Here is a 57,671-nt window from a genome sequence, read left to right as displayed (position 1 = left end):
CAGAGAACCAAGGGTTCTTTTTGTGGCGGATACCTTCGTTAGAGCCGTCGTTCATGTTGATGAACAGTGGTTCCCAGTCTGAGCCAAGAGTATTGTTGTCAACGGCATAACCGTGGTTCTGTGAAGTGATGAAACATTTTTCTGTTCCCACCATGCGAACCGGCTGGTTGTGGCTGCGGTGACCGTATTTCAGTTTGTATATTTTTGCACCTCCTGCTTTCGAGAGCAACTGGTTACCCATACAGATTCCGAAGATAGGAAGTTTTTCGTTCTGCATAGCCTTGCGGATGTTCTGTACTGCAGCATCGCAGGTGTCTGGGTCGCCAGGACCGTTTGAGATAAACAGACCGTCTAATTCAAGAGAGTTGAAATCATAGTTCCATGGAACGCGGATTACTTCTACATCGCGTTTCAAAAGGCAACGGATAATGTTCGATTTAACACCACAGTCCACGAGTACGACTTTCTTCTTGCCTTCGCCTTCGTTGTAGCGGATTACTTCCTTGCAGGAAACCTTATCAACGTAGTTTACTCCGGCATATTCAGCCTCAGGAATGTTGTCCGGTTCATCGTCGAATACGATTTTTCCCATCATCACACCGTGTTCGCGCAATACCTTTGTAAGCTCACGGGTGTCAATGCCTGTAATTCCCGGTATCTGCTCACGTTTAAGCCAGTCGCCAAGGCTTTCTACTGCATTCCAGTGAGAATACTTTTCGCTGTAGTCGCTTACGATAATCGCTTCGGCATGAATTTTTTCGCTTTCCATAAAATGAGGAAGTCCGTTTTCCGCGAAAGTGAAAGGAGGTACACCGTAGTTTCCAACCAAAGGATAAGTCAGTGTCATAAGCTGACCGGCATACGAAGGGTCTGTCAAACTTTCAGGGTAACCGGTCATGGCTGTGTTGAACACCACTTCGCCTGCTACCGGTTTCTCATAACCGAACGACTTGCCATGGAAGCGGCTCCCGTCGTCGAGGATCAATGTTACATTTCGCATATGTTGAATTAAAAATTAAAAATTAACAATTAAAAATTTATTGAATTAAGAATTAAAAACTTAATGAATTAAGAATGATGTCATCCACTCATTTTTAATTTTTAATTATTAATTATTCATTTAAGAAGTTTTCTTCTATATAGTTTATAAACGCCTGGTTTACCAGTTTCACTCCGCCCGGAGTAGGGTAGTCTCCACTGAAGTACCAGTCGCCTGTGTGGTCAGGACATGCCTCGTGAAGTCCTTCAAGTGTCTGATATACTATTTCTACTTTGGCTTGTGTTCCGGCAGGTGTCAGCAGTTCTACCATTTTGGCTGATATCTCTTCATCCGTGAACGGTGCGTATATCTCTTTTACATAATTCACCATCTCTTCTTTAGGCAATCCTAATTGTGCCTTGGATTTGCTGTATGCATTTATTATAACGTCCTGCATACCTCTTTCCTCAAGCAATGCTATGGCAGCCTTGAAGGCAATGAACTGCTCCATGCTTGCCATGTCTATACCGTAATAGTCTGGATAGCGTACCTGTGGCGATGACGATACTATTACTATCTTTTTCGGGTGCAGGCGGTCGAGTATGCTTATGATACTTTGTTTCAGTGTTGTACCACGAACTATACTGTCGTCTATTATCACCAGGTTGTCAGCGTATGGCACTAGGCTTCCGTATGTAATATCATATACGTGTGCTGCCAAATCATTGCGGGTATTTCCTTCGGCGATGAACGTACGCAGCTTTATATCCTTAATTGCGACTTTTTCACTTCGGATACGCTGTGAAAGAATCTGTTCAAGCTCGCTATGGCTCGGTTTATGCCCCAAGGCCTCTATACGTTGTACTTTCAGCTCATTCAGATAGTTGTCGAAACCTTCCAACATTCCGTAGAAAGCCACTTCGGCTGTGTTCGGGATGAAAGAGAATACTGTGTGTATCACGTCGTTGTCTATAGCTTTCAGAATAGGATTCACCAGCTTCTCGCCGAGTTTTTTTCTTTCGCGGTATATATCCATGTCGCTGCCGCGGCTGAAGTATATACGTTCGAAAGAACAAGCCTTTTTCACTTTCGGCTCGTTTATCTGAGCCAGACGCATCTGTCCTTTTTTGCTTATCATTATTGCCTGGCCAGGCTGAAGTTCGTTTATACTGTCGGCAGGAACATTCAGTGCCGTCTGTATCACAGGACGTTCTGAAGCCAGTACGAATATTTCATCGTCCATATACCAGAATGCAGGACGTATTCCCCACGGGTCGCGCACGGCAAAGCTTTCGCCGCTACCGGTCAGTCCGCATATCACGTAACCGCCGTCCCATGTCGGACTTGATGTCTTCAAAACGTTTGTCAGGTCTATTCTGTCTTCTATGGCATGAGTGATGTCCATACCTTCCAGACCTTCGCCTTTGCATTCTGTGTATAGCCTTTCCACTTCGCGGTCAAGTCGGTGTCCCACCTGCTCAAGCATTATATACGTGTCGGCATATTTGCGCGGGTGCTGTCCGTCGGCAGTGATTGATGCAAATATTTCGTCAACATTTGTAAGGTTGAAATTTCCGCACAGCGCAAGGTTCTTTGCACGCCAGTTGTTGCGGCGGAGGAACGGGTGCACATACGATATTCCGCTTTTACCTGTAGTGGAATATCTCAGGTGTCCCATATACAGTTCGCCTGCAAAAGGAAGACACTTTTCGGCATATTTGGCATCACGCATCTGTTCCGGTGTCAGATCCTTGAAATAGCTGTGTACAGTTCCGAAAATCTCGGTTATAGCTCCTGCACCAAGTCCTCTTTCGCGGAACATGTATTCTTCTCCCGGTGCAGCCTGAAGTTTCACGCAAGCCAGTCCGGCAGCTTCCTGTCCACGGTTATGCTGTTTCTCCATCAAAAGGTACAGCTTATTAAGTCCGTACATCCATGTACCATATTTCTGCTGGTAGTGTTCCAGTGGTTTCATCAGGCGTATCATCGCCACCCCACATTCGTGCTTTAGTTGTTCCATACCTTAATTATCTATATTTGTATTGTTGTATATCGTATAATGCTGTTGGACGAAAAAAATCCCGGATATGCCGAAAAGCATTTCCGGGTAAATATGAATTTTCTGAAAAAGAAAAGTCTGTATGTTTGAAAAACAAAAATAACATACTGGAAAATGAAAAACGGATTTTGGCAAAAAGAAATGTAATAGCATTTCTGTATGCTTCCGAAGTTTTACAATATAGAAAAACCGAATAAAATCTTTTCATCTTCTGGCTCTTAATAAATATATATTATATATAATGTGTTATATTAAGTCTTTCTTATGTTATATTCGGAGTGCAAAGATAAGTATTTTCAGTGAAATATATGCATTCCGTTAATACATCTTTAGAAAAAATATTCGTATTACCTTTTTATTATATGTGATAAATATATGAAGCGACGATAAAAAAATTGGAAATACATTTGTCAATAAAAAAATAAGAAGTAATTTTGAACCACAAAATAAGAACTTATCCCGCCGAAATAACTCAGTTGGTAGAGTAACTCATTCGTAATGAGTAAGTCGCGGGTTCGAGTCCCGCTTTCGGCTCTTATTTTGACGGTTACAAAACGCCCTGTCATTCGAATTGAAATGACAGGGCGTTTTGTTTAAAACGACAGTTCATTTTTTTAAACGCATGAAAGGCTTATGCTTTAGTTTATTTATACCTTCGTTTTGACAGTATTTGAAGATTTTATTTATCTTTGTCGGCATGGAAAAATTTGAGCTTAACATATTGGGATGCGGTTCTGCATTGCCTACGATGCGGCATTCTGCCACTTCACAAGTCATCAACGTAAGAGAGAAACTTTTTATGATAGATTGTGGGGAGGGAACACAGGTGCAGCTGCGCAGATCCAGACTGAAATTTTCAAGACTTAACCATGTTTTCATATCACACCTGCATGGCGATCATTGCTTTGGACTCATAGGAATGATATCAACTTTCGGCATGATAGAAAGAACTGCCAATCTGCATATATATGCGCATCCCGATTTGCAGACATTGCTCAAACCTCAACTCGATTTCTTCTGTAAGGGATTACCCTTTGAGGTTATATTCCATGACATTGATCCGGCAGAGCGGGCTGTGATATACGATGACCGTTCGTTGACGGTTGAAACCATCCCTCTGAAACACAGAATGCCTACGTGTGGTTTCCTTTTCAAGGAAAAGCCTGTACCTAATCATATAATAAGAGATATGATAGATTTCTATAAGGTGCCGGTGTATATGATTAACAGAATTAAGAACGGTGAGGATTTTGTGTGTGAGGATGGAACAGTGGTTCCTAACAGTAGGCTGACTGTGCCTTCTGATCCTCCAAGAAGTTATGCCTACTGTTCTGATACGATGTTTTGTCCGAAAATAGTTGAACAGATAAAGAACGTGGACTTGTTGTTTCATGAAGCTACTTTCCTGGAAACGGAGAAGGCAAGGGCTAAGGTTACCATGCATTCGACGGCAAGACAGGCAGCTGAGATTGCAAGGATGGCAGAAGTGAAGAAACTGGTTATAGGTCATTTCTCGGCAAGATACGATGACGATGAATGTCTTCTGTCCGAAGCAAAAGAAGTTTTTGCCGATACAATTTTGGCAAACGAGAATTTGAGTATAGACATTTGAATTTCCTACAGCATATTGTTTAAATGGTAATGGAACATAATAATGAGGACGATATAAAAGAGCGTTTGCACGACCCGCACACGCGACGCAGTGCTTTTGAAGAAGTGGTAGGGGAGTTCAGCGAACAACTGTATTGGCAGATAAGAAGGATGGTGGTGTCTCACGATGATGCCAATGACATTCTTCAGAATACATTTATAAAGGCATGGACCAATATTGACTATTTCAGAGGAGATGCGAAACTTTCTACATGGTTGTACAGAATAGCTCTGAACGAATGTCTGAATTTTCTGAACAGGCAGAGGGCACAGGAAAATATTTCTATAGATGAGGCTGACTCGAATTTTATAAACATGATTGAGGGAGATCCGTATTTTGACGGGGACGAAACTCAGGTCATGTTTCAAAAGGCTATACGAACACTGCCTGAGAAACAGAGGATTATATTCAATCTGAGATATTTTCAGGAAATGAAATATGAAGATATTTCAGAGATAGTGGGAACTACGGTTGGAGCCCTTAAAGCTTCATATCATCACGCGGTAAAGAAAATAGAAGAATATTTCAAGCAGAATGATTAAACCTTTTACCGTATTTTTAATCTAATATAAAGGAAGGAGATCGTAATATGAAGGAAGATACCGAATTAAAGAACAGGATAGGGAAGGAAAATCCTTTTAAGGTGCCCGAAGGCTACTTTGAAAATATTGTTCCCGAAATAATGAAGCAGCTTCCTGAAACCGAGGTGCAAGAAAAGGTTGAGGTAACCATGTGGGAAAGAGTGAAACCTTGGGTTTATATGGTTGCTATGTTCTGCGGACTTATGTTCGGACTGCGTGTAATGATGAATGACAGGCCTGTAAGTACGGGTATTAATGCGGGCGATGTCTCTATGACGGATTCTGTGCAAGGTATTCCGGATGAATATATTGATCCTATTTTGGATCAGGCTATGATGGACGACTATACATTATATATGTATCTGACTGATGCCGATTTGGAAATATACAATTAATTCGATTATTCTTATATGAACAGATTTGTTATTATAATTGCTATGCTTATATCTTGTCTTGCCATACAGGCTCAGGACAAAAAAGAATGCATGAGTAAGGAACAGTTTCGTGAACGACAAAAACAGTATCTTGTAGAAAAGGCAGGATTGACACAGGAAGAGGCTGCAAAGTTCTTTCCTTTGTATTTTGAATTGCAGGATAAGAAATTTTCTTATAATAAAGATATGTGGGACAAGATACGCAAGGCTAAGGATGGCAATAATGTGACAGATGCCGAATATTCCCGCATAACGGAAGATGTGATAAAGACACGCCTTACAATAGATGAACTGGAGCTGGAATATCTTGGTAAATATAAAAAAGTGCTTAGTCCAAAGAAAATTTATAATATTCAACGGGCTGAAATGAAGTTCAGCCGTGAATTGCTGAAAGGAGCCGGAAAACATAAAAAATAGTGTTCATAACAGGATTATACTACTTGATAAAGCCTGTTTTCAGAAAAAAAAACGTACTTTTTCAGAAAAAAATGTCCAAAAGCTTTGCATATTCAAAAAAAATCCCTACCTTTGCATCGCTTTTGAGAAATAAAGCACTTCGAAAGGAGTTTTGGAGAGGTGGCAGAGTGGTCGATTGCGGCGGTCTTGAAAACCGTTGTACCGCGAGGTACCCGGGGTTCGAATCCCTGTCTCTCCGCTGAAACCTAAGACATTAGGTAGTCAAATTAAGACAAGTCCCGTAAAATCAACGTTTTACGGGACTTTTTCTATTTATCCGGTGGACAACCGAAAGACATTCGGATCAACGTAAAAATCTGAGGGATTTTGAAGGATCAACGTAAAAATGGATTCAAATGCCCACTTTTGACAAAGTTCCGTTACTAAATCGTTACAGGAATATTGAGAAAATATTTTGTAGCGATTTTCGATGTAAGTCCTTGATTTGTCGCTTGTTTACATCAATATCACTATTTGTTGAATTTCACTATCTACAAATTGATTTTATTCATAGTGATAGCCTTACTCAATTTTCATAATGACCAAAATGTTAAGCGTATTTGTTTATACATACAGAGTATTGCTTAATGTATAAATAAGATTTTATATTACACGATAGTTTGAGAAAATTTTTCTATTATATTTGCAAAAAAAATAAAACTAATCTATATGAAATTAGTATATCACAGTTGCAAACCTTTGCATGTGCAAGCTGAAGGGATGTTGAGAATACTTATTGAATCAGAAGAATTTAAGAATGGGAAATTACTTCCTAATGAAGTCCTATAACTGAACAATTAAATATATCAAGGAGCACACTTGCTAAGTTATCAACAAACTTGTGTTAGAGTGATTGTTAGTTAGCGGAAATACGGTACAAAAGTTGTAATGAAAGGTAAAGTATCGTAGGAGATGTGAAGAATTGGTTGAGCTTTTCATAGAAAATAAAAATGTTAGGTATATAAATTTAAAACTTCGAACTTCACGTCAGTTTAAAAAAACATTTGATGAAATTTGTTCTTTTTGAAATCTATATCCTTATGAAGGTGTAAAATATGTAGTGCTGAAATTAGTAAGTGACAATAAGGAATACCATATTGCTTATTTTGTCTCTTATTTCAATCATTGATCGAAGACGAAGTTTTTTCTCAATCGCTTTATATAATACTTTAAAATAAATATGATATCATTGTAAAACAGTATATAGGATGTTTTGTGCTTTTGATCGGATAGTCTGCCGCAGAAAAACTTGATATTAAGTCCTGTAATTCCTATTGGTAAGAAAAAGATTTGTTTTAGAAATAAATGGAGTTCTTATAGGGTATAGTAATGGCTGTTTTCATGCAGATATGGAAGCGGAAAGATGACGTTTTTTTAAAAAAATCCAAGAAATCTTTGGTGACAATATAGAATTCATATTGTATTTGAATGATATGTTTGTGTTGAAGCAAAACTTTGATGTATTAAAAGTCTTTTGATGTATTGTTGAAAACCTTTTAATTTATGAGGTATTTTTATAAAAAAAAATGTTGTTGCTATTTTTTTCTTGGGTTAAATTACTGATGTTTTCTGAAGGTATTTATTTTTGTTTTTATTAATTTGAAATTAAGATTGGTGTTGCAGGGATTCTGTTGAGTAAATGTATATTGTTATTGTAGATTATTTTTTTACTTGATTTGTATAACTTTTAATTCTGTAGTATAGAGAGAAATGAGTAAGATAACATTATCGGAAGTTTGTTCAGAAATGAACTTTGGAACTTTCTATGCAGCTTATTATGCACGTTTTATACGTTATGCCTATTATTATGTGAATGATTCTTCTACATCCGAAGATATCGTTCACGATGCTTTGCTTTATTTTTGGGAGAATAGGCGTAGTATTCCTAAAGATACGGATGTGATAGGCTATATCTTGCTATCTGTTAAAAATAAATGTTTGAACTATCTAAAGCATCTGTCTGTTGAACAAGAGTATAGTAAACAATGCACCAATTTGCAAGAATGGGAAATTGTTACTCGTATTCAGACATTAGAAGACGACAGTTATGGTTCAATTTTCTTGGAGGATGTTCAAAAAATTTTGAGACAGGCATTGGCTAAGTTGCCTGATAAGACCAGGGAAATCTTCATACTCAACCGTTTGAAGAATAAATCTCGAAAAGAAATTGCAAGTATATTAGGTGTATCTCAACAAAAAGTGGACTATCATATTAATAAGGCCATCAATTTACTATCTTGTGAACTGAAAGATTATTTGCCGTTGATTGTATTTATGTTATATGACTGTTAATTAGAGAGTTGTAAATTTATATTTACCTTTTAGCTTTAATTATTGTTTGTTGTAAAATTTCTATATCATACTTTGCTAAAGCAAAAGAATGTAAAAAAAGATAAAAAATAAGTCCTCTATTTGGGATTTATTAAAGTAAAGTTGCTCTAATAATAAAGCCCCCCAAAAAAGATGAATATGGAAAGAGACATATTATACCGCTATTTTGAAGGAATAGCCACTGAAGAAGAAAAGGATTCTATCCATCAGTGGATTGAAGAAAGCACAGATAACCGAAAGTTGTTTATACGGGAACGAATTCGTTTTGATGCTACATTGCTGACAGACGAGAAATCTATCGTAGCATCTTCGAAGCGTATTCATTTATCTTTATGGATGGTTAATACAATTAAGATTGCCGCATCTGTACTTGTTTTGATAGGCTGTTTGCATATTTTTAAATTGTATGAATTTGGCAGACAATCTGAAAAAACACAAATGGTTTATGTACCGGCTGGCAATCGAAGCAAATTGTTGTTGCCAGATGGAACTATTATATGGTTGAATTCTAATACTCGCCTTCAGTATCCTTTGCTTTTTGCAAATGGCAAGAGAGAAATAATGCTGGATGGAGAAGCCTATTTAAAAGTTGCAAAAAGTAAGGAGCCTTTTATTGTCAAGACCAATAAATATAATGTTCAGGTATTAGGAACTACGTTTAGTGTTACAGCTTATGCTGCAGATTCAGTTTTTCAAACAAGTCTCTACGAGGGACGAATTAAAGTTTTTGATAATAATATGGCATCAGTATATTTGTCTCCTGGTGAGACTGCATATTCCCAAGATGGTTCATTGCATGTTACTAATATGACAGATTCGGATGAATATCGTTGGACAGATGGATTGATATGTGTAACAGATAAGCAATTCTCTGAAATAATTAAGATATTCGAACGGACTTTTGATATACAGATTGTAATGAACGATTCATTACTTAGTAAACTAAGATATAATGGTAAATTCCGTATATTAGATGGAGTAGAACATGCTTTGAAGGTGTTGCAAAATGATTATCCATTTGTTTACCGAAGAAATATAGATGATAATGTGATTTATATTGAAACCAAGAAATGATATCTTTTCTTATGATTGTTAAACCCATAATATAATTGCCTATGAAATAATGAAAAAGAAAATTTAAATGAAAAACAAAGTCGGCAGATGCTGCAACATCTACCGACATATAAAACATTAGATAATGCTAATCTTAGCATCAAATTAATAATAACAACAAATATATGAAAGACATAGATTTTAGTGAATACTTTTTTAAAAAAGAATGCTTTTTTAACAGATTTAGGCACTCTTTTTCGATTGCCATGTGTTTTTTGTTGCCTTCACATATGGTATATGCAGAGAGCTTACAAGATTTCAGGATTGAAATTAATAAAAAGAATTTAAAATTATCTCAGTTAATTAAGACGGTAGAGAATCAAACAGATTATTTGTTCGTTTCCAATAATTCTATCGATTTGAATAAGACTGTAAGTTTGCAGAATGATAAAGGATCCGTGAAGGAGATACTGAATGATGCTTTGGAGGAATTAGGTTTAACCTATCGTATGGAAGGGATAAATATTATATTGATTCCGAATAAACAAACTGAGTCTACAGACCATAAGAAGATAAATGGTACTGTAGTAGACCGTAATGGAGAATCTATCATTGGTGCTAATGTAGTAGTAAAAGGTAATGGAAGTATCGGAACCATTACGGATATGAATGGTAATTTTCAGCTTGATGTTCCTGAAAAATCTGTGCTTACTATTACTTATGTTGGTTATATCCCATATGAGGTAAAGGTTGATAAAGTTTCCAATCTAAAAGTTATATTACGAGAAGATTCTAAAAGTTTGGATGAAGTAGTTGTAATCGGTTACGGTACACAGAAGAAAAGTGATATCACAGGTGCTATTACCCAGGTGAAAGCGGATGATTTGCCCTTGACTGGTAATGTTTCTTTGGGACAAATGCTTTCCGGTAAGGCTCCTGGTATGCAAATTACACTTAATAATGCTCAACCGGGTGGAGCTGTTACTGTACAAATCCGTGGTAATGCAGCTGGAGGTGCAGGTAATCCCGGACCTTTGTATGTTATTGATGGCTATCCTATGAATGTGGATAATATGGAACCAGGAGGTGGTAAGTACGATGGCGGTAGTAAATCTCCATTGAATAATTTGAATCCTGCCGATATTGAGTCAATAGAGGTTTTAAAAGATGCTGCAGCTACTTCTATTTATGGTGCACGTGCTGCTAATGGTGTCGTATTGATTACTACAAAACGAGGAAAAGAAGGTTCTACACCTGTAGTGAAATATTCAGGTTCTGTTTCTCTATCCAAAAGAGCTAAGCATGAAGAAATGCTGGACGCAGCTGGTTTTATGACGGAACACAATCGAATTGGCTATGAAAACTGGTTAGCTAATAATAAAATTTACCCATACGGTTCTACAGATCCCAATAGTGTAGCTCCTTATGAGAATAAGTATTCTAGTGAAGATATAGCTAATGCTCAGACTACTGACTGGCTTGGAGCAGTAGAGAGAGATGCTATTATGACTCAACATAATGTTTCACTAACAGGTGGTACTGATAAGACTTCTTATTATGTATCAGGTAGTTATTTAAATCAGGAAGGAGTTATCAAAAGTACGGGTATAGAACGTTATTCCGGACGTTTCAATTTCGACCAAACATTTAATAAATATATTAAGGCTGGAGTTAATTTCAGTATTAGTCAAAGTACTAATGATAATGCCCCATTAACAACAAGTCAAAATGAAAATGCTGGTATTATTCGTGCGGCGATGACTGCAAATCCTACCTTACCGATTTATGATGAAAACGGTGATTATTTGATAGATCCTCAGCAGCCGTTCCTGCCTAATCCAGTATCTTTACTGGAAGTGGATGATGAAAGTCATAATTTAGAGTTGCTTGGTAATTTTTACCTGCAGGTTACTCCGATAGAGGGGCTGAATATCCGTATGAATGCTGGTTTTCAAAAAGATAAAGGAGAGCGTAATACCTATATGCCTAAAACTACACTTTATGGTTTTAAGGAAGATGGTAGAGCTACTCGTTCCTTTATCAACCGAAACAATAATGTATTCGATATTACTGCGACTTATGACAAAACATTTGCGGAGAAACATTCATTTACAGTGATGGGAGGTTATTCTTATCAAAAGTTTTTCACAGATGGACTAGATGCTTCTAATAGTAAATTCTTGACTGATATCTTCAAGTGGTATAATATGGGGGCTGGCGAATCAGCCAAACCTACTGTCGGATCTTATGGTAATGAGGAAGTTCTGGGTTCTGTGTTTGCACGTTTGAACTACAACTATGATAATCGCTATCTGATTGCAGCTACATTTCGTGGTGATGCTTCTTCCAAATTTGCAGAAAACAATAAATGGGGATTTTTCCCATCAGTTGCTTTGGCATGGCGTGTCAACAATGAAGCTTTTATGCAAGATCAAGATATAGTGTCTGATTTTAAACTGCGTGTCAGCTTCGGTCAGACTGGTAATGCGAATATTGGTAGTAATGCCTTGGCTTTATATGATACAGGGCGTAACTATACGTTTGGAGATCAGGTTGCTACTGGTGTAACACAGACTCAATTGGCTAATCCTAACTTGAAGTGGGAAACTACCACCGAATTTAACTTTGGTGTTGATTTTGGTTTCTTCAATAATCGCATTGTGGGTTCCATGGAATATTTTACCCGTAGGGTGTCTGATTTATTGGATACCAAGAAGCTAATGTCTTATAACCCGATCAATACCATTGTTGCTAATATTGGTGTGAAAGGAAGTAAAGGTTTCGAATTGGGTTTGACTACCCGTAATCTGATTGGAGAGTTTCAGTGGACTACAGACTATGTTTTCTCCTTTTATCGTGATCGTTGGGTAGAAAGAAGTCCACAATGGAAGAAGGCTATTTATGAGAATGAACATGATATGCTGAATGCACGTTACCTAATGCTCTCTGACGGACTTGTACAACCTGAGGATATGAATCCTGACGGAACTTGTAAAATACCTCATATGCCAAATGCAAAGCCTGGTATGATTAAGTATAAAGATTTGCATGGACGTGATGAAAACGGTAACCTGACTGATGGTCCGGATGGTAAGTTGGACGAGGCTGATATTGTATATATGGGCACAGCTACTTCCAAATTTTATGTAGGATTTGGTAATACTTTTACTTATAAAGGTTTTGATTTAAATATTTTCTTTTATGGCTACTTAGGTAGAAAGTTAGAAAATCCAGCATATCTTTCTTATTTGAAGGGGTCGAATGCTATTTTAAATGGTTCTAACATGTTAGCGGAAGTAACAAATCGTTGGGCGCATGACAATCCTAACGGGAAATTTCCTACATGTCTGAACAGCCCATATGATAACTTCAGCACGGACTTTTGGCTGGAGAACGCAAACTTCTTGCGTTGTAAGAACATAACACTAGGATATACTCTTCCTAAGTTAGGTAACTTCAGTAAGTTAGTGAAAAATTTGCGTTTATATGCTGATGTTCAAAATCCGTTTGTTATCACTAAGTATAGCGGCATCGATCCGGAGATGAACGGTCTTGCAGCTTATCCGACTCAAACAACAATGTCTTTTGGGGTAGATATAACTTTTTAATTAGATTTTAATATGAGACTTTTAAATAATATAAAACAGGTTACATTGGTAGCCTTGTTAGGAATAGGCATGGAATCTTGTTTGGATTTGGATCCTGTAATATATGATAAGATTATTCCTGAAAATTTTTATAAGACAGAGGCTGATGCCAAAGCTGCAGTAACAGGAATTTATAGTCCATTAGGTTCACCTGGTGATATTTATGGTGGTTGGACAGAAACATTTTGGATGATAAATAACTTGTGTGCAGATGACATGGGTACACAACGTGATGATTATGAGTTTATGGAGAAATTTCAATGGAATTCTACAACATATGCTGCATATAAATTCTATAATATGTTTGTAAAAGAAGTTCATCGGACTACTTTGGTCATAGACGATTTGCAGAAATCTCCGATAGCTGATGATGTTAAGAAACAATATATAGCAGAACTGCAGTGTATTCGTGGTCAATATCTCTTCTTCTTATATGATTTTTACGGGACTGCTAATGTGACTACTGATGCTGAAATTTTGCGTAATCCGGAAAATGAGATAATTTTGGAGCGCTTACCGAAAGATGAGTTTATTAAATTGATTGAAACTGATTTGAAAGCTGCTGCAGAGATTTTGCCGGTATCTTATGATGATTCTGAATACGGACGGCTCACTAAAGGAGCTGCCTATACCATTTTAGAAAAACTTTATATGCAGGAAAAGCGTTGGGCAGATGCTGAAACTTATTGCCGAAAGATTCAAGGATTGGGATACGAATTACAGCCTACTTATTCATCTGTATTTAGCATTGAGAACGAACGTAATAATGAAATTATCTGGGCATTACCTTGTCAATCTGAGACAAATGGTAATGGGAATACCTGGACTACTCATGTGCTCCCTCCCGAACTTCCTTCTTTCTGGACGAATAGCAAAGTACAAAGATGGAATGTATATAATATGCCATGGAAATATTACGATCACCATTTTCAACAACCAGGAGATGAACGTGCAATGGCACCTTCACTTATTACAGAATTTGAATATATAAGCAATGGTGAAACGAAATTAGCAAGCCGTAACAATGGTTATCCCAATTTAGTAAAAGGAGCCTTGCCTGTCAAGTATCCTGAAGACCCGACACAAATTTCTGAGAAGGCAGGAAATGATGTAGTGGTATATCGTTACGCTGATGTATTGTTGGAGTTAGCCGAAGCTATAAACGAACAGAAGGGCCCTACACAGGAAGCTATTGGATTGGTAGAGTTGATTCGTGCCCGTGCTGGTATACCCAATACTATACCAACTACAGCTACGGCTAGTAAAGATAATTTCCGTGATTTTATATTGGATGAACGCGGCCGTGAATTATATTGTGAGGGACATCGTCGCCGTGATTTAATTAGACATGGAAAATGGATACAATCAGCAGTAGACCAAGGATATATTCCAGAAGGAAGAGAAGCTGATTATAAGCATATGGTACTCTTTCCTATTCCGCAAGAAGTAATAGATGAATCAAAAGGTAAAATTACGCAAAACGAAGGGTATTAGTATTATATATTAATCAGGTAGTCCCTATATTTCGTGGTATTTCCCTAAATATAGGGACTTCTATTTTAATCAGAACTTTTAATAATTATTTGAATATTCTAACTACATAATTTTGGAAGTAAAAAACAAACTATTATGATTTTTTTTAAGCGAATAAGTATTTCCCTGACAATTTTCGTCTTGTTGGGATTGTGTGCTTGTAGTTCAAGCGATGGAGTTTCACAGGAAGGAGATGTTTGGTTTATTGAAAATAGTCATTTGAAAGTAACCATTCAACCTACCGGGGTATTGAACGTGTATGATAAAAAAGGAAATCGGGAGTGGCAACAAGTAGCTTCAAAAGATAAAAAAATAGAGAATGTTAGTGAAGTAAGTACTGCTGATAAATGGGCGATAGCATTTGAAACGGAAGTTAATAATTATCCGTTCTTAATAAAACTGAGTCTTCCAAAAGCCTCTGCAGACTTGGAGATAGAAGCTGATATGGAAAATCATGATACTCCGATAGAGGATATTCCTTTTTTTGATCCGTTTTTGTTGGACTCGGAACATTGCTCCATAGCTGTAGCTGATTTCTGTAACGGGCATCTTTATCCAGCCGATCTTCACCCGTTTCCGTATAAGCGTTATACTACCGCTTTATTGGACATGCCTTGGATAGGTGTATGTGATGCAAAAGAAGGACATGGATATGAGATTATATTGGATACATCGGATGATGCATTCTTTGACATGATTCCCGTAAAGGTTGGAAAGCGTGAGATTGTTCTGCCCAAAGCGGGTTGGATATCCAGCAAAAAGCGTTTTGGATATGCACGCCGTCTTCTCTGTCATTTTGTTTCTGATGGCGGTTATGTAGCGTTGGCTAAATACTATCGAACTTATGCGCAAAAGCGCGGCTTGATTGTCCCTTTCTCTGAGAAAGTAAAGAAAAACCCAAATCTGACACGCCTTTTTGGGGCAGTGGATGTATGGGGGCAACAATCAGTAGAATTTGCCAAAGAAGCAAAGAAGGCAGGCGTGGAAAAAATGATTATGAATGGTAACTCTACACCTGAAGAATTAAAAAGTATCAATGAATTGGGTTATTTGACAAGTTGTTATGATGCATATCAGGATGTTTTTCAGGTAGAAGCTGATGGAAAAATTGATAGTGGACATGAATATTTGCCAGATAATATCGTATTGAAAGATGACAGTACTCGCATGTTAGCTTGGTGTACTTGGGATGGACATCAATCTATGAAACGTTGCCCAGTATTTTGGGAACGCACGGCTAAATTAGTGATTCCTGAAGTATTGTCTAAATATCCTTTCTTGTGTCGTTTCATAGATGTGACTACAGCCGAAGATTTGTACGAGTGTTACGATGAAAGGCATCCATTAACCCGTGCTGAAAAACGAGAGCTAGGTGTACGTCTTTTCGATTATATACGATCACAAGGTCTTGTAGTGGGCGGAGAACATGGACGTTGGTGGGCTGCTCCTGTTATAGATTACGTAGAAGGTATGATGAGTGGAGGAACAGATAATTACGCTTGGGATGCTCCTTATCTCCGTCCGCCTATGAATAAGGAGGGCAATAAATGGGAGCAGTATGAGACTTTGGGCATGAATCCCCAGTACCGTGTTCCTCTATGGGAACTTGTATTCCATGACTGCGTAGTATCCACTTGGTATTGGGGAGATGCTAATGATTTCTTAACATTGGCTGACCCGAAATTTACAGATATGAAGAATTGTTACAATATTTTGTATGGTACTATACCTTTGTTATGGGCGAACGAAGAAACTGGTGGTGCAGGACCTGCTAAACCTGGCTCTTGGGTGGCCAATCGTGAGCTTTTTTTGGAGACTTATCGTAACGTATGTAAACTGCATGAGGTGATTGCTGGACAGGAAATGACAGTTCATGAATTTCTGACTTTGGACGGAATGGTACAGCGAACTTGTTTTGCTGATGGTACAGAGGTTGTGGTCAATTTTGGAGAGTCTGTTTACGAAGCTACTGTAGGTGGAAAAAAATATCAACTGCCTCAGTATGGATTTGCAGTAAAAGGTCCTAAAATAGAACAATCACGTGCATTGATAGATGGACAAATTGTAACAAATATTCATACCAATACATACAACTTTCAAGATTTTAAACAATGTAACAACTAGGAGAAATGTTTTATAATAATAGATGAGATATATGAAATTTCAATTAGCTATTTGGGGATTTGTATGTTGTGTTTTGGCAGGGGGGGGCAACTTGCTCAAGGCTCAAAGTAATGTCGATTACGTCAATATGTTTATTGGTAGTACAGGTTCTCATAACACTGAATATGGAGGCACAACACCAGCAGTTAGCGAGCCTTTCGGAATGACACAATGGTGTGCAGCAACCCGTATAAACGGTATTTCACGTACTGCATATAATTACAATGATACTCATTTACTGGGATTTGTAGCTACACATCAACCTGCTATTTGGATGGGCGACTATGGTTTTTTCACCTTAATGCCACAAGTAGGAATATTGAATTTAGAACCAGAAAAACGAGCTGTAAAGATGGATCATGCACAAGAAATAGCTACACCATATTATTATAAGATAGGTTATAATGATGTGCAAGGTCATGCTTTGAAGACTGAGTTTACTGCTACATCCCGTTGCTCTTTTTTCCGCTTCAATTATCCCTCTACCGAGAAAGCTATTCTATTTTTGGAGGCTGGTCGGGAAAAAGAAGGGGGATCTATTGAAATCCTTCCGGACAAACAGGAGATTCGAATTTGTAACAAGGAGAGGCATGATAGTCATTTAGGTCCTCGCTTATATAATTTTAAAGGATGTTATGTTCTGAAATTCTCACGTCCATTCAGTCAGTATGGCACTTGGAATGAGGTTAAAGTATCCGAGATGCAGAGTAAGGAAGAGGGGGCACATGTCGGTGGATATATAGAATTTGAACTTGGTACAGAGGTTGTAGAAGTACGTATTGGTTCTTCTTTTATTGATTTTGAACAGGCTTCGGTCAATTTGGAAAAAGAAATTCCCGCATCTGTCAGTTTTGAACAAACTAAAAAGAAGGTGAAGGCGGCTTGGGAGTCCAATTTAGATAAGATACGAATTAAAGGAGCAACCGATGATGATGCAACGATTTTTTATACAGCATTTTTTCGCACTATGCAATATCCACGTGAATTTTCTGAGTACGGCCGCTACTACAGCCCGTTTGATGACAAAATTCACAAAGGTATTTCATACAATGCGTATTCATTGTGGGATACATTTCGTGCGCAGCACCCTTGGCTTCAATTGACACAGTCTCAACGGGTAGATGATATGATTACAGCGCTGATACAAATGTATAATGAAGGTGGCTGGCTACCTAAATGGCCTAATCCTTCTTACACAAACATCATGATTGGTACACATGCTGATGCTGTCATAGCCGATGCGTATGTCAACGGTTTTCGTAATTATGATGTAGAAAAAGCTTATGAAGCTATCCGCAAGGATGCTTTTCAAGCACCACGTGATGACTATCGTTGGGGAGACAGACATTATTGGAACGGTTCATACGAGGCTCGTGGAGGTCTGAAAGAGTATTTGGATTTAGGTTATGTTGCTGCAGACAAGACAACAGAGTCTGTATCACGCACATTGGAGTTTGCTATGGATGATTATTGTGTAGCCCAAATGGCAAAAAAACTGGGACATGAGGAAGATTATCATATCTTAATGAAACGCTCACGCAACTATTTGAATCTGTACAATCCACAGACCGGTTTTTTTCAAGCACGACATAGTAATGGTAGCTGGGCAGATATAGAAGAGGGATTTACTGAAGGTGGACGCTGGACATACCGTTTCTGCGTTATGCAAAATATACCTGATCTGATTCATCTTCTGGGTGGGGAGGATGTATTTTGTAAGGAGCTAGACAAAAACTTTGATGAAGGGCATTATCGTCATGATAATGAACCCGGACATCATTTCGCTTACTTATATGATTGTTGTGGCAAGCTTGATAAAGTGCAGAACCGTATTCCAATGATAATAAAACAACATTACAAGAATAAGCCTGACGGGTTGTCTGGTAATGACGATTGTGGACAAATGTCAGCTTGGTACCTATTCAGTTCATTGGGCTTTTATCCGCTTACTCCGGCATCAGGTGAGTATGCATTGGGTATACCTCATTTTAAAGAGATAATCCTGCAGCTACGAGATGGTAAGAAATTGTTAATCAAAGCTCCAGAATTGAATAAAAAAGATTACTTATTGCGAGTGTATTGGAATGGAAAACTTTTGGAAAAGCCTTTTATCCCTATACAAGATATTTTTAAAGGTGGAGTACTAGAGTTTTGTTCTGAATAATAATCAATTAAATATATTAAATAATGAGATATCACTTATTACTACTATTTCAGATATATATCTGTATTTTAGCATTTGTTGTAACAGGATGTTCCTCTTCCCCTGTATCGAATACGGTCAAATCTCCGGATGGAAAGTTAGAGTTTACTATTTATAAAAGTGAAAAAGGTGAACCTGTTTATGCTTTTAAAGCTAATAATAAACAGTTGATTAACAATTCATCATTGGGTATTAAATTTAAGAATAACAATGTTTTAACAATTACTGAATGTAGTATTGAAGAGACTAATGAACGTCAAGTACGGGATATTTGGAAACCAGTATGGGGAAAGAGAGCTATAGTAAATGATCATTTTAATGAAAAGACTTTCACGATAAGTAGTACGGCCGTGGATGGCTTGGAGAAACTTCTTGTAGTGGTTCGTGTTTACAATGATGGAGTTGCTTTTCGTTATGAGATTCCTACCGGGAATAGTAAACTAGAAAGAGAGCCTATGGAATGTACTACATATAACTTTGCTGATGATTATACTGCATGGAGCTATAATGGCGAAGAACATAATATTGGTCCTGAAAAGCTTACAGATAGTAACGGTGAGAGACTTCCGGTTGTTACAATTAAAGCTGATGACCATAATTATATGGCTCTTCATGAGGCTTATTTGCAAGAAGGAGAACCGTTGCGTTTATTCTCGAAAAAGGGTGAGATAGCCTATTCTGTAATATCTACACCAGGAAAGTTACATCCAAATTATAGTTCAGCATGGCGTGTCATCATGTATGGCACCACTCCTGGTACATTGGTAGATTCTCATCTTGTAGAGTTACTTAATCCTGAACCAAATCCTAAATATGATTTCTCATGGGTAAAACCAGGTATTGCTTTATGGGATTGGCGGATGAATGGTGCAGAAATAGATGGGTTTAGATATGAGATGTCTTATCCTTCTTGGGTTCGTGCTGTGGACTTTGCGGCTGAACAAGGATTTGCCTATCTTGTATTGGATGCTAACTGGTATGGTCCTGAATTTGCCACAGATTCTGATCCGATTAATGGTGATAAGGCGAATGATGTACGTAGGCTTATAGAATATGGTAAACAAAAGGGTGTAGGTATTTGGTTGTATTTAAATGATGTTGGAGGAAAACAATATCCGATTGAAGAAACTTTGAAACAATATAGTGAATGGGGAGCTGTCGGTGTAAAATATGGTTTTATGACCGGTACTCAAGAAGAAAAAAATAAATGGACACAAACTGTAACGCGTCTGTGTGCCGAGAATCATTTATTAGTAGACTATCACGATAATCCAGTTCACCCTTATGGACAAATGCGAACATGGCCTAATGCTGTTACCAGAGAATATTGTCATGCGCAATTGGACGGTTATCATGTGTTTGTTCCGGAAACTTTCTGTACTTCCGTATTTGTGAATATGCTAGCAGGTCCTCTGGATATGAACAACGGTATGTTTGATTTACGCCCGGGAAAAACGACTCGTGTAGATTGTAACTTGCCTGTTCCTTCAACTGTAACATCTGAGGCGGCTAGAACATTGATTACCTTCTCAGGTGTAACCATTCTTCCAGATATACCTGAATATTATAAGAAATATCCCGAGTTACTTCGCTTTATCAGTGCACAGAAGATGCCCTGGGTAGAAAGTAAGACTTTGGCTGGCGAAATTGGAGAATATATTGTTATGATGCGTCAAACCCAAGAAGCTTGGCTAATAGGTGCAGTTACCAATGAATTGGCACGCACAGTGGAAATTCCTTTGTCTTTCTTACCTAAAGGAAAATTTATTGCGCAGATAACCAAAGATGGTGAAGATGCACACTATTTTGTTAATCGTGAATCTTACCAATCCGTTGAAGAAAGTGTGGATTGTAACACTGTGCTAAAACTAGAGCTTGCAGCAGGAGGTGGAGCTTGTGTGCTGATTCAAGAAAAATGATAAAAGGTATCACAATTTGTCTTTGATTAGAATGTTAATGAGGATATACAACAAAAAGTGGAAAGTAATCTTGTTCTGGACAGGAGTCTTGTGTTATGCTTGTTGCGGAACAGATAATGACAAGGAACTGGCCGAGTATGTAAATCCTTTTATTGGGGCTAGTACGAATACCGAAGCTGCGGGAGCCTTTCATGGATTAGGGAAAACCTTTCCTGGGGCGACTTATCCGTTTGGTGCGGTACAAATAAGCCCCAATACAATTACGGGAGGAGACAATGGTTCAGGATATAGCTATGAACATCAAACTATTGAAGGATTTGCTTTTACCCAAATGAGTGGTGTGGGATGGTATGGAGACCTTGGTAATTTGTTAGTAATGCCAACGGTAGGTAAAATGTATACTAATTCTGGAAAAGAGAATGGAGTGAAGGGTTATCGCACTCGGTATGATAAGGCATCCGAGAAGGCTTCTGCTGGTTATTATAGTGTATATTTGCCCGATTATGGTGTACAAACAGAGGCTACGGTTATGGAGCATAGTGGTATGCTACGTTTTACTTATCCGAAGAGTAAGGAATCTCGAATACAGATAGACTTGGCTCGTCGTGTTGGTGGCACGTCTACCTTCCAATTTGTAAAGGTGGTTGATGAGTACACAATCGAAGGTCGTATGGAATGTACACCAGAAGGTGGTGGTTGGGGAAACGGGGATGGCAATGCCAGATATACAGTCTATTTCCATGCTCAGTTTTCAAAGCCATTGACAGATTATGGATTTTGGAATGTTGAAATTCCTGAAGGAATTTCGCGCAAACGTGAATTTGTAGAAAGTGCTCAATTTCAAAAACTTACATCCCAAGCGCAGATCATACAAGATAAAAAAGAATTCCAAGGAAAGCACATCGGATTCTTTGCTAACTTTGAGACAAAGGAAAATGAGCAGATTTTGTTTAAATCGGGGATTTCTTTCGTCAGTATAGAAGGGGCACGTAAAAATCTAGAGCAAGAAATTGCGGACTGGAATTTTGATGTCGTAAAGGAGGTTACTAAAAAGCAATGGAATGATATGCTGGCAACTATCCGAGTAAAAGGTGGTACGGAAGAACAAAAGCGTATCTTTTATACAGCTCTATATCATACAATGATTGATCCTAGAAATTTTACAGATGTAGACGGACATTATATTGGAGGAGATGGAAAGATACATACATCGATTGGCTTTACTAAACGGACCGTGTTTAGCGGTTGGGATGTATTTCGCAGTCAAATGCCTTTACAAAGCATCATTAATCCCGAAGTGGTTAATGACCTGCTGATGTCTTTGACGACCTTAGCTGAAGAAAGTGGTAATCACTATTATGAGCGCTTTGAGCTCCTGAATGCATATAGTGGGTGTATGTTGGGTAATCCTGCGCTTTCAGTATTGGCCGATGCGTGGGTAAAGGGTATATTTAAAGGAGATAAGGAAAAGGCTTATACCTACGCTGACAATACAGCACACCTTTTTGGCAATACTGAGCGAGGCTATACCCCTTATAGTATTTCAAAAACCTTAGAGTATGCTTATACGGAATGGTGTATGGCACGTATGGCCATAGATTTAGGCAAAACAGAGGATATGGTTAAGTATTTGAAACTTTCCCGTTCCTATAAGAATTTGTACGATAAGGAAAAACATGCCTTCCGTCCGAGAAAAGAAGACGGTTCGTTTATAAAATGGCCCCAAAGAGGAAAATTGCAGGAAGGGTATGGTTGTACTGAGTGCAATGAACTGCAACAAGGTTGGTTTGTACCGCACGACATAGAAGGTATGGTAGAGTTGATGGGAGGTATTCAACAAACTGTAGCTGATCTTGATAGCATGTTTGCCCATACACCTCACAATTTTTTGTGGAATGTATATTACAATCATGCCAACGAACCAGTTCATCATGTTCCTTTTTTATATAATAGATTGGGAGAACCTTGGAAAACACAATATTGGTCTAGGTTTATTTGCGAACATGCTTACCATGATAAAGTGGAGGGATTGGTAGGTAACGAAGATGCCGGACAAATGTCTGCATGGTATGTATTATCGGCATGTGGTTTGTATCCTATTTGTCCTGGAGATACTCGTTATGAGATAACTTCTCCGTTGTTTAACGAGATAACAATTAAGTTAGGAAATAACAAAACATTTGTCATCAAAGCACACAATAATTCAACCTCTAATATTTATATACAGTCTGCTCGTTTGAATGGAAAGGAATACTCTCAATGTTACTTGGATTATCAAGATATTATGAATGGAGGAGTATTGGTATTGGAAATGGGAGATACTCCTAATATGCATTGGGGTGTCTAGAGTTGTATTTCTGATGTATGAGGGTGTAACGAAGGATCTCTTTTCTTGTATTTAGGAAACAGGTCCTTCGTTATTGTTTCTATTTCTATATTGAACTTATAATAACTATAATTGAAAGATTATATAGGGTTGTAAAATAGGAAAAATCATAGCATGAAAAAATAGCATTAAAAAGGATTATGGTTTTTCTTATGGGAAATGCGATGACACTAACATTGTTTGCAGGTCAAGATAATGTGGCTCCCTTGGCAAAAGTGTCTGTTTCAGATGTACTTGATATCGGATTTGATGTTTATAATTTGGTTGATGACAAGTTATGTATGATAATGAATGAGAATGGAAATGCGATATATTGTACCTTGGGGTGAATACATTTGCCATGGGCTATCAGGGAATTGGAAGATGAAATAGATGTTTTATCGTTGTTCTCTTCTGTAATTCATTTTTTTTAAGACATTTACCCAAAATGCTGTCAGTCAATAGCTTTGCAACATTTTTCAGTAATTTCATTTTTATTCGTGTTTTTTTGAGAATTATCTTTGCTATGTAATGATAGCTTAGACAAGCGAAAGTCGATATGTGACAAAAAGACAGTTTTCAGTTACTAAATCGTTACACCTGAAAAATAGAACTGAATTAGAACGTTGATCCATAAGGATTTTTTGTGGAAAGGTTTATAATCTCTGTCTCTCCGCGATAAACATTGAAAATCAATAGTTTATAGCAGTTGCACCCAATTCTTTATCTTGTCAATACATTGTCTTGTCTCAGCTTCTTTAGTACTGGGACAGTAAGCGGGAATGCCAGTATGAAAGAACAGAAATCTGATACGGCCTGACACATCTCTACTCCTTGCAATCCTAAAAGTTTGGGAAGTATGATTATAAGTGGAATAAAGAATAGTCCTTGTCTTGCAGAAGACAGAATTAATGCCCTTCCTGGTATTCTTATTGTTTGAAGCATCATATTGCATAATATTACCCATGTGCCGATAGGAAGGGTTATGAGTTGCCAGCGTAGTGCTCTTGCGCCTATTTCTATTACCAGTGGGTCGTCTTTGCGGAACCAGGACACTATTTCAGGTGCGAATATATATCCTATTATGGCACAGACTGTAAGAAAGATGACTCCTGTCTTTATACAGAAGTAAAATCCATCACGCACGCGTCGGTATAATCCTGCACCGTAGTTAAATCCACATACAGGCTGAAAACCTTGACCAAAACCTATTACGAATGAGTTTATGAACATACATATACGTGTCACAATGGACATTCCTGCGATTGCAGCATCACCATAAGCTCCGGCAGCTACATTAAGCATAATAGTGGAAAGACTTACAAGCCCCTGACGGCTTAATGACGGTATGCCTCCGTATGTTATTTCTTTCAAATATGTAAAGGAAGGAGTAAAATTCTTGAACTTGATTTTTATGTTTGTTCCTTTGCTGTCCATGTAAATCAATACCATAAAACTGCAGAACTGGCTTATTATTGTTGATAAGGCAGCACCAGACACTCCCATGTCTAGAACAAATATCAGAAGCGGGTCAAGCCCGATATTTATCACAGCTCCAATGATTATACCTATCATGGCATATACGGCATTACCCTGAAAGCGCATCTGATTGTTCAGTACAAGTGATGATGCCATAAAGGGCGCCCCTATGAGGATTATCCCTAAATAGTTTTCGGCGTATGGCAGTATGGTTTCGGTAGAACCTAACAGGATACATATTGGGGTGAGGAAAATGTTTCCAAGTACGGCTATTATTATTCCAAAAGTAAAAGCGTAGAAAAAACCGGTTGATGCCATCTTTTCTGCGCTGTCGTAATCTTTTGCTCCAAGCTTGCGTGAAATAAAATTGCCGGAACCGTGGCCGAAAAAGAATCCGAATGCCTGTATTATTGCCATTATTGAAAATGAAATGCCAACGGCAGCAGTGGATTGTGTATTGATTTGTCCCACGAAATAAGTATCAGCCATTACATAAAATGATGTTACAAGCATGCTTATTATAGTCGGTACTGCAAGCGATGTTATCAGTTTGGGGATAGGCATCGTCGTCATCATCTTATGTTTGTCTTGTGCTGTTTTCATCGTGAATATTCTTTTCGTAGGGTGATATTTAATGTCTTATAAGGTGAAATTTCTTACAAAAATAGATGTTTTTTTTGTTTTTGTCCCTATTAATGAGCTATTTCGTCTATATTCATAAGATAAATTAATACACTATTCGTTCATTATTCTTCATATTTGCGTATCTTTGTGCCCAATAGTAAATAAAACAATTAGAAAAATATAAAATAAGTTAGAAAAATGGCACAGGAAGACGTTTTCAAGAAATTGGTTTCTCACTGTAAAGAGTATGGTTTTGTATTTCCTTCAAGTGAAATATATGATGGTCTTGGAGCTGTATATGATTACGGCCAGATGGGTGTGGAACTGAAAAATAATATAAAGCAGTATTGGTGGCAGAGTATGGTGCTTTTGCACGAAAACATTGTAGGTATAGATTCTGCAATCTTTATGCACCCTACAATATGGAAAGCTTCTGGACACGTTGACGCTTTCAATGACCCATTGATTGATAACCGTGATTCAAAGAAACGCTACCGTGCAGACGTTCTGATTGAAGAGCAGATTGCAAAATACGAAGATAAGATTAATAAAGAAGTAGCTAAGGCTGCAAAGAAATTCGGTGATGCTTTTGATGAAGCTCAGTTCCGCAGCACTAATGCACGCGTTCTTGAACATCAGGCTAAGCTTGACGCTTTGCATGACCGTTATGCAAAGGCTATGAATGCTAATGATTTGAATGAACTGCGCCAGATTATCCTTGATGAAGAAATAGTATGTCCTATCTCTGGTACAAAGAACTGGACTGAAGTTCGTCAGTTCAACCTTATGTTTACTACTGAAATGGGTTCTACTGCCGATGGAGCAATGAAGGTATATCTTCGTCCTGAAACAGCTCAGGGTATCTTCGTAAACTATCTGAATGTACAGAAGACAGGCCGTATGAAAATACCTTTCGGTATCGCACAGATAGGTAAGGCTTTCCGTAACGAAATCGTTGCACGTCAGTTCATCTTCCGTATGCGTGAGTTCGAACAGATGGAAATGCAGTTCTTCGTAAAACCGGGAACAGAACTTGAATGGTTCAAGAAATGGAAAGAAACTCGTTTGAAATGGCATAAGGCTCTTGGATTCGGTGATGATCACTATCGTTATCATGACCATGAAAAACTGGCTCACTATGCTAATGCTGCTACAGACATCGAATTCCTGATGCCTTTCGGTTTCAAGGAAGTTGAAGGTATCCACAGCCGTACTAATTTCGACTTGAGCCAGCACGAAAAATATTCAGGCAAGAGCATCAAATACTTCGATCCTGAAATCAACGAAAGCTACACTCCGTACGTTATCGAAACATCAATCGGTGTTGACCGTATGTTCCTCAGCATCATGAGTGCTTCATACTGCGAAGAAAAGCTTGAAAACGGCGAGACACGTGTAGTTCTTAAATTGCCTGCAGCTTTGGCTCCAGTGAAACTTGCCATCATGCCGTTGGTTAAGAAAGACGGTCTGCCTGAAAAAGCACGCGAAATCATGAACGACCTTAAGTTCCACTTCAACTGTCAGTATGATGAAAAAGACAGTATCGGAAAGCGTTACCGTCGTCAGGATGCAATCGGTACTCCATACTGTATTACAATCGACCACCAGACATTGGAGGATAACTGTGTGACATTGCGTAACCGTGATACAATGGAACAGGAACGTGTGGCTATTTCTGAACTTAACAATATCATCGCTGATAAGGTAAGTATCACAAGCTTATTGAAAACTCTACAATAATTTATGCTTATGAATAATAGAATATTTTGGCTCGTTATCATTCTTTCTGTATTGACTATAGGTTTCTCCTCTTGTGCTAAAGATACAGAGGTGGCTGATCCGTATGCCAACTGGAAGGAAAGAAATGAGCATTTTATTGATTCAATAGCAAAAGTAGCAAATGATAAGTCTTCTGGTGAGATATGGCGTAAGTATGAGAACTATAAGATAAAGTTTGATGGTATCAATAACTCTTACGATTATGAGGTATATGATTATGTATATATAAAGTATGCCAAGAAAGAGGATATTTTTGATGGAAGCGAACCGTTGATAAACTTTGGTGATACTGTTTCAATGGCTTTTCAGGGATTTATAATAAACGGAACCCGTTTCGACGGTAACTATTACGGCACTTTCGATAAGGAGGTTACTGATAACTTTACCAAGTTTGATATCTCGAAGAATTATGTTGTCGGTTGGACTACAGCTTTGATGCACATGAAGCCTGATATGTCTGACAAGGCTACTGTTTATATTCCATATCAGATGGGATATAAAGATGAGAATAGGAGTGATGTCATTAGACCATATTCGACTTTAATATTCGAAATGTATATAGATGAGGTTATTCATCCTTATGATACCAGTAATTCAGATAACTGAAATTATTGACCAGTAAATACAAAAAGCATCCTTAATGGTTATTACTGTTCTGGATGCTTTTTTGTTATTATCTAATAACTAACAAATAACAACTATATAAAATGCCTTTAAATTTACCCGATAAACTTCCTGCCATTGATCTTCTGAAGGAAGAAAATATATTTGTCATTGACAGTTCAAGAGCTACATCGCAGGATATACGTCCGCTAAAGATTGTCATCCTCAATCTTATGCCATTGAAGATTACCACTGAAACAGACCTGATACGTCTTCTGTCAAACTCTCCTCTACAGATAGAGGTGAACTTCATGAAAATAAAGAGCCACACATCTAAGAACACCCCGATAGAACACATGAAAGCTTTCTATCGTGATTTCGAAGATATGCGCGATGAGAAGTTCGACGGCATGATTATCACCGGAGCTCCTGTGGAACATCTCGATTTCGAGGATGTGAATTATTGGGATGAGATACAGGAAATATTCAACTGGACCCGCACTCATGTAACATCAACTTTCTATATCTGTTGGGCTGCTCAGGCAGGATTGTATCACCACTATGGTATTCCTAAATATGCTCTTGACAAGAAGATGTTCGGTATCTTCGAGCATCACATCTGCGACGGATTCAGCCAGCTGCCGATATTCCGCGGATTCGACGATGAATTCTTCGTACCTCACAGCCGTCATACAGAAGTGCGCCGTGAAGATATAGAGAAATGTCCGGAACTGTCAATCATTTCCGAATCCGAAGATTCGGGAGTACATATAGTGATGGCACGTGGCGGACGCGAATTCTACGTGACAGGCCATTCGGAATATTCACCTCTTACACTTGACGGAGAATACCGCCGCGACCTTGGAAAAGGTCTGCCTATCGACATGCCAAAAAACTATTATCGCGACAATGACCCGGACAAGGGACCGGTGGTGAGATGGCGCAGCACTGCAAACCTGCTTTTCTCCAACTGGCTCAACTACTATGTATATCAGGAAACTCCATACGATATTAATCAGATTAAATAATGATAAAACAACGTCCTATAGAACTTCTTGCTCCTGCAAAGAATCTTGAATGCGGAATCGAGGCCATCAATCATGGTGCCGATGCAGTTTATATCGGTGCACCACGTTTCGGTGCACGTGCCGCTGCTGGCAATTCCATAGAAAACATCAAGGCTTTGGTGGAGCATGCACATCTGTATAACGCACGTATATATGTTACAGTAAATACAATCCTGCATGATGAGGAACTTCCGGAAACGGAGAAAATGATATGGGAATTGTATCGTGCCGGTGTAGATGCCCTAATCATACAGGATATGGGTATCACGCGCCTTAACCTTCCGCCTATAGCACTGCATGCCAGTACGCAGATGGATAACCGTACACCGGAGAAAGTGAAGTTCCTTTCGGATATAGGTTTCCGTCAGGTGGTTCTGGCACGCGAACTCTCGCTTGATGAAATAAAGAAGATACACGATACATGTCCTGAAACGCTTCTCGAAGTGTTCATTCATGGTGCCTTGTGCGTTAGCTACAGCGGGCAGTGTTATGTGAGCCAGGCTTGTTATGGCCGTAGTGCCAACCGTGGCGAGTGTGCACAGTTCTGCCGTCTGGCTTTCGATCTGGTGGATTCCAACGGAAAGACAATAGAACAGAACAAGCATCTCCTCTCGCTCAAAGATATGAACCAAAGCGATAATCTTGAAGCATTGCTTGATGCCGGAGCCACATCGTTGAAGATAGAAGGCCGCTTGAAGGATGTGTCGTATGTGAAGAATGTCACTGCATACTACCGTCAGAAACTGGATTCGATATTCAAATACCGTAAGGAATACGTAAGAGCATCGTCTGGTACTGTTAAGACTACATTCACTCCGCAGCTTGACAAGAGTTTCAGTCGTGGCTTTACAGATTATTTTCTTCGTGGACGAAATCCTGGAATATTCTCGTTCAGTACTCCTAAGTCACTGGGTGAGGAGGTAGGCACTGTGAAGGAAATCAGAGGAAACTACTTTACTGTAGCAGGTGTGAAATCTTTCAACAATGGCGACGGACTTTGCTATATCGACGATAACGGTCGTCTTCAGGGATTCAGAGTGAACCGTGTGGAGAACAACAAGCTTTTCCCGCAGGATATGCCAAGACTGAAACCCAAGACACGTCTTTACCGTAACTTCGACCAGGAATTTGAGAAACTGATGCAGAAAAAATCGGCAGAAAGAAAGATTGCAGTCGATATATGTCTGGCTGAAAATAATTTTGGCTTTACACTGAGCTTTACTGACGAGGACGACAATAGCGTATCCCTTACACTGGAGCGTGTGAAAGAACCGGCACGTACACCACAGGCAGATAATCTGAGAAATCAGCTAAGTAAATTGGGAAACACCCCGTTTGAGGCTAAGGATATAAAGATAGATTTGTCTGACAACTGGTTTATTCCTTCATCCGAACTTTCAGAACTAAGACGCAATGCTGTGGAAAAACTGCTTGAAGCGCGCAGGATAAACTATCGCAGGGAAGTGTTCCGTTTGAAGGAAAGCAAGACTAAGTTCCCTGTAAGCACTCTTACATATCTTGGTAACGTGATGAACAGCTCTGCAGCCGAATTTTATAAGAACCATGGAGTTCTGAAAGTAATGCCTGCATTCGAGAAGGAACAGCCTAAGGATGCCGTTCTGATGTTCTGCAAGCATTGCATCCGCTATAGCATGGGCTGGTGTCCGGTACATCACAAGGTGCGTTCTCCGTTCCGCGAACCGTATTATCTTGTAAGTTCAGATGGCAGACGCTTCCGCCTGGAGTTTGACTGCAAGCAATGTCAGATGAAAGTTCTTGCGGATAATTCTGAACAATAATAAGTTTGTTGCGTTTGAAACACATCAGACGCAACAAACAATGAGTTATAGATATTAATATTACTTTTCATCCAGCAGTCTGGCAGGAATGTTCTTCTTCGGAGTGATTCCCAGTTCCTTGAGCATTTCTGCCTGACGGATGAGATTTCCTTTTCCTTCCGAAAGCTGTGAACGTGCATTTCCGTATGCCGTATTTGCAGTGTTTATCGCGTCCCCTATCTTTTCGAATGTTTCAGCAAAACCGGCAAGTTTCTCATAAAGTGCAGTTCCGCGCTTCACTATCTCCTGTATGTTCTTTTCCTGATACTCTCGCTTCCACAAGTCAAGAGCCAGTCTTAATGCGGCAATAAGATTTGTAGGGCTCATAAGTACCACCTTTTTCTGATAGGCATAATTCCACAGATTGTTGTCTGCCTGGAGTGCCAGCACGTAAGCCGGTTCGTTAGGGATGAACATCATTACAAAGTCCAGTGCAGATACGTTGTATTTGGAATAGTCTTTCTTGCTCAGTTCGTCGATATGAGCCTTTACCGAGCGCAGATGTTCTTTCAGATATTGCTCTTTCTCTGTCTTGTCGTCTGTCCCGATATATGCGGCATATGCCGTGAGCGATACTTTGGAGTCGATTATTACATGACGGTTGTCGGGATATACCACTATTACGTCCGGTTGCAGCCTCTGTCCCTGTTCGTTTTTCAGATACTCGCCATTCTCATCTTTCAGAAATTCCTGACGGAAATACTCCTCGCCTTCGTGCAGACCGGAGTTTTCAAGTATCGTTTCCAGTATCATCTCACCCCAGTTACCCTGCATCTTAGAGTCACCTTTCAGAGCTTTTGTCAGATTGTTGGCGTCATCGCTTATCTGTTTGTTCAGCAGAACAAGCTCCTTTATCCTGTCTTCGAGAGAGAAACGCTGTTTCGATTCCTTCTCATATACCTCTGCCACCTGATGCTTGAACTCGTTCAGATTGTCACCGAAAGGTTTTAGCAGACTGCTGAGGCTTTCGGTACTCAGCTTGTTGAAAGTCTCTGTCTTCTGCTGGAAAATCTTGTTGGCTATGTTCTCAAACTCCAGATTGAACTGCTTGTGCATCGCTGCAATCTCTTCTTTCTGATTTTCAAGTTTCTCGGCCATATTGCGGTTCTCTGTCTTCAGTGATGCCGAAACAGTGTAAGCCTCGTTCAGCAGACGTGCACTCTCGTCCAGCTTGTCCTGTAGTTTTTGTATGTTTTGTCTCATGCTTTCAGCCTGCTGTGCTGCCTTAATCTGTTCGTTTTTTAACAGCTCGGCTGAGTGTTCCTGTTGCATTTTCAATTGCGATTGCAATATACCAGATTTCTTTGCAGAAACCAGGTGTCCTATAATGATTCCCAATACGCATCCTACTATTGTTCCTATTATTATGTATATTGTCATTTTTTAGAAGTTATAGATTATTACATTCCTCCCTGTCCTCCGGCAGAAGAACCATTGTTTCCTCCCGATTTAACATCATCATTGTTGATGCTTCGGCTTGTTTTCTTGACCTGGGTTTTCAGTTCACCGAATCTCCAGCTGATACCTATGGAGTAACCTAAATTATAATATTTGTTTTTACTCCATGAACGGAATGTGTCTGTAACAGTTTCGTTTTCGTATGTATTATATTTGTTGAAGAAGTTATTTGCAGACAGTGAGATACTCAATCTTTTATCTTTCAGGAAAGAACGTGTCAGTCCCAGTCCGTAGTAATAATATGACGAGCCTTTACCCTGCAAGGTTATATACGGTGTACTTCCTCCTCCGTAAACACTCAGACGCAAGTCCCATGGAAGTGTCTGTTGTACGTTTCCGAACAGGTTACCGTTGAAGCCGGAATTTTTTGTATCAAGCAAATCGCTGCTATAGTCCGAATAAGAGCCTGATGCGTTGATTGATATTCTGGTCTTGTTTCCCGGGTTCCAGTTCATCCACAATGACAGGCGAGTGATCTGTTTCTTGCCCGCATTCTCGTAAGTACTATTTAGGATACCGTCTTTCATGAAAGAATAATTTTCTATACCGTTGTTTGTGAATGTATAGTTCAGGTTTGCATTAATATTGAACTTGGCAGAGAAAGAACTGAATGTCAATCCAACGATATGTGCCTTTTCTGTTTCCAGGTCAGGATTACCGTAACTTACTGATGTCGGGTTGCTTTCATCGCGGAAAGGGTTAAGATACCATATACCCGGACGGTTGATACGCATATTGTAATTCGCCTTCAGGGTAGAAGTTGTGCCAAGCATATATGACATATTCACAGTAGGAACAACATCGTCGAAACCGGCATTGAAGTTTCTTTCAGGCTGAAGGTCGTATTTCACATCCATAAAAGTATGCTCGTATCTCACACCCGCTTTGAAACCGAATTTTTTCAGCTTCAGCTGATAGTCGGCATATGTAGCTACGATGCTCTGTCCCTGGTCGAATATGCTTGACATATTGTTGTCCTGAAGCATAGAACCGTCGCTTTGCTGAATGAAATATTTACTGTCGCTCGCGTTCAGTCGATAGATGTATTTCATACCGGCATCAATATAGTGCTTGTCGTTTATAGGATTAACGTAGTCTATCTGTCCGGTATGTTCAGCTGTGTGGGCGTCATTGTCAAAATACTGATTTTCCAGCGAGAAAGGAACATCTACCATATCCATATATTCCGTAGCTGACTCACTGTTGTTTGGAGAATCGTTGTATTTATACGATACTGTAAGATATTCGCCTTTGGTCTTGAAGGAATGCTGATAGTCGAAGTTGATTCCTACATTACCGAAACCGCTTGTGGATTTGTTCAGTGTATTGTATCGGTATGTCAACTCTTCCATATTGTTCAGCATGTGGTTTTCCGAGTTGCTGTTGGTCTTGAAGTTACCTCCGAACATATTTGCGGAGAATGTTATCAAGTTCAATGTGTCAATCTCATAACTACCTTCCAGATTGCCGAACTGGAAATTACCGTTGCTTTTTGAGGAACCTTCACTGTTGAGATACTTGTTTGTATCCGATGTATAGTCCTCGCGTCCGGAACTGAAGTAACTGCGTGGCTGTGTGTTGTAGTTGTACGAATAATTGCCGGATACGGTAAATTTACCAACCTGAACAGTACCGTATGCATATCCGGAAAAGCCTTGATTGCTTGCCCTTCCGCCAAGTGTGACATTATATCCCTGCATCTTTGCATCCGTAGTGATGATGTTCAGAATACCTCCGATACCTTCAGCATCGTATTTTGCTCCCGGTTCTGTTATCACCTCTATTGATTTTATGCTGTTGGCAGGCATACTTCTCAATACCTCTTTCGGATTGTTGCTCATCAGGGTGTTTGGCTTACCGTTTACGTGTACCTTGAAGCTGCTTGATCCGTTCACCTGGATATTGTCTTCTCCATCCACAGTTACCAGAGGTACTTTCTTAAGCATTTCCAGTGTGGTGTTGGTCTTTGAGTCCGGGTCGTCCTCCATGCTGTAGGTTATTTTGTCTATTTCAGCTTTCACGAGAGGCTTCTGTGCCACCACTTCCACTCCTTTAAGCATTTCCGTTGCCTCGGAAGTAAATATAGTTCCGAGGTCAACAGATTTCTTGCTTGTGCTTAATGTAAAGTTTCTTTTTACGGTATTCTTTCCTACCGATGAGAGAGTTATGACGTAGTCGCCCGGCTCGGACAGTTTCTCGTTGAAACGTCCCTTTTCGTCGGTGACCGAAAGTTTTACTTTTTCGTCAGGATTTGCCGCACTTGATATTCTCACAGTGGCATATGGCTCGCTTTCGTTAAGAAGTGAGTCAACTAAAGTTCCTTTCACTGAATATAAACCGCTCTGCTTTTGTGCAAACACCGTAGCGGTAGTAAGACATACGAGGATACATATAAATCCCCTTAAAACATTAGATGACATTTTTTCTGGATTTTATTTTCTTACTGCTTTTGAAGCTCCACTTGTTGATACATCGGCCTTTGCTGCACCTCTGAACGAAAGTTTTGATGCTCCCGATGCTTCTCCTGTTATGTTCTTATTACATATAATTTCGGCCGTGCTGGCTCCGCTTAAATCCACATCGGCATAATCGGTATTCAGATACTCGCCGTTTGATGACAATTTTGAAGCTCCACTCACTTCTATATTGGCATTGACAGCTTTTCCACCTATTTCGGCAGATGATGCTCCGCTTACACTTACTTCCAAAGACTGACAGTCTATGTTGGCATCAAAGTGCGATGCTCCGGATACTTCGATATCGAGTTTTTCGGCCTTAATCTCTCCGTCGGAAGTAAATGAAGATGCGCCTCCTATTTCAATGGATTTCAGATCTTTGCTTGCCGGCACTATAGCAGTGACACTGTATGATCTTCTGAAATCAGAAGCATAAATTTCAATGCCTTCATTATCGTAGTTTACTTTTATTTTGGAAAGAATAGAAGAGTCTGCAATAATCTGAAGTGTGTCAATATCGTGTCTGTACTCCACTCTTATTGCATTTGTCACTTTTAATGATTTATATGAGGTGCTTACTTCATATGTGGAAGTGGCTTCATTTTTGCTTGCTACAGTATTGATCATGCAAGATGTGGCTGTAAAAGAAGTTACGGCACTGATTGTGAGTATTGAAAGAAAATTCTTTAGTTTCATGGCTTTATTTGTTTTAAATAATGATATTAGTTTGTGGTTTTCTTTATTTGTTATCTTTCAGAAATTGTTTGTAGAGAGCAGATATTTCCTGTGCTGATATGTCAAGAATTTTCATTGTGCGGAACATTTCCGGCAGTTCCTCGTTCAGGAATGTTTCTTTTCTGAATGAAAGAATTTTATTCTTTGCGCCTTCGCCTACGAAATACCCTATACCCCTTTTATTATATATAATTTCCATTCCTTGCAGATAGTCGTAAGTACGCATCATGGTATTTGCGTTCACTTCCACCATTGCGGCATACTCCCTTACGGACGGTATTCGTTCTTCTTCCTTGTATGTGTCATGAAGGATTTCGTCCATAATTCTGTCTGCTATCTGCAAATATATTGATTTCGATTCTTTAAATTTCATCTTCTGAACAGTTTTCTATCGGTGATTTGTGAATTTCTAAACAAATGATAACTAAGAGTCCAGTTAAAAAATGTAAGTGCCAGGAAGATAATGCTTATGGTAGAAAATATAACTTCCTCATTTATCCATGAACTTTTATCTGCCAGGTCTTCCATCCATTTTAATATATATATAAAAGTTCCTTCGTCAGATATATTAATCAGCAAATATAATATAAGGAAAAATACTACCATACATATTCCCCATGTTTTTATGAAAGGATGTTTTCTGAAGTATGTACCACCCAAAATATAAATGGAGTGTCCCCATAAACCGTTTGAAATTAAAAACAGGTAAGGCATGAATGTTGATGATGCTCCGTATGCTTCAGGATTGATATGAATTGTATCATAAAAAGAAACTGACATTATATCAAACAGACAGAAACTGGAAAATTCTTTCGGGGCATCGAATAGCGGCAGTAAAGCAAGTCTGGTAAGTTCAGCAAAAAACAGTCCCACAAAAAATATTACAATAGAAATAATACATACATATATTGCTCTGCTTATGAACTTTTCTCCGTTTGTAGCCGGAAGCATCATATACGAGATACGTTTGTTTTTTGTATTCATCACTTCCATTATTCTTGAGGCACATACAATTAGGTAGAAGAATGTCACAAATGTTAGTATGGAATGGAATGTATTGCAGAAACCTAGATATTGTGTCTCTCCGGTTTCTCCACGATTGCCGGACAAAACTCCGTACATACCGAACAAGAAAGCCATAGCCGCACCGGAATAGCATGCTATAAGCCTGTATAGGTTAGTTTTCCAATTCTCCATCATGTCGCGTTTCATTACCGCCATGAGTCTTGTAAAACTGAAATTAATATTTGTAGTCATAACCGTTCCTCCATATTTATTTGTTGAATACTTCCTGTATCTTGTTTCTGTCAGCCAACATGGCATTGAAAAGAACTTCCAGATTCATCGGACTTTCCTCGTCAAATCTATTTTCCAGAATGATGCTGTTACCTTGTACAGACGGTTGTATGAATAATGCCCCGTCGGTAGGCTCGTTCATGCTTTGTTCGCAGAAATACAGCCTGTCTGTAATTTCCTTTACCGATTTGTTAAGCAGCACCTCAGTTCCGTCTATTATTGTTATGTGGTCCAGCAGTCTGTCAATATCCCTTACCTGATGTGTAGAGATTATGATAGTCTTCTCGTCTGTCATTCCCGATGCGATGACTTTTCTGAACTGGCTTTTCGACGGAATGTCCAGTCCGTTTGTAGGTTCGTCCATGAGTAGGAGAGAGGTATTTGTGGCAAGAGCGAAACACATATATGCTTTTTTCTTCTGTCCCATGGAAAGTTCGCCGAGGTTGATGTCCATTCCTAAGTCGAAATCGTTGAGGCAAGTATTCAGTGTTTCGTTACTGAAATTAGGATAGAAACCACTGTTCAGTTTTACGAACTGTTTCATCGACAGGTTAGGTAAGTCGAACTCCTCAGGAACCAGATAAATGTCCGATAGTGTTTGAGGAAGACGTCTTCTGATGTCTATACCTTTTATAGTTACATTACCATGAGAAGGTTTGAGCAATCCGCAGATGATATACAGCAGAGTGGATTTACCTGTTCCGTTCTTTCCCAACAGGCCTATTATTTTCCCTTTTTCTATTTCAAGATTGAAATCATTGAACACCTGTTTGTTTTTCCCGTATCCGAAACAGAGATGTTCGGCTTTAATCATTGTTGTGTCCATAATTATATTGCTTTAGTGTATTAGTTTATTAGTACACTGCAAATGTATGCTTTTTGTTTGAAATAACAATAGGTAAAATAAGCCTTTAACTTCAGTTAACAATAAGGGCCAAAATAGCACTTCTGAAAACGCCCTTTCGTTTTAATCAAAACGAAAGTCCATTTCAATTGAAGCGTGCGCCCATTTTACCTTAAACGTGCGCCCGTTTTTTCAGAGGCATAAAATCTAATATTTTAATAGCCTTATTAATGTATATTATACACTTATTTGTATCTTTGCCATCATTGAAAGTTAACTTAATAAAGTATCGAAAAACATGAGAAAACTGTATCTTTTAGGATTGTTCTTTTTCGCTTCTGTTGGTGCAGAGGCCGGGTTACCACAAAAAATCAATACATTTCCAGTTAGTGATGTAAGGCTTACATTAGGGATGTTCAAACATGCTGAAGATTTGGATATATGTTATCTGATAGGGTTGAACCCTGACAGGCTTCTTGCTCCATATATGAAGGAAGCCGGTTTGAAACCAAAGGCAGAGAATTATCCCAATTGGGAGAATACCGGGCTTGATGGTCATATAGGCGGACATTATCTTTCCGCTTTGTCGTATATGTATGCATCTACTGGTAATGAAGAGATAGGTAAAAGGCTTGATTATTTTCTGTCGGAACTGAAACGCTGCCAGGATGCTTCCGGAAATGGTTATCTGTGCGGAGTGCCTGATGGAAAAACTATATGGAACGAAATAAAGGAAGGCAAGATCAATGCAAATCCTTTTGGGTTAAACGATAGATGGGTTCCACTCTATAACATCCATAAAACTTATGCCGGACTGAGAGATGCATATCTCGTGGCTGGTAAGGAAGAAGCTAAAGGTATGTTGGTGGCACTTACGGACTGGATGATGGATATCGTGTCCGGACTTACTGACGAGCAGATCCAGGATATGTTGAGAAGTGAGCATGGCGGATTGAACGAGGTGTTTGCCGATGTATATGCCATTACCGGTGATGAAAAATATCTGGAACTGGCAAAACGTTTCTCTCATAGATTTATTCTTGATCCGCTTGTAGAAAAAAAGGATATGCTTACCGGCAATCATGCAAATACGCAGATACCTAAAGTGATAGGTTTTAAAAGGATAGCCGATTTGGACGGCAACCAGGAATGGAGTTCCGCTTCTGAGTTTTTCTGGAATACTGTAGTCGAGAATAGAAGTGTGTCTATTGGCGGAAACAGCGTGAGAGAACATTTCCATAAGTCGGATGATTTTTCAAGCATGATGACAAGCGAGCAGGGGCCGGAAACTTGCAACACATATAATATGCTCCGATTGACTAAACTGCTTTACGGTACATCAGGAGATGTAAACTATATGGATTACTACGAACGTGCCTTGTATAATCATATATTGTCCAGCCAGAATCCTGTGCAGGGCGGTTTTGTTTATTTCACACCAATGCGTTCGGGGCATTACAGGGTTTATTCGCAGCCGCAGAACTGCTTCTGGTGCTGTGTAGGTTCGGGGATGGAGAACCATGCCAGATATGGCGAGATGATATACGCGTCGCGTGATAATGAACTTATCGTCAACCTGTTTATATCTTCTGTCCTCAATTGGGAAGAAACCGGCATGAGTTTCACTCAGGAAACATCTTTCCCTGAAAAAGAGCAGACACGTGTTATTGTGAAGAGTGAAAAACCACGAAAAATGAAAATAAGTTTCCGCTGTCCTGAATGGCTTGATAAGGAAAAAGCAGAATTTAAGGTAAACGGCGAAAAGGTTGAGACTGTTTTTGATTACGGATATTATACCATAAACAGAAAGTGGAAAGATGGAGATGCTGTAGAAATGTCTCTGCCTATGACTTTGCGTGCTGTGCAACTTCCTGACAAATCACCGTATTATTCGTTTATGTACGGTCCTGTGGTATTGGCTGCCGATTTGGGTAAGGAAAGACTTGACGGACAATTTGCCGATGACAGCAGGGGTGGGCACGTGGCATCCGGTCCACAGCTTCCGTTGCAGAATATGCCTGTTATAGTAGGTGAAGAAAAGGACCTTCTGGCAAATCTTAAAAGAGTAAGTCCGGACAAGCTTGAATTCAGATTGTCTGGCGTATATCCTTCAAGATACGATGGAATGATATTAAAACCATTCTATAAGACTCATGAATGCAGATACATGATTTATTGGGAACTAGTTTCTGGAGATGAATTGAAACATAGACAGGCAGAACTTGCAAAACAGGAGGCAGAACGGGTGAGGTTGGAAAATATCACAGCTGATATGGTGGCATGTGGAGAACAACAGCCTGAAAGTGACCATTTCATAGAAATGGAGAATTCTGTAATTGGCAGTGAACAAGGTACACCATGGCGTGAAACCAAAGGATGGTTCTCCTACAAAATGAAATCCAATGGCAAACCTGTGAATGCGGTTATGATAAACTCTTTCCCTGACGAAGCAAGAAGTGCCGAAATCCATGTAAATGGCGTGAAGATAGGTGAAATAAACGGCAGAGACTCAATTCATGTCTTGAAATTGTCTAAAGAGCTGCTTAAAAATTCGGAATGGGATGTAAAGATTATGTGTGGCAAATCTGATGTTACACCAAAATTCCGTTCTGTCAGATTGATTTTTGAATAATATAAACAATAGATAAAAAGAGAGGCGGAAGGCTGTATGCTGGTTTCTATGAACCGATGCATACGGTTTTTCTGCTTGTATCGTGGTTATTATAGGATCAACGTAAAATTTGAGGAATTCTGAAAAGTCAATGCTTATCTGCATGATGAATAGTAATCATAAGCCATATCTAAAATGCTGATAAATATTGATTTCACTGTTTTTTGCGGATAATAAGCCGCAAATTTTGCGGTTAATTATCCGCAAAACTGTATATTTGCAGAAAACAGTGATGCCTATGTATATACATGAACATAAAGAATGGCCTTCCTTTTCGTGGAACAAGGAACTTGTCGGTGAGAAACTGAACAAGGTAAACAAGGCTGTCGGTTATCTGATGGGACGCCTTAGTGTAATCGGTTTTAACGACAAGATGTCTGCCGTAGTTGAATCCATCTCTCATGACATCATTGCATCATCAGAAATTGAAGGAGTGGAATTGAACAATGAACAGGTACGTTCATCTGTAGCTCGCAAACTCGGAGTACAACTGCCGAATCCGACCGAATCTTCACGATATATAGACGGAGTAGTGGAAATGGCACTTGATGCAACAGTCAATTTCAACAGTCCGCTTACCCATGAAAGACTCTTCGGCTGGCACAACTGCCTGTTTCCTACCGGATGGAGCGGTCCAACGAAAATAGATGTAGCCCGATACCGCAGTGGAGAGATGAAAGTTATTTCTGGAATGTTCGGTCGGGAAAAGGTACATTATGTAGCACCAGCTCCTGAAAGAATAGACGAAGAAATGAATCGGTTTCTCGACTGGTTCAATTCAGATGCACATAACGGCTATTTAAAATCGGCAATAGCCCATTTGTGGTTTGTCTGCATCCATCCTTTCGATGACGGAAACGGACGAATCGGACGAGCCATTGCTGATATGGCACTTTCACAGGCCGAAAACTCAAAGATGCGTTTCTTCAGTATCTCCCACCAGATAAACAAAGATAAAAAACAATATTACGACATATTGGAGAAAACACAGAAGGGAGATTGCGAGATTACTGAATGGATCATCTGGTATCTTGACTGCCTGCTCCGTTCCGTCGAGCAATCCGACGAAACATTGTCAAAGGTTCTTAACAAGGCCATATTCTGGCAAACCCATGCCGAAACAGTCCTGTCCGAACGACAACGCGAAGTCTTGAATTTATATTTGGACGGTTATCCCGGCAAACTGACGGCTAAGAACTGGGCAAAACGTGTAAAGTTATCAACAGATACAGCAACACGCGATATAAAAGATTTGGTAGAGAAAGGTATTCTGATACCTCAACAGGGGAGGGTTCGTGACGTATTCTACGGAATACGGTGCAGTGACTCTATCCTAGTTATTCCTTTACCAGAAGATTTATAATTGTGCTTTATGCAAGCAGAAAGGCTGTGTTACAGTTTTGAAGAACAGATGCCATACGGCCTTTCTACCTTTCTTTTATTTACTACTCATATTTATGTTCTCCTCTATGCTAAAATAAAGAACTTTCGTTCACAATTCAGGGGAGTGAAAGATAAGGCTTACTTTCTGTTCAGACTATCGAAAATTTATGCGTAATTTCAGAATCCCTCAGGTTTTTACGTTAATCCCCAATATTTTGCCGTTTTTTGCGTGTCTGGGGAAAACAAAAAATCCCGATTTCGCTTGGAAATCAGGATTTTACTGTCTTTTACTTTTCTTCAAAGTGGTGCCACCAGGAATCGAATATTTAAATTCAAAATCCTAAATTACAGCACTTTAATATCTTTGGAAAAATCCCCGAACCACTGAATCAGCCATATGCCAAATTCACAAATTTTCGATAGATTCTCGTTAATCATCCTTTGACTTTGCAAAGGTAAGTGTTCGGTTCTATTCCTCCAAATATTTATATAACTATTTAGTGTGTTTACAAGCTCTTTGTATAAAGTTTAGCTTTTGATTATTAGTAATTTTAGAAATTTCATTCAAATGCCAAAACTTTGTTCCTTTCCAATATATCTATAATGTCCTGTTCCTTATACAGAATCTTTCCTCCTATTTTGTAATAGGGCAATTTACCATTCATTCTATATTCAATGAGTGTTCTTTTTGTTATTTTGAGAGCTTTTGATAATTCTTGTTCTGTAATATAACGGTGCCCGTCTAATATAGGTCTGTAGATTAAAGAATTTGTATCCAACATTTTGGATATACCTTCCATGGTTTCAATAAATCTTTTGACCTCATTACTGTCCTTATTCAATACCATCTGTCCCATTTCCATTATTTGTATATGTTTTAAGGTTTCTTCTCATATAGTTTAGAATATCTTCTTTTTTATAATATACTTTTCTGTCTATGCGACTGAAAGAGATTAGCCCTTTCTGCCTTAAAGACAATAGCTTCCTGTCTGATATATACATAAGAATACATACATCCTGATTATCCAACCATTCATTCAGTTCAGATTTGGAAGTGTTCAGTCCTTTCAGTTGTTTTTCTATCTTGAACAATATGTTGTTCATTTCCATAAATGCGCCGGCTTCTATGTTCACTATCTCCATAATCATTAGTTTAAGTGGTTGGTACAAAAATAGAATAGAAGGCTGTGGAACACAAGAGATTATCATCAAAGTTCATAATATGACATCAGATATCATAGCGAAGCCACCGGACTATGCAGATCGGAGGGAGCTGAAATCCCTGTCTTATTTCGGGATTTGATAAGCAGTCTATGTTTTGTTATTGAGGAAGGTGGATTTTCACAGTATTTGTGAGGTCATATATGGGATATAAGGATAGCCGTCTTTGATTTACGGCTATGCGTCACGTCGGTCGCAGTTAATCCCTGTAATCTTTTATTTAATTCCAATCCGTTTGCCGCCGCATTCTTTTTCTGGTGAATTTTCATGGCGACAGCCATAAAGAAAATTCTCCTGAAAAAAGGAGTAAATGCGGCTGGCAAATCAGGATTGGGATTTATCTTTGATGGAAGGGATAACTGGATATTATTCTTTAGATTTCGTAAAAAGTCCTTTAGCTGTTCTTTATTACTTTCAATTAAATAAAATGAGTCTATTTATATTTGTTTATAAGATATTTTTTTGAAATATTTAGTATACTATTATAGGACTCTATTAAAAAATGTCTACTTATCTCAATAATAATTTCAAGATAGAATCGAGTTATTTTGTTTTGGATTTAGATGTTTTTTGTCTAAATGTAAGGAATTTACTGACTGTTGTGATTTTTTTTCTTTGTAATTTTCTGATAATATTATTATTTGTTACCTTTATGGAGTAATCGCCATAATTGATAAAAATATAAAAATGATGGGATTCTTATGGTAAAATGTATTATGCAGAAAATAGCTAATTTTTATATTCATTATATTACCTTTTTATTGAAGTGATGAAAAAATATTCAATTTCTGTTAAATGCAATTATCGAGAATTATAGAATAAACAATGTAAATAGCAAAAAATGAAATAGAATGAAAGCTAATTACAATATTGAAAAACTATTACATATGACTGATCAAGAAATTGTTCAGGCAATTCTAAATCGGGATAAAGAGATAACATTTCTATATTTGTACAAGAAATGTTACCCAATTTTTAATACTGTACACAGAAAGTATTACACAGATTGTGAGACTCCAACAGAATTGATAAATGAAATCTATATTTATATTTTAACCCCTAATAAGAAAACCGAAAAATGTAAACTTGCAGATTTTGGATTCCGATGTACATTAACAATGTGGATTAGAATTATCGTCGAGAACTATTGTCATCAACTTTTTGCTAAAAAGAAAATTATAACAGAAGATATATTAAACCAAGATGATAGAATCCCCTCTGAAAACAAATCTATAGATATAGATATTAATGTTGAAGATTTTGAATTTAATAATTTAATAAGAGAGGATGTTATGAAATTATTGAACATGATGCCCAACAAACGGTATAGACAATTACTGATATATAGATATTTAGAGGAAATATCGAACGAGGAAACAGCAAAGCTTTTAGCTTTGACTATGGCAAACTACTATAATGTCCATCTTCGAGCAAAAGCTCAATTCTACACTATATTAGAAAGGGAGGGATTAATATGAAAAATTATAATGATATTATAAATCGTTTTGACGACATTGAAGACCTTCCTATTTCAGAAGAAATGCTTGGAGCTTATTTAGAAGAAAAAATTTCAGATTCCGAATTAGAAACTATAGAATCATACAAAGAAGAAAGTCCTATAATCTCAGAAATTATTAAGGAAACAAATGATTTTCAAATATCTATCGATGATTCTGATGTTGATAATTATGAGACAATAGAATATCAGGAAATGCAAGATTTTATCAATTTAATGGATTTTGATACAACGATACTTCAAAATGATGTAAACCATTTTTCATCTGATTTATTGGACACTGCAGAAATGCAGGAAAAATACAACGTTGAAAACGAAAACATAAATAATTTATCCAAAATGAGTACAAATCTTAATTCTGAATTAAACTCTTCTGCGGCTTACCGAATTTTTGGAGAGGATGGTAATGGTAGTTCACCTGCATTTGATCCTATGATTTATCAAGGGTCAGAAGGCGTATGTGCGATTCGCAGTCAACAGATTATCTTGCGCGATTATGGAATTGACATACCATTAGAAGATCTTAAACAGTATGCAATTCAAAATGGATGGTATGATCCAAGTGAAGGAGGAGGAACACCAATGGGCTATGTAGGTGCTCTTCTTAATGCTTGCGGTGTCGGAGTTAGACAAGAAACGAATTGTACAGTATACGACATAGCAAACGAATTAGCGCAAGGGCATAGAATAATAGTAGGTGTAGATGCGAATGAATTATGGGCTGACAGAGACGGAAATATAAAAGAACAATTTAGCGAATTCTTTAAAGATGTGTTAAATGAAGAAGCTAATCACGCTTTAGTTGTTGCAGGAGTTGAGGTTAATCCTAATAACCCTGATGATGTTAAAGTGATTCTTACTGACCCAGGAACTGGAGATTTGAGAATTGAATATACATTAGATGAGTTTATGGATGCATGGGAAGATTCTGATTATTTTATGGCTACAACCACAACACCAGCTCCATTTCAATACGATGAAGTGCATAGTTGCATGGTTCCATCTAATTTTGCAGTAAACCAGTTTATAGATGCAAATAGTTTACCTCTTAATGCTGATGTAAGAATACCAGAAGGATATCTTGCTTCAGATGCATATTATACAAAAGGGCATCTTGATATTATTGGTCACGACAATGATGGTAATGAAATAAGTTATGATGAATATAGTTCAAAACTATCAGAATGTAAACAGATGTTTAAAACGCCAGGTAGTTTTGGACAAGATCATTTTGACCGAGATAGTTTTATCACTGCATTCAAGCACATGATAGGTATCGATGATACACCTGTGCCAGAACCTGATCCTGATCCATACCCAGAACCTGATCCTGATCCTGATCCATACCCAGAACCTGATCCTGATCCATACCCAGAACCTGATCCTGATCCTTCTGATGATAGTGATGATGATGACGAAGTAGATGATGATGACGAGGTAGATGATGATGACGAGGTAGATGATGATATTTTCTAATATTTAACGTTATAAATTGAAAAAAATGGACGAGAATATAAAGGAGCAAGCAATGGCTCTTAAAAGTAAAATAATAAAATTAATGGGCAATATGAAATCATTTACGGTAAAATACCCTAAAGCTGGATTGCCCAAACCATCAAATGATTTTATCCTATCAGAAGAGTTATTAACCAAAGGAGATTTTAATCTTGCAGTATGTGGCAAAGTTAAGAATGGGAAAAGTTCTCTAATTAACGCATTAATAGGGAAAAATATTCTCCCAGTTTGTAATGATGTGGCAACCTCTCGAGCATTCAAAATATCAAACGCTAATGAAGATAGTTTTTTTGTTGTATATTCAAATGGTGATAAGAAAGCTATTACAGTTGAAGAGCTTGCTCAATATGGAAGTCAGGCAGAAATTGACAATGTAGGCGAAATTGCAACAAATGAGACTATTGCTTATATACAAGTCAATACGAAAGTCGATTTTCTTCCAGAAGGAGTTTCATTAATAGATACACCGGGAATTGGTTCTACATATCCACAACATACCAATATCACAAAACAATATCTGAGAAATTCTGATGCGGCATTATTTGTAATGAACCCGTCACCCCTTGAAGATATTGAAATAAACTTCTTAAAGGAAGTAGCAGAAATAACACCAAGCATAATTTTTGTCACAACAAAAATAGATTTATGTGGCAATCAGGTAGTAAATGATACTATGGAACGAAACAAGAATCTTATCTCCAAAGCTATAGGAGAAAAACTTGTATTAGGACTCTATATGTTAAAAATGTCAAGTAGTTTACTAATGGATGCTGCGCAATCGTCAGATGAAGTCATTTCTAATTTTAATTATGAGATATCCGGATATGCAGATGTAAAAGATGCCATACAAAATATTTGTTTTTTGACCTTAGGATATTATCGCGTTGGTATCGCATACAATAATGCAGTTGAATATTATCAAATAATACAAGAATCTCTCCAGAATCGTAAAGAAGCATCTATTGAAGCTGCAACAAAATACGAACAACTCATTTCTCAATATGATAAAGCAAATAAAGAATTCTCTGAGAAAATGGGGGATAATAAGAAAAAGGAAGTTTTAATGAAGATTGAAACTATCCTTAAAACGATGGAAATGGATTTTAATCAAATATTCACAACCAAGGGAGAAATATCTGAAAAATACACCCAAGAAATAGAAAATCTTTCATCTGAAGAAATCGCTTTATATGGTGAAGATTTAGGAGAGCGTATAGTGAACGATGTGAAAAAATCATGGGATGGACTTACCAATTTAGTATGTGAAAAGATTTCTTCACTTTTAATACAATACAATGATGAATGTAAATTATCAATTACTGATTCCGTAAAGATATCAGTATCTGGAAGTGGGGTAGGAGATCCTCAGATTCAAAATGTAGATTTACGTGATAGAGTTGGGAAAATGAGAACAGAAATGTTTATGGGAACTGCTGTAACAGGTGCACTCGGCACATTAATAGGTGGAGCTTATTATTTCCTTCCAACTCTAGTTGCTCCAGCTCTTCCTGTTTTAGCACCGGTAATGGTTGTTTTAGGGGTTGGTGCTGTATTATGGGGAGCTATCAGCGGTAACAATAAAGCAAAAAGGGAGAATTTACAGAAGAATAAGGCGCAGTTATTAAAGTATGTTCAAGAATGCTTAGCAAATTGTAGGAAACAATTAATTGAGACATCTCTAGCTAATAATCAATATCAATCACTTTACCAAGGATTTTTGTTGGCTATTAGACAACAAGCAACGACTTCTATATCATCAACTTATGAAAAATATAAGTCAGAATTAGACGCAATGAAAACAACAATAATTCAATCTAAACAAAACCCTGAATACATTAAAGCGATTGAACAGTTGATAACCCAATGGACTGTCAACAAGAACGAACTTAATAACATACACACATTAATAGAATCAATTAAATAGTATTGTATGGCAAACTTAGGTATTGACTTTGGTTCATCATACACCACAGTAGCATGGCTAAATCCACTAAATGGAAAGCCCGAAGCCGTAAAATTTAATGGTGATGGTTCCGTTAAGTTACCATCAGCAATTCTTGTTACAAATTTTGGACTAATTATAGGTTTTCAAGCACTTAATTATTTAGAAGATGTCTATAAACTACCTAATGATGTAAAAATAGAAATACTATCAAATTTTATACCATCCATAAAACGTATTTTAAATCCTGATATAACAGAAACACTTGGGGAAAAACAGTATACTCATGAAGAATTGTTAACTGCATTTTTCAGGTATTTGTTAGAACAAGTAAATGCGCATTGCGGACATAACATTCATTTTGACAGTGTCACTTTCTCTTATCCTGTAGACTTTACAGAATCTAAGAAAAGAATAATCAGGAATGCTTTTATCAATAACGGATTAAAGATAAAAGACGAAAAATACGAGCCTCTAGCTGCTGTAAAAGGATATAGCCTTGGCCACTCTATAGATGATAACAATAGCATTTTAGTTTTTGATTTCGGTGGTGGTACTATTGATGTAGCTTGTATAAAAAAAATATTCTCTGAATTAAAAGTAGTATGCGAACCGAAAGGAAGTAGTTCTTGTGGAGGACAAGATTTAGATTTTTTAATATACAATGACTTACGAAAGAAAATCCAAACACAATATTCGTTTGACATATCAGTAGATGGATTAGTAGATTATGGAATTCTAAATGTATGTCGTAGACTAAAAGAATATTTTAGTGGAAAAAATGATTATTATGAAACCCAATTAGCATTAGTTGTAAATGGACAATTTATTAATTATAAATATGGATTAAGTAGAGAAACATTCAATAATATTATTTACCCTAAGATACAGGAAGCAGTTGGTGTAGCAAAACAGGTCATAGCTGATGCAAAAAGGCTAAATTTGACAATAAAAACAGTTCTATTAATTGGTGGAAGTTCACAGTTAACACTCGTAAAAGATTTACTTTGCGAATTGCTACCAGAATCTATAATAGAAACGTGTGGAGAGAAAGATATTGCTGTTGCTTTAGGAAATCTTGAGTACCAAGCAGAAACAACAACTATAGTAAATAAACCTGAAAATCCAGAAAACAAAGAGCAACTTGAGCTGGATAAAAACAGATCGATGAGATGCCAAAGATGCCAATCAGAAGAATGTTATAAAATGATTGGTAAATCCGGATACCATTGTACAAAATGTGGTTGGGAAGGGAGAAATATAATTATTCACTTTTAAGATTAAAATAAATATGAACATACTTATGGTTGGCCATAGTGGTGCTGGAAAGACTTCTTTTATGGCAGGAATGTATAAATACCTTGGAGAGTCAGCCGAAGGATACGGAATTAGTGCAAAAAAAGTAAATCAGAAAACACAACTAAAACGTATGGCAGACTCTCTTGTGTCTGGTCATTATCCAGCAGGGACAGATGTACAAAGCAAATATGAATTTGCATTTACCGTACATGGCTCTGATTTAATCCCATTCAATTGGATTGATTATAGAGGAGGAATCCTTTTAAGTGATGATCCAGATTACAATGACATGGATAAGTTTATGTCAGCAATTAAACAAGCTGATGCACTTGTTGTATTTTTAGATGGCCAGAAACTTTCACAAGCGGGGTCACAATGGAATATGGAGTATGACATACTTATATCTTGTATTGAAAGTTCTTTAAGTGTTGAACATAATTCATGGTTCCCAATCAGTTTTGTTATAACAAAATGCGATTTGATACCTGATGGAGCATCTTTTAATGGATTAGACCGATTTTCAAATCTATTTTCTCAGATAGATAAAAGCGATAAAGTTGGAGCAATGTTAATACAATGCTCAATAACACCAAAATTTTACAAATTACCGTTTATGGTTCTAGCCTATAGCGTATATGGGGGAGCACCTATTTATGTACAACGCAGCAATGCAGCAATGGAATCAGCAAATAGACGAGCCGAAAGCCATAGACCAACCTCTATTATAGGTAAAATATTTGGTATAGGAGAACAAATTCTTAGTACAGCAGCAGCTACGTTTGATTTGGATTGGGAAACTGAATATGAAAAAACGTGGGCTGCAGAACACGATGCAGAAGTACAACGACAAAATCTAGAACAATTATGTAGTTGTGCTGATGATTTAAAAAATAAACTAATTTCGTGGTCAAATGACGGCTACGTTCAATTCTTATAAACTATGGCAGATAAAATTTCTTTTTATGGATTAAGTGGAGCAGGAAAATCTTGTTTCATTTTTGCGATGTCACAGGCTCTTTCACAAGGTATATTATTTAGTGATGGTGAATTAATGACAGTAATAACGCCAGATCCTCGCCAAATGCTTAAGTTATATAAAGCTTATGAGAAAATGGTCAACGGTTCTTGGCCACAAGGAACTGACACATCCGTTACTTATAATTTTAATGTCCGAAAGGCTTTAGAGTTGATGATGTCTGTTGACATAACAGATTTTAGGGGAGGACTTCTTGATTCTATAGAAGAGGACGATGAAGAAGAACAAAAAAAATTATTTGATTCATACAATGAATCAAGCACTTTACTTTTTTTCTTTGGTGCAGATAAGGTAAAATCAGCAATGCACGGTGATATGTCGGCTAGATTTAACTTTCAACACTTTAATGCTTTATATGAAAGCTATTTAACAAGTTCTACTAACGGGAAAGACACACCAGTTATGGTTGTGTTATCTAAAGCTGATATGCTTACTGATGATGAAAAAGAACAAGCCTTCAAGTTTATCAAAGATCAAATGAGACAATTATTTGGAAAAGGAACTAATCGTACAGTTGGATTAACAGCTGTTTCATTAGGAAAGAACCTTACAAATGAAGGTGGAGAACTAGAAGGTGAACTTGATATCAGAGCTACAGCTGGCAACTTAAGCATACCTATTTTATTTTCATTATTCAACTTAATGGCAAGACGTATAGAACAAACAATAGGAAAAATATCCTGTTCGGAATCTGACTTACGCACCTCTCAAAATTCATTAAATAAAGAATTATCTCGAAATTCATTCGTTAGATTCTTTGATAATAACGAGGCCTCTATCCGAAGACAAATAAATAGTCATAAAGCAGTCATAGGAAAAGAAAAAGAATTACTAAATCGTATGAATTCTTCTATGTCAGCTATAAAAACATATCTTTTATCTGGCGCAGAAATATATATTAATGGAGAAAAAATAACACAATAATGAAAGCTCAATATTTTATATATACACGTAATCGAAAGGTTGATTACAAAGCTATTCTATCGCCTTCAGAAGAATTTTGTCCTAAAGAAACAAGGAAAAAATTTCTTCAAGATATAAGAGGATTAATTGACATTGAAACATATGATGACCCTCTTGATACACCACGATGGTTGTACTCATGTTTTAATGGATTTGTTCTGTTTGGACTCGGAGTCATGAATTCTAATTTAAGTGATGAATACAATACCGATTTTACGGGTCGTCCTGTTCGCGGTTTCTTTGGGATCGTAATGAAATACACCACAGAATCAACTATCCTTCCAATGGATATAAACTTTTACAGGCACATATATAAGAAAGAAATTGAACCAATTTGGGAATTTGACAATGACCATCTACCCTATCCGGTAAAAGATATAGATATTGATATTCAAGATGGAATAAATGCAATACATCCGGCTAGTGCGCACATTGATTTAAATTATCAAGAAAATAAATGTGTCATATTGGGTAACGTAAATTTAAAAGATGTTTTTAGCGTTGCATTAACATCTTCCCGTGATATTACTATTGTTACTGGGTTTAATAACAAAAAACATGCATTTGCAATAGATTCCGAATACAAATTCATGAACGCTATAGTAAATGGGGTATATGAACGTGAAGAAAGAATAAGAGAAAACAAGAAGAATCATAAAGAAGGAGAAGAACAAGTTTCACAAAACACACCAGCACCTACACCTGTACCACCAAAAAAAGATTTTCGCCTGAAGCTATTGGTTGGAGTAATCATACTTCTAGCACTATCTCTTCTACTTATGAACAAAAGCTGTCAAAAAGATCAGAAGAGCCCCAAGCCTTCAGTTTCAGGCGACACAATCCAAATAGTAAAATCTTAGATGATAAAATGAGTATTAATGAATCAGATGAGAATAATGATACTATAATATTATTAGATTTAATACATAAGATGGTCAGTCGGATTGGATTAAAGAAATCAATCCAAATTATTAAAATGATTCTCAATAAATGATAAGTTGTGCATCTTATGATGCACACTTATTTAAAATAATCAGTATGTACGAATATAATAATATCAAGTTCAGAAGTAATTTTGAGCAATCGTCCCGTGGAAAAGAGATTAAAGATATCAACATTCATTGGATTGACATACAGAAATTAGCTCTTGAGGATAATGATAATTTTACTAAAAGTGATTTTATATTTTATGGGAACCGACAACTTCGAAAGAAATGGTGGTTCTTATTTATCCCTTTTATAAATCTTGTAGTAATTATTCAAGGACTGATATATTTATTAACAGCCCCAATCCGGCTCAATAAAAATAATAAACAGTTACGTAAATTGCATTCCAATGCCAATGATATTGAGGATGTAAATAAACTATACAGAATAATTCGAAATAATCAAGGCTTATTAGGATTATGCATGTGGGGTAAAAATTTCGAATTTAAAAGGAAAATAATATTACAGCCTGTATACGTTCGTATAATACGTTGCAATGATGATACCTTTGTTATAACCAACCAAGATAAAAAAATGGGATTATATAATTCTATGAATGGAACATGGATATTGCCATGTATAAATGATAATATAGCCATTTTTGCAAACGATTTATTAATTGTTACTAATAATGGTACATCATCACAATATTCTTTTAGCGGATATCGCATAATCAAATAAAACTGTAATGAAATTATTTTATTTTTTATTATGGCGATAGAAGTAAGTAGAATATACTATCTTTATACTAAAAAGAAGTCATATGAACGGAAATTCTATAATATCTAGGACTCAGTCTTTATTAGATGATTTTAGTGTGTATATTGATAATTCAGTATGGCGCGAAAAATATAGTTTCGGATTAAAAGCACTACAACAAGAATTAACTGCGCCTTGTGTGTTAGCCATCGCAGGAAAAGTAAAAGCAGGAAAAAGTTTTTTAGTAAATGCCTTACTCGGCGTTGACCTTGCTATGACCGGAACAACAGAAACAACAGCAACAATTAATATCTTTAAATCAGGGAAACCTCCATATAAAGACAAACCTATATTATGCCAATATATAGACGGTAATAAAGAATGGAAAGAAAAGTCTTTTCTTGATAGTCTTCAAGGGACGACTAAAGAGACCCTTGCTTTAACCTCTAAAATAGATAGATTAATATTTTATATTGATAATAACCCTGTATTGGAGCATGTAACTTTGGTTGATACTCCAGGAATTGGAGCAGAAGTAGGAGAAGATGGCGACTCTCATCAAATTCACACAGATGCTTATTTTAAATTACGAAGTAGGCATCAAGAAGAAACGGTAAACTTGTCTAATTCTGCTGATGCAATGATTTATCTGTTTAATACTGTTCCCACAGAAACCGATAAAGAGTTTCTAGATACTCTATACAATGGGGGACAGGGATTAACTTCTTTAAATGGAATCGGAGTTTTATCAAAAATAGACAAAGATATTCATCAAATTGATAATCTACAAAAATTTAAAAAATTGTTCGAATTGGAACTATTTACCATAGTTCCAACATCTGCAACAATATTCAAATACACACCCAGTATAGCTGAAGCTGAAGTTTTAAAAAATAAACTACAGAATGGTTTTAACACCGAAAAAGGATTCCTATTAGCAATGGGAGCAGAAACAGCATTTTTGCATCCAAATCTACCCATGTGTAATCTTTCTGTTGAAGAAAGAGAAGCAATTTTATCTTCTTACGCATCTAAAGACTTGTCTTGGAGTACTTTTGCTTTAATCGCAAAAGAATTGTATTATACTAACGATATAGAGAAAAGCATTTATAAGCTTCAACAATTAGCGGGTATTTCAAAATTAAAAAATGTAATTAACGATCATTTTTTCAAACGTGCTCGCTTATTGCGTTGCAATAAAATATTAACAGAAATCAACAAATTGCTAAAGGATATACAATATAGTGAATATTACTTAACCATAGATTTTTATGCCCGTGAAAAAGAAACATGTATACTTGAAACAGAAAAGCTCTCTCCTAATGTAAGAAATATAGTACAATCATTGATTCGTAATTATATCCCAAAGAAAGAGGATGTTATACTGTTTAAACAACGGATTGCTGCATTTAAGACAAGTATCGAAGAGTTACAAGAACAATTATCTCTTATTAATAAATCATATCTTGCATATCAAAAGATTATTAGCAATCAAAATTCTTTTTCTCAAGCAGAATTAGATGAACTTAGAGATCTTCTAACAGGACAGGAAATATCTCTCGATTGCCAACAAAGGCAAAAATATTGGACAGCAGTATATAATTGCTCTGCACCTAACAGTACAAAACAATTTGCAGCTTCTGTCGCAAGAGCTTTGTATAACGATAAATTAAGGAAATTATGAAATTAAAAAAAATTTTTGAATGTATCAAATGTTTTATAATTGGAGATGACAGAGATACAAAGAATGATATTGAACGTATTCTTTATCCAGAAGAAGATAATAACACCAATCTAAATGAAGGATGTCAAACGCATCAGACACTATATATACCACCAGAAGAACCTTATGATAAAAAGGCAAGTAATTCCTGCGAAAGGAACTATGGTATAAATCAGAAAGATATCATTGATACTGTTCAAACAGAAAATTTAGATTCAACATCATATGACAATTGTAAAAAAATAAATAAAAATGATAATAAAGAAACACTACCTATAATAAACGAACTGGTAGAATTAATTATAGAGTTTGATAGGACAAAAAGTAAACTAATAGCAAGCGAATCTGTTGAAATTATTTCTTTTTGTCAGAATCGAATAATAGAAAGTATTGTGAAACAATCTGGAGATCTAATAAATAATGACACCATATATTCGAATGAACGGCATATCCCTATGCCTTTTATAATAGCTCCCAATGGAAGTACAATAAAGAAAATTTTACGTCCAGGTATTATCATTAATAATAAAGTGGTATTAAAGGCAATAGTAGAACTTGATATTTAAAAAATAAAATTATTATGGAGAATAAATTAGGATTAGGTAAATCTTATCGTATAATACGCAATATTAACTGTTGCATATACGGTTTTGGCGCATTTTATTCAGCTATAGATACTATGAGATTGATAAACGGATTAGCAAGCAATCCATTTTCCCCAATCGCATTTCTTGCTCTTTCTATGTCCTTGTTAGGGATATATATGTTAGAAGAAAAACAAAAACGATATGGTATGGTCATGATAGTTGTTGGTGGACTTATTGGCGGATGGGGTATTGCTGCTGATCCTTTACATCCAGGTGACGCATTACTTTCCATTATTGTTTTTGGTGGATTGGCAATATCTCAAGCATTATCATTTAACTGGAAAGAATTCTTTAACAGAAAGAACAAGAATAATTCATATCCAAAATATAAGAATTATAAAAACGAAAAGATTAAATAATCACATAGAAGGTGATTTTGTCGCATTATACTAAATACTCATTTTTAAACATTGAGGTTTGGTTGCAACTTTGCTATTGCAAGTACAATTGAACCTCAATTATTATAATTATGCATTCGATTAAATACACATTGTAAAACTGGCCATTTTTCTCACATACCCAACTGCAATTGGTGTATCGAGAATATAGGAATTATAAAAAATATACAAAGAAATAAATTTCACATATTGACGGGTTATGAAAACAGAAGTATCATTTAAAGAATGTTCAATAGAAACCTTAGAGACCATGGCAAAGCAGTTACAATTATCTCTTGAAATGGCTTTGGAATGTGATTCTTATCAGGATTCTATATCAGGTATAAAGGAACAATGCAAAAGAGTTTTATGTCGAGCGCAAGAGTGGAAAAGCAAGGCCTTCTTGATTATCGTTGTAGGACCTGTCAAGTCTGGCAAGTCAACCTTTGTCAATCTACTGGCTCATGAGAAGGTGAGTCCGACACATTTTCTGGAATGTACCGTGCGACCATCTATCATATCTAAAAAGAAAGACGAAAACACAGAAAGTTTAATAACAACCTTTATTACAAAAGGGAATCCTACAATGGAGCATGTGGATGCCATTATTGATTACATTAAGGGTTTGGAGTTTGCAGATCTTGGACAAATTAAGGAAGAAAGCCCTTGCCTACTTACGGATGAAAACCTGGATTGTAAAGTGTCGTATCGCATAGGATTTGAAAATATAGAAAATGGTAAAGTTGCACTTACGTCAATTACTGCTAAAGGTGGTGAATTTCTTCAAGATAACATTTTTCTGATAGATATGCCTGGATTTGATGGAGTATTAGCTAATTTAGATCAACCGTTCTACGAAGCTATCATTAACAGAGCAGATCTTGTTGTGTTTGTACAAAGCTCTAATTCGGCTATTAATAAAATCTCCGAGAAATTTTGCGAACTGATAAGTAACCGTAATGGGTCTATTCCCATATATTTTATCCACAACTATTTTGATTCAGTTTATTGGCATACTGAAAAAGAAAAGAAAAAAGCTAAAGACGGAAATATCGAGAAGGCTTTAGAGTTCTTTAAGGAACAGAAAATGTTCGTTACGAAAGAGAAATGTAAGTGCATCAATCTGGGTAAAGTGACAGACGCAAGAGATATGACTTTTAGAAATGACCCTGAAAGATTTCTCTCAGGCTATGATGAAATGCTGGAATCTGAGAACGCCCTATTTTCTGAGATAGAGTACGAACTTTATGAAAAGATTAGTTCTACCCAAAACAGAACGAGGTTACAGAACTGCATTTCCAGGACTGTTTCGGAAGTAAAGATACTTCGTAATTTGTTGGAAAACAGGAAAAAGGTTCTTCAAGATATAGAAGCAGAATATAATAGGATAAGTGATTTATTTGATACACTAAGGAGAAACACAAAACCTGTGGACATCGCTTCGTTTTTAAGTTTAAAAGATAAAGAAACAATACTTATTGATAAATTAAAAGATATTAAGAAAGAATTTTGTAGAAGCATTAACTTAACAGCTAGATATAATACAGAAGCCACACGTATAAAGGGCCGAGATTTAATACGCATATATAAAGAAACAACAAAATCATTTATAGATGGCTATTTTGATCCATCAACCGCTCAACAGTCAATCCAAACAAATAGCAACACAACTTTTATATCATCATTACAACCGGAACTAAAAACCTATAACAGTCTTTTAGAAGAAATACAATTAGTAGAAGAAAACATAGAATTTGATTATTCGCCAATTGAAAGAGAGTATGATGTAGAAAAAATAATAGAAAAATGGTATACAAGAACCCGTAAAGGAGAGGATGTGGTTGATTGCATGACTGATATTGAGCATACCCTCTTTGGACTGTCATCTGAGAATCCCTGTGGCTTTATACCACAACAATTTTATCCAACTCTTCAGAAAGAATTTAAAACATGGATTATAAAAATAGCGAATTCTTATTATGAATCTTACATACAAAAGGTAAGTAACACAAAAACCGAAGTACTAAAAAGTATTATTACCAATATTTCAGTACATAAAGAAGAAATAAAGAAAATAGAAGAACTTGAGAATAAAATCAATACGATTCTGAAAAGTATTAATTTTAAGAATAACATACA

42 protein-coding genes, 2 tRNA genes and 1 pseudogene (1 of these 45 running past the window's edge) are annotated in these 57,671 nt (G+C 37.2%); 34 read left to right on the top strand and 11 right to left on the bottom strand.

What is annotated here, in order from left to right; genetic code table 11:
• Together carA and NW213_RS14415 are read right to left on the bottom strand one after the other, a co-directional pair.
• Positions 1-1,000, bottom strand: the 5' portion of a protein-coding gene (gene carA / locus NW213_RS14420) for a glutamine-hydrolyzing carbamoyl-phosphate synthase small subunit (protein ID WP_258323204.1). 77 nt of this gene lie to the left of the window's left edge; only the first 1,000 of its 1,077 coding nucleotides appear in the window; it begins with the start codon at positions 998-1,000; its stop codon lies off the left edge, out of view.
• A 112-nt stretch (positions 1,001-1,112) separates the two neighbouring features.
• Positions 1,113-2,999 (bottom strand): amidophosphoribosyltransferase, encoded by a 1,887-nt coding sequence (locus NW213_RS14415; protein ID WP_204394247.1) that lies wholly within the window; start codon positions 2,997-2,999, stop codon positions 1,113-1,115.
• Between the two features lie 500 nt (positions 3,000-3,499).
• On the opposite strand from NW213_RS14415, the gene NW213_RS14410 reads away from it, so the two are divergent.
• The 15 genes from NW213_RS14410 to NW213_RS14340 all read left to right on the top strand — a co-directional run bounded on the left by NW213_RS14410 (position 3,500) and on the right by NW213_RS14340 (position 23,724).
• Positions 3,500-3,572: transfer RNA gene (locus tag NW213_RS14410), tRNA-Thr, on the top strand.
• A 163-nt stretch (positions 3,573-3,735) separates the two neighbouring features.
• Positions 3,736-4,650: a ribonuclease Z gene (locus tag NW213_RS14405; RefSeq protein ID WP_258323203.1), complete on the top strand. Its 915-nt coding sequence runs from the start codon at positions 3,736-3,738 to the stop codon at positions 4,648-4,650.
• A 29-nt stretch (positions 4,651-4,679) separates the two neighbouring features.
• Entirely contained in the window at positions 4,680-5,231 is a 552-nt protein-coding gene (locus NW213_RS14400) for an RNA polymerase sigma factor (RefSeq protein ID WP_258323202.1), read from the top strand.
• A 47-nt stretch (positions 5,232-5,278) separates the two neighbouring features.
• Positions 5,279-5,665, top strand: a complete 387-nt coding sequence (locus tag NW213_RS14395) for a hypothetical protein (protein WP_258323201.1) — start codon at positions 5,279-5,281, stop codon at positions 5,663-5,665.
• A 15-nt stretch (positions 5,666-5,680) separates the two neighbouring features.
• On the top strand, positions 5,681-6,121 hold the full coding sequence (locus tag NW213_RS14390) for a hypothetical protein (protein ID WP_204394242.1): 441 nt from the start codon (positions 5,681-5,683) through the stop codon (positions 6,119-6,121).
• 153 nt (positions 6,122-6,274) lie between these two features.
• Positions 6,275-6,359: transfer RNA gene (locus NW213_RS14385), tRNA-Ser, on the top strand.
• Positions 6,360-7,870: 1,511 nt separating this feature from the next.
• On the top strand, positions 7,871-8,452 hold the full coding sequence (locus NW213_RS14380; RefSeq protein WP_258323200.1) for an RNA polymerase sigma-70 factor: 582 nt from the start codon (positions 7,871-7,873) through the stop codon (positions 8,450-8,452).
• 177 nt (positions 8,453-8,629) lie between these two features.
• Entirely contained in the window at positions 8,630-9,565 is a 936-nt protein-coding gene (locus tag NW213_RS14375; protein ID WP_258323199.1) for a FecR family protein, read from the top strand.
• Between the two features lie 164 nt (positions 9,566-9,729).
• Positions 9,730-13,152: a TonB-dependent receptor gene (locus tag NW213_RS14370; protein ID WP_258323198.1), complete on the top strand. Its 3,423-nt coding sequence runs from the start codon at positions 9,730-9,732 to the stop codon at positions 13,150-13,152.
• Positions 13,153-13,164: 12 nt separating this feature from the next.
• The gene (locus tag NW213_RS14365; protein WP_258323197.1) at positions 13,165-14,685 is read left to right on the top strand and encodes a RagB/SusD family nutrient uptake outer membrane protein; all 1,521 of its coding nucleotides are present in this window, start codon (positions 13,165-13,167) and stop codon (positions 14,683-14,685) included.
• Positions 14,686-14,820: 135 nt separating this feature from the next.
• A complete protein-coding gene (locus tag NW213_RS14360; RefSeq protein ID WP_258323196.1) occupies positions 14,821-16,848 on the top strand; it encodes a glycoside hydrolase in 2,028 nt (675 codons plus the stop codon).
• Positions 16,849-16,879: 31 nt separating this feature from the next.
• On the top strand, positions 16,880-19,051 hold the full coding sequence (locus NW213_RS14355) for a GH92 family glycosyl hydrolase (RefSeq protein WP_258323195.1): 2,172 nt from the start codon (positions 16,880-16,882) through the stop codon (positions 19,049-19,051).
• A 23-nt stretch (positions 19,052-19,074) separates the two neighbouring features.
• Positions 19,075-21,009 (top strand): glycoside hydrolase family 97 protein, encoded by a 1,935-nt coding sequence (locus NW213_RS14350; protein WP_258323194.1) that lies wholly within the window; start codon positions 19,075-19,077, stop codon positions 21,007-21,009.
• Positions 21,010-21,046: 37 nt separating this feature from the next.
• A complete protein-coding gene (locus NW213_RS14345; protein ID WP_258323193.1) occupies positions 21,047-23,356 on the top strand; it encodes a GH92 family glycosyl hydrolase in 2,310 nt (769 codons plus the stop codon).
• 179 nt (positions 23,357-23,535) lie between these two features.
• Positions 23,536-23,724 (top strand): hypothetical protein, encoded by a 189-nt coding sequence (locus NW213_RS14340; RefSeq protein ID WP_204392941.1) that lies wholly within the window; start codon positions 23,536-23,538, stop codon positions 23,722-23,724.
• A gap of 373 nt (positions 23,725-24,097) precedes the next feature.
• Here NW213_RS14340 and NW213_RS14335 read toward each other — a convergent pair whose 3' ends face one another.
• The gene (locus NW213_RS14335) at positions 24,098-25,456 is read right to left on the bottom strand and encodes an MATE family efflux transporter (RefSeq protein ID WP_258323192.1); all 1,359 of its coding nucleotides are present in this window, start codon (positions 25,454-25,456) and stop codon (positions 24,098-24,100) included.
• 219 nt (positions 25,457-25,675) lie between these two features.
• Between NW213_RS14335 and NW213_RS14330 the strand changes: the two genes are divergently transcribed.
• From NW213_RS14330 to NW213_RS14315, 4 genes are all read left to right on the top strand, one after another.
• A complete protein-coding gene (locus tag NW213_RS14330) occupies positions 25,676-27,217 on the top strand; it encodes a glycine--tRNA ligase (protein WP_154044511.1) in 1,542 nt (513 codons plus the stop codon).
• Between the two features lie 9 nt (positions 27,218-27,226).
• Positions 27,227-27,862, top strand: a complete 636-nt coding sequence (locus NW213_RS14325) for an FKBP-type peptidyl-prolyl cis-trans isomerase (protein ID WP_258323191.1) — start codon at positions 27,227-27,229, stop codon at positions 27,860-27,862.
• Between the two features lie 101 nt (positions 27,863-27,963).
• Complete coding sequence (metA, locus tag NW213_RS14320) at positions 27,964-28,887, top strand: homoserine O-succinyltransferase (protein WP_258323190.1); 924 nt, start codon at positions 27,964-27,966, stop codon at positions 28,885-28,887.
• Complete coding sequence (locus NW213_RS14315; protein WP_258323189.1) at positions 28,887-30,725, top strand: U32 family peptidase; 1,839 nt, start codon at positions 28,887-28,889, stop codon at positions 30,723-30,725. Before metA ends, NW213_RS14315 begins: the two co-directional genes overlap by 1 nt.
• 60 nt (positions 30,726-30,785) lie before the next feature.
• Here NW213_RS14315 and rmuC read toward each other — a convergent pair whose 3' ends face one another.
• From rmuC to NW213_RS14285, 6 genes are read right to left on the bottom strand one after another with little or no spacing between them, the layout of a single operon-like run.
• Complete coding sequence (gene rmuC, locus NW213_RS14310) at positions 30,786-32,144, bottom strand: DNA recombination protein RmuC (protein WP_258323188.1); 1,359 nt, start codon at positions 32,142-32,144, stop codon at positions 30,786-30,788.
• A 20-nt stretch (positions 32,145-32,164) separates the two neighbouring features.
• Positions 32,165-34,642, bottom strand: coding sequence for a TonB-dependent receptor domain-containing protein (locus NW213_RS14305; protein WP_258323187.1), 2,478 nt, complete (start codon positions 34,640-34,642; stop codon positions 32,165-32,167).
• 12 nt (positions 34,643-34,654) lie between these two features.
• Positions 34,655-35,374, bottom strand: a complete 720-nt coding sequence (locus tag NW213_RS14300) for a DUF2807 domain-containing protein (protein WP_258323186.1) — start codon at positions 35,372-35,374, stop codon at positions 34,655-34,657.
• Between the two features lie 43 nt (positions 35,375-35,417).
• Positions 35,418-35,786, bottom strand: coding sequence for a GntR family transcriptional regulator (locus NW213_RS14295; RefSeq protein WP_154044518.1), 369 nt, complete (start codon positions 35,784-35,786; stop codon positions 35,418-35,420).
• Positions 35,783-36,670, bottom strand: coding sequence for a hypothetical protein (locus NW213_RS14290; RefSeq protein WP_258323185.1), 888 nt, complete (start codon positions 36,668-36,670; stop codon positions 35,783-35,785). Before NW213_RS14290 ends, NW213_RS14295 begins: the two co-directional genes overlap by 4 nt.
• 16 nt (positions 36,671-36,686) lie before the next feature.
• Positions 36,687-37,523 carry an ATP-binding cassette domain-containing protein gene (locus NW213_RS14285; RefSeq protein ID WP_258323208.1) on the bottom strand — a complete coding sequence of 279 codons (837 nt, stop codon included), beginning with the start codon at positions 37,521-37,523 and terminating at the stop codon, positions 36,687-36,689.
• 328 nt (positions 37,524-37,851) lie between these two features.
• Between NW213_RS14285 and NW213_RS14280 the strand changes: the two genes are divergently transcribed.
• The 3 genes and pseudogenes from NW213_RS14280 to NW213_RS17035 form a co-directional block, all read left to right on the top strand.
• A complete protein-coding gene (locus NW213_RS14280; protein WP_258323184.1) occupies positions 37,852-40,185 on the top strand; it encodes a glycoside hydrolase family 127 protein in 2,334 nt (777 codons plus the stop codon).
• 277 nt (positions 40,186-40,462) lie between these two features.
• Entirely contained in the window at positions 40,463-41,587 is a 1,125-nt protein-coding gene (locus NW213_RS14275) for a Fic family protein (RefSeq protein WP_258323183.1), read from the top strand.
• 108 nt (positions 41,588-41,695) lie between these two features.
• Positions 41,696-41,782: pseudogene (locus tag NW213_RS17035) on the top strand (transposase); the annotation flags it as partial.
• 385 nt (positions 41,783-42,167) lie between these two features.
• Here the strand turns inward: NW213_RS17035 and NW213_RS14270 are convergent.
• Both NW213_RS14270 and NW213_RS14265 read right to left on the bottom strand, forming a co-directional pair.
• Positions 42,168-42,464, bottom strand: coding sequence for a helix-turn-helix domain-containing protein (locus NW213_RS14270; RefSeq protein ID WP_258323182.1), 297 nt, complete (start codon positions 42,462-42,464; stop codon positions 42,168-42,170).
• On the bottom strand, positions 42,442-42,750 hold the full coding sequence (locus NW213_RS14265; RefSeq protein WP_258323181.1) for a helix-turn-helix domain-containing protein: 309 nt from the start codon (positions 42,748-42,750) through the stop codon (positions 42,442-42,444). Before NW213_RS14265 ends, NW213_RS14270 begins: the two co-directional genes overlap by 23 nt.
• A gap of 929 nt (positions 42,751-43,679) precedes the next feature.
• Between NW213_RS14265 and NW213_RS14260 the strand changes: the two genes are divergently transcribed.
• The 12 genes from NW213_RS14260 to NW213_RS14205 form a co-directional block, all read left to right on the top strand.
• On the top strand, positions 43,680-44,306 hold the full coding sequence (locus NW213_RS14260) for an RNA polymerase sigma factor (protein WP_258323180.1): 627 nt from the start codon (positions 43,680-43,682) through the stop codon (positions 44,304-44,306).
• Positions 44,303-45,820, top strand: a complete 1,518-nt coding sequence (locus NW213_RS14255; protein ID WP_258323179.1) for a hypothetical protein — start codon at positions 44,303-44,305, stop codon at positions 45,818-45,820. The genes NW213_RS14260 and NW213_RS14255 overlap by 4 nt, the downstream gene beginning before the upstream one ends.
• Positions 45,821-45,845: 25 nt before the next feature.
• Positions 45,846-47,783: a dynamin family protein gene (locus NW213_RS14250; RefSeq protein ID WP_258323178.1), complete on the top strand. Its 1,938-nt coding sequence runs from the start codon at positions 45,846-45,848 to the stop codon at positions 47,781-47,783.
• A gap of 6 nt (positions 47,784-47,789) precedes the next feature.
• A complete protein-coding gene (locus NW213_RS14245; RefSeq protein WP_258323177.1) occupies positions 47,790-49,079 on the top strand; it encodes an Hsp70 family protein in 1,290 nt (429 codons plus the stop codon).
• Positions 49,080-49,092: 13 nt separating this feature from the next.
• On the top strand, positions 49,093-50,037 hold the full coding sequence (locus tag NW213_RS14240; RefSeq protein WP_258323176.1) for a hypothetical protein: 945 nt from the start codon (positions 49,093-49,095) through the stop codon (positions 50,035-50,037).
• A 3-nt stretch (positions 50,038-50,040) separates the two neighbouring features.
• Positions 50,041-51,060 (top strand): hypothetical protein, encoded by a 1,020-nt coding sequence (locus NW213_RS14235; RefSeq protein WP_258323175.1) that lies wholly within the window; start codon positions 50,041-50,043, stop codon positions 51,058-51,060.
• Positions 51,060-51,959 (top strand): hypothetical protein, encoded by a 900-nt coding sequence (locus NW213_RS14230; protein WP_258323174.1) that lies wholly within the window; start codon positions 51,060-51,062, stop codon positions 51,957-51,959. Before NW213_RS14235 ends, NW213_RS14230 begins: the two co-directional genes overlap by 1 nt.
• Before the next feature lie 178 nt (positions 51,960-52,137).
• Positions 52,138-52,767: a hypothetical protein gene (locus tag NW213_RS14225; RefSeq protein WP_258323173.1), complete on the top strand. Its 630-nt coding sequence runs from the start codon at positions 52,138-52,140 to the stop codon at positions 52,765-52,767.
• 82 nt (positions 52,768-52,849) lie between these two features.
• Entirely contained in the window at positions 52,850-54,469 is a 1,620-nt protein-coding gene (locus NW213_RS14220; protein WP_258323172.1) for a dynamin family protein, read from the top strand.
• On the top strand, positions 54,466-55,074 hold the full coding sequence (locus NW213_RS14215) for a hypothetical protein (RefSeq protein WP_258323171.1): 609 nt from the start codon (positions 54,466-54,468) through the stop codon (positions 55,072-55,074). The genes NW213_RS14220 and NW213_RS14215 overlap by 4 nt, the downstream gene beginning before the upstream one ends.
• A 14-nt stretch (positions 55,075-55,088) precedes the next feature.
• Positions 55,089-55,514, top strand: coding sequence for a hypothetical protein (locus NW213_RS14210; protein ID WP_258323170.1), 426 nt, complete (start codon positions 55,089-55,091; stop codon positions 55,512-55,514).
• A 238-nt stretch (positions 55,515-55,752) separates the two neighbouring features.
• On the top strand, positions 55,753-57,671 hold a 1,919-nt coding region (locus NW213_RS14205), incomplete at its 3' end, for a dynamin family protein (RefSeq protein ID WP_258323169.1).

It is taken from the genome of Bacteroides sp. ET336 (assembly GCF_024733815.1).
In the GTDB taxonomy this organism is placed as follows: Bacteria; Bacteroidota; Bacteroidia; order Bacteroidales; family Bacteroidaceae; genus Phocaeicola; species Phocaeicola cellulolyticus.
Note: the sequence above shows the minus strand (reverse complement) of the source record. Positions and strands in the feature narration are given on the sequence as shown.

Excerpts from the sequence above, each read along its gene's own strand:
- NW213_RS14415 (WP_204394247.1), bottom strand. The coding sequence starts at position 2,999 with ATGGAACAACTAAAGCACGAATGTGGGGTGGCGATGATACGCCTGATG.
- NW213_RS14405 (WP_258323203.1), top strand. The coding sequence starts at position 3,736 with ATGGAAAAATTTGAGCTTAACATATTGGGATGCGGTTCTGCATTGCCT.
- NW213_RS14400 (WP_258323202.1), top strand. The coding sequence starts at position 4,680 with ATGGAACATAATAATGAGGACGATATAAAAGAGCGTTTGCACGACCCG.
- NW213_RS14395 (WP_258323201.1), top strand. The coding sequence starts at position 5,279 with ATGAAGGAAGATACCGAATTAAAGAACAGGATAGGGAAGGAAAATCCT.
- NW213_RS14390 (WP_204394242.1), top strand. The coding sequence starts at position 5,681 with ATGAACAGATTTGTTATTATAATTGCTATGCTTATATCTTGTCTTGCC.
- NW213_RS14380 (WP_258323200.1), top strand. The coding sequence starts at position 7,871 with ATGAGTAAGATAACATTATCGGAAGTTTGTTCAGAAATGAACTTTGGA.
- NW213_RS14375 (WP_258323199.1), top strand. The coding sequence starts at position 8,630 with ATGGAAAGAGACATATTATACCGCTATTTTGAAGGAATAGCCACTGAA.
- NW213_RS14370 (WP_258323198.1), top strand. The coding sequence starts at position 9,730 with ATGAAAGACATAGATTTTAGTGAATACTTTTTTAAAAAAGAATGCTTT.
- NW213_RS14365 (WP_258323197.1), top strand. The coding sequence starts at position 13,165 with ATGAGACTTTTAAATAATATAAAACAGGTTACATTGGTAGCCTTGTTA.
- NW213_RS14360 (WP_258323196.1), top strand. The coding sequence starts at position 14,821 with ATGATTTTTTTTAAGCGAATAAGTATTTCCCTGACAATTTTCGTCTTG.
- NW213_RS14355 (WP_258323195.1), top strand. The coding sequence starts at position 16,880 with ATGAAATTTCAATTAGCTATTTGGGGATTTGTATGTTGTGTTTTGGCA.
- NW213_RS14350 (WP_258323194.1), top strand. The coding sequence starts at position 19,075 with ATGAGATATCACTTATTACTACTATTTCAGATATATATCTGTATTTTA.
- NW213_RS14345 (WP_258323193.1), top strand. The coding sequence starts at position 21,047 with ATGAGGATATACAACAAAAAGTGGAAAGTAATCTTGTTCTGGACAGGA.
- NW213_RS14340 (WP_204392941.1), top strand. The coding sequence starts at position 23,536 with ATGGTTTTTCTTATGGGAAATGCGATGACACTAACATTGTTTGCAGGT.
- NW213_RS14335 (WP_258323192.1), bottom strand. The coding sequence starts at position 25,456 with ATGAAAACAGCACAAGACAAACATAAGATGATGACGACGATGCCTATC.
- NW213_RS14330 (WP_154044511.1), top strand. The coding sequence starts at position 25,676 with ATGGCACAGGAAGACGTTTTCAAGAAATTGGTTTCTCACTGTAAAGAG.
- NW213_RS14325 (WP_258323191.1), top strand. The coding sequence starts at position 27,227 with ATGAATAATAGAATATTTTGGCTCGTTATCATTCTTTCTGTATTGACT.
- metA (WP_258323190.1), top strand. The coding sequence starts at position 27,964 with ATGCCTTTAAATTTACCCGATAAACTTCCTGCCATTGATCTTCTGAAG.
- NW213_RS14315 (WP_258323189.1), top strand. The coding sequence starts at position 28,887 with ATGATAAAACAACGTCCTATAGAACTTCTTGCTCCTGCAAAGAATCTT.
- rmuC (WP_258323188.1), bottom strand. The coding sequence starts at position 32,144 with ATGACAATATACATAATAATAGGAACAATAGTAGGATGCGTATTGGGA.
- NW213_RS14305 (WP_258323187.1), bottom strand. The coding sequence starts at position 34,642 with ATGTCATCTAATGTTTTAAGGGGATTTATATGTATCCTCGTATGTCTT.
- NW213_RS14300 (WP_258323186.1), bottom strand. The coding sequence starts at position 35,374 with ATGAAACTAAAGAATTTTCTTTCAATACTCACAATCAGTGCCGTAACT.
- NW213_RS14295 (WP_154044518.1), bottom strand. The coding sequence starts at position 35,786 with ATGAAATTTAAAGAATCGAAATCAATATATTTGCAGATAGCAGACAGA.
- NW213_RS14290 (WP_258323185.1), bottom strand. The coding sequence starts at position 36,670 with ATGACTACAAATATTAATTTCAGTTTTACAAGACTCATGGCGGTAATG.
- NW213_RS14285 (WP_258323208.1), bottom strand. The coding sequence starts at position 37,523 with ATGATTAAAGCCGAACATCTCTGTTTCGGATACGGGAAAAACAAACAG.
- NW213_RS14280 (WP_258323184.1), top strand. The coding sequence starts at position 37,852 with ATGAGAAAACTGTATCTTTTAGGATTGTTCTTTTTCGCTTCTGTTGGT.
- NW213_RS14275 (WP_258323183.1), top strand. The coding sequence starts at position 40,463 with ATGTATATACATGAACATAAAGAATGGCCTTCCTTTTCGTGGAACAAG.
- NW213_RS14270 (WP_258323182.1), bottom strand. The coding sequence starts at position 42,464 with ATGGGACAGATGGTATTGAATAAGGACAGTAATGAGGTCAAAAGATTT.
- NW213_RS14265 (WP_258323181.1), bottom strand. The coding sequence starts at position 42,750 with ATGGAGATAGTGAACATAGAAGCCGGCGCATTTATGGAAATGAACAAC.
- NW213_RS14260 (WP_258323180.1), top strand. The coding sequence starts at position 43,680 with ATGAAAGCTAATTACAATATTGAAAAACTATTACATATGACTGATCAA.
- NW213_RS14255 (WP_258323179.1), top strand. The coding sequence starts at position 44,303 with ATGAAAAATTATAATGATATTATAAATCGTTTTGACGACATTGAAGAC.
- NW213_RS14250 (WP_258323178.1), top strand. The coding sequence starts at position 45,846 with ATGGACGAGAATATAAAGGAGCAAGCAATGGCTCTTAAAAGTAAAATA.
- NW213_RS14245 (WP_258323177.1), top strand. The coding sequence starts at position 47,790 with ATGGCAAACTTAGGTATTGACTTTGGTTCATCATACACCACAGTAGCA.
- NW213_RS14240 (WP_258323176.1), top strand. The coding sequence starts at position 49,093 with ATGAACATACTTATGGTTGGCCATAGTGGTGCTGGAAAGACTTCTTTT.
- NW213_RS14235 (WP_258323175.1), top strand. The coding sequence starts at position 50,041 with ATGGCAGATAAAATTTCTTTTTATGGATTAAGTGGAGCAGGAAAATCT.
- NW213_RS14230 (WP_258323174.1), top strand. The coding sequence starts at position 51,060 with ATGAAAGCTCAATATTTTATATATACACGTAATCGAAAGGTTGATTAC.
- NW213_RS14225 (WP_258323173.1), top strand. The coding sequence starts at position 52,138 with ATGTACGAATATAATAATATCAAGTTCAGAAGTAATTTTGAGCAATCG.
- NW213_RS14220 (WP_258323172.1), top strand. The coding sequence starts at position 52,850 with ATGAACGGAAATTCTATAATATCTAGGACTCAGTCTTTATTAGATGAT.
- NW213_RS14215 (WP_258323171.1), top strand. The coding sequence starts at position 54,466 with ATGAAATTAAAAAAAATTTTTGAATGTATCAAATGTTTTATAATTGGA.
- NW213_RS14210 (WP_258323170.1), top strand. The coding sequence starts at position 55,089 with ATGGAGAATAAATTAGGATTAGGTAAATCTTATCGTATAATACGCAAT.